Origin of the sequence: Bradyrhizobium sp. LA6.8 (genome assembly GCF_040547935.1) — a bacterium.
GTDB classification, from domain to species: Bacteria; Pseudomonadota; Alphaproteobacteria; order Rhizobiales; family Xanthobacteraceae; genus Bradyrhizobium; species Bradyrhizobium barranii.
The window spans coordinates 674,254-729,948 of the sequence record NZ_JBEPQQ010000003.1; the positions used below are offsets into that span (position 1 = coordinate 674,254).

Here is a 55,695-nt window from a genome sequence, read left to right on the forward strand (position 1 = left end):
GATCCCGAGCGTGAACAGGATCGCGCCGACCGCCAGATAATGTCCGAGCCCGATCGTCATTTCACCCACTCCGCCGCGTCGCTGTCCTGCAGCCCCTGCCCCGACGCCACCTTGCGCATCGCCATCGCCATCTCGGGCGTGCGTGCATTCTGAACGTTGATGTCCTGCCGCTTCACGTTCGCCTTGTGGCGCAGCGTCAGCACGATGGCGCCGATCATGGCGACCAGCAGCACCATGCCCGCGAGCTGGAAGTAGTGGATGTACTTCGTATAGAGCACGAGCCCGAGCGCCTCGGTGTTGCTGACATTGGTCGGGATCGCCGCCGTGATCGTCTTGGAGACGCTGGGGTTGATGACCCAGAAGCCGACGGTGAGCAGCAGCTCGAACAGGAAGATGCCGCCGATCACGAGGCCCACCGGCAGGTACTCGATGAAGCCCTCGCGCAGCTCGAGGAAGTCGACGTCGAGCATCATGATCACGAACAGGAACAGCACCGCGACGGCGCCGACATAGACGACGATCAGGATCATCGCGAGGAATTCGGCGCCCATCAGCACGAACAGGCCGGAGGCGTTGACGAAGGCCAGGATCAGGTACAGCACGGAGTGCACGGGATTGCGCGAGACAATCACCATCACCGCCGAGGCGACGCAGACGCCGGCGAAGAGATAGAAGAACAGCGCGGGAAGGATCATGCTCTCATCTCACCGGTACGGCGCGTCGAGCTCGATCGCTTTCGCGATCTCGCGTTCCCAGCGGTCGCCATTGGCGAGCAGCTTGGCCTTGTCATAGAACAGTTCCTCGCGGGTCTCGGTCGCGAATTCGAAGTTCGGACCTTCGACGATGGCGTCGACCGGACAGGCCTCCTGGCAGAGGCCGCAATAAATGCACTTCACCATGTCGATGTCGTAGCGCACGGTGCGGCGGGTGCCGTCGTTGCGGCGCGGGCCGGCCTCGATGGTGATGGCCTGCGCCGGGCAAATGGCTTCGCACAGCTTGCAGGCGATGCAGCGCTCTTCGCCGTTCGGATAGCGGCGCAGCGCATGCTCGCCGCGGAAGCGCGGCGAGATCGGGCCCTTCTCGAAGGGATAGTTCAGCGTCGGCTTCGGCTGGAAGAAATAGCGCATGGCGAGGAAGAACGCCGAGACGAATTCCGACAGCAGGAGCGAGCGTGCGGTGGCGTTGACATTGATACCCATGACGGCCCTCACTTCGGCGCGATGCCGGCGAAATGCAGCACACCGGCCACCACGACCACCATCGCCAGCGACAGCGGCAGGAAAACCTTCCAGCCGAGGCGCATCAATTGGTCGTAGCGGTAGCGCGGCACGATCGCCTTTGCCATCGCGAACAGGAAGAACATGAAGAACACTTTGAGCGAGAACCAGATGATCCCCGGCACCCAGTTGAAGGGCGGCAGATCCACCGGCGGCAGCCAGCCTCCGAGGAACAGGATCGTCGCCAGCGCGCACATCGTGACGATCGCGACATACTCGCCGAGCATGAACAGCAGATACGGCGTCGAGCCGTATTCGACCATGAAGCCGGCGACGAGCTCTGATTCAGCTTCGACGAGGTCGAACGGCGGACGGTTGGTTTCCGCCAACGCCGAGACGTAGAAGATTACAAACATCGGGAACAGCGGCCACACATACCAGTTCAGGATGGTGAGCTGCGGCAACCCGATCAGGCTGGCGAGGCCACGGGCATGCTGGGCCTCAACCACGGCCGACAGGTTCAGCGTGCCGGCGCAGAGCAGCACCGTGATGATGACGAAGCCGATCGAGACCTCGTAGGACACCATCTGCGCCGCCGAGCGCAGCGCGGCCAGGAACGGGTATTTCGAGTTCGACGACCAGCCGGCCATGATGATGCCGTAGATCGACAGCGACGAGATCGCGAAGATGAAGAGCACGCCGACATTGATGTCGGAGATCACCCAGCCGAGATTGGTCGGGATCACCGCCCAGGCGGCGAGCGCGAGCACGCACGACACCAGCGGCGCCAGCAGGAATACGCCCTTGTTGGCGCCGGACGGGATGATCGGCTCCTTCAGCACGAACTTCAGCAGGTCCGCGAAGGACTGCAGCAGGCCCCAGGGGCCGACCACGTTCGGGCCGCGGCGGATCTGCACCGCCGCCCAGATCTTGCGGTCGGCGAGCAGGATGTAGGCGATCGCGACCAGCAGGACGACGAGCACCAGGACGCTCTCCGCGACCATGATGATCAGCGGCCAGAGGAAACCGGTCCAGAATGCGCTTTCGAAGAATTCCATCGGCTCACTCCGCTGCGGTCAGCATCTGCCCGGAGGCAAGCCGCGAGCATTCCGCCATCACGGCGGACGCACGCGCGATTGGGTTGGTCAAATAGAAGTCCTCGATCGCCGGCTTGAACGGTGCCTTCTCCGGCGAGCCGCCCTTCCCCGCCAGCTTCTTGATCTGGTCGGCGGAACCGGCCTCGATCTGGTCGAGACGGATCAGGTGCGGCGCGGCCTTGAAGATCGCCTGGCGCAGTGCCGACAGCGAGTCATAGCCGAGCTTCTTGCCGAGCGCCTCCGACAGCGCCCGCACGATCGCCCAGTCCTCGCGGGCTTCGCCCGGCGGGAACGCGGCACGGCCGGTCATCTGCACGCGGCCTTCGGTGTTGACGTAGATCGCGGACTTCTCGGTGTAGGCGGCGGCCGGCAGGATCACGTCGGCGCGATGCGCGCCGCGGTCGCCATGGGTGCCGATATAGACCACGAAGGTGCCGTCCGACGGCTTGATCTCGTCGGCACCGAGCAGGAACAGCAGGTCCAGCGTGCCGAAGGTCGTCATCTGCGCCGCGTTCAGGCCACCTGCCGTGGCGGAGAAGCCGATGTCGAGTGCACCGACGCGCGAGGCGGTCTCGTGCAGCACGCCGAAGCCGTTCCAGCCGTCCTTCACCGCGCCGACATCGAGCGCCAGCTTGGCGGCGGCGGCGAGAATGGCGGCGCCGTCGTGGCGCGAGGCCGCGCCCGCGCCGACCAGGATGATCGGGTTCTTGGCGTTCTTCAGTACGTCCATGAAGGAGTGCTTGCCGGCCGCGAGCTCGCCGAGCGTCTCGGTGCCCGCACCCAGATGATCATAGTCGTAGGTCAGGTCGACCTTGGCGCCGATCACGCCGACCTTGAAGCCGCCGGCGCGCCAGCGCTTGCGGATGCGGGCGTTGAACACGGCCGCTTCCTTGCGCGGATTGGCGCCGATGATGAGCAGCGCATCGGCCTGCTCGACGCCGACCAGCGTCGGATTGAAGATGTAGGAGCCGCGGCCGAGCGCGGGATCGAAGGCGTCGCCGCCCTGCACCGCCAGATTGCTCGAGCCGTACTTGGCGAGCAGGTCCTTCAGCGCGAACATCTCTTCGACGCCGGCGAGGTCGCCGGCGATCGCGCCGATGCGCTTGCCGTCGGTGCGCGCCGCTTTCGCGGCGATCGCGGCAAAGGCTTCCGGCCAGCTCGCCGCACGCAGCTTGCCGGCTTCGCGGATATAGGGCCGGTCGAGGCGCTGGGTGCGCAGGCCGTCGACGACGTGACGGGTCTTGTCGGAGATCCACTCCTCGTTCACGGCCTCGTTAATGCGCGGCAGCACGCGCATCACTTCACGGCCGCGGGTATCGACGCGGATCGCCGAGCCGATGCCGTCCATCACGTCGATTGACTGGGTCTTGCCGAGCTCCCACGGGCGCGCCGCAAAAGCATAGGGCTTCGAGGTCAGCGCACCGACCGGGCAGATGTCGACGAGATTGCCCTGCAATTCGGACGTCAGCGCGTGCTCGAGATAGGTCGTGATCTCCATGTCCTCGCCGCGGCCGGTGGCGCCCATCTCGGGGGCGCCGGCGACTTCCGCCGAGAATCGGACGCAGCGCGTGCACTGGATGCAGCGGTTCATCGAGGTCTTGACCAGCGCGCCGAGGTACTTGTCCTCGACGGCGCGCTTGTTCTCGGCGAAGCGGCTGGTGTCGACACCATAGCCCATCGCCTGGTCCTGAAGGTCGCACTCGCCGCCCTGGTCGCAGATCGGGCAGTCCAGCGGATGGTTGATGAGAAGGAATTCCATCACGCCTTCGCGCGCCTTCTTCACCATCGGTGAACGCGTGGAGATTTCCGGCGGCTCGCCCTTGGGGCCCGGACGGCAATCGCGCACGCCCCAGGCGCAGCTTGCGACCGGCTTCGGGCCGCCCTTCACTTCGACGAGGCACATCCGGCAATTGCCGGCGATCGACAGCCGCTCGTGATAGCAGAAGCGCGGAATCTCGGCGCCCGCGGCTTCGCACGCCTGGAGCAGCGTGTACTCGGCGGGGACATCGATCTCTTTTCCGTCGATGATGAGCTTGGTCATTCTCTCTACTCCGCCGCGACCATGTTCACGGGATCGCGGACGCCGATATCGTCGATGTCAGCCTTGTGCGAATACTGGTCGATGCGCGCTTCGATCTCGTGACGGAAATGCGCGATCAGGCCCTGGATCGGCCAGGCGGCTGCGTCGCCGAGCGCGCAGATGGTGTGGCCTTCGACCTGCTTGGTGACTTCGAGCAGCATGTCGATCTCGCGCTTGTGGGCGCGGCCGTCGGCCATGCGGGTCAAGACGCGCCACATCCAGCCGGTGCCTTCGCGGCATGGCGTGCACTGGCCACAGCTCTCATGCTTGTAGAAATAGGAGATGCGGGCGATGGAGCGGATCAGGTCGGTCGACTTGTCCATCACGATCACGGCCGCGGTGCCGAGGCCTGAGCGCAGCTTGCTCAGGGAATCGAAATCCATCGGCGTGTCGATGATCTGCTCGGCCGGCACCATGCGCACCGAGGAGCCACCGGGGATCACGGCCTTGAGGTTGTCCCAGCCGCCGCGGATGCCGCCGCAATGCTTCTCGATCAGCTCACGGAACGGAATGCCCATGGCCTCTTCGACGTTGCAGGGCCGCTCGACATGGCCGGAGATGCAGAACAGCTTGGTGCCGACATTGTTCGGACGGCCGATGCCGGCGAACCAGGCTGCGCCGCGGCGCAGGATGTCGGGCGCAACCGCGATCGACTCGACGTTGTTGACGGTGGTCGGGCAGCCGAACAGGCCGACATTGGCCGGGAACGGCGGCTTCAGGCGCGGCTGGCCCTTCTTGCCTTCGAGGCTTTCGAGCAGCGCGGTCTCCTCGCCGCAGATATAGGCGCCGGCGCCGTGCGCGACGTAGATGTCGAACGGCCAGCCGTTGACATTGTCCTTGCCGACGAGCTTCGCCTCATAGGCCTGGTCGATCGCGGCCTGGAGATGCTCGCGCTCGCGGATGAACTCGCCGCGGACATAGATGTAGCAGGCATGCGCGTTCATCGCGCAGCTCGCGATCAGGCAGCCCTCGATCAGGAGATGCGGATCGTGCCGCATGATCTCGCGATCCTTGCAGGTGCCGGGCTCGGATTCGTCGGCGTTGACGACGAGATAGCTCGGCCGGCCGTCGGTCGATTCCTTCGGCATGAACGACCATTTCAGGCCGGTCGGGAAGCCGGCGCCACCGCGCCCGCGCAGGCCCGACGCCTTCATCTCGTTGATGATCCAGTCACGGCCCTTGTCGATGATATTCTTCGTACCATCCCAGGCGCCGCGGCGCCGCGCGCCCTCGAGCCCCCAGTCGTGGAGGCCGTAGAGGTTCTTGAAGATGCGGTCCTTGTCCTCGAGCATTTCAGTGCTTTCCGATCAACGATTGGACTGCTTGTAGGCAAGTCCGGCGGCGCAGACGGCGAAGGTCAGCGCCCAGAGTAGGCTGCTCTCCTGCGTCGCGTTCATCACGAAGCGCTGCAGCAGGAACATGAAGGCGGCCGCGACCGCGGCATGCATGGCGACGAAGCCCCATTTGTTCACGGCCTCGTTCCCTCCAATTGCGGGGAGATCGCGCATCAGGTGATCTCCTTCAGCGTGGTCGGCCCGCCCGTCGGCGCCGAGAACTGGCGGCCGTTCTGCGGACCGGGCTTCGGCGGATTGCCCGAGGCGAAGCCGTCGAGCACCTTGCCAAAGGTTTCCTTGGTCAAATCCTCATAGGTGTCCTTGCCGATCAGCACCATCGGCGCATTCACGCAGGCACCGAGGCATTCCACCTCTTCCCAGCTGAAATTGCCGTCCTTGGAGAGATGGAACGGCTCGTGGTGGATGCGGTGCTCGCAGACGTGGATGAGATCCTCGGCACCGCGCAGGCGGCACGGCGTGGTGCCGCAGACCTGGACGTGGGCCTTCTTGCCGACGGGGGCGAGCTGGAACATCGTGTAGAAGGTCGCGACCTCGAGCACGCGGATATAGGGCATGTCGAGCAGATCGGCGACGGCGCGGATCGCGGCTTCCGACACCCAGCCGTCGTGCTGTTCCTGGACGCGCCAGAGGATGGCGATGACAGCGGAGGCTTGCCGGCCGGCCGGATATTTCGCGATCTGCTGCTTGGCGAACGCGAGGTTCTCCTCCGTGAACGCAAAGCTCGCGGGCTGGACTTCCTTCGGTGCTAATCGGCGAACGGACATCTCTTAATCTCTCACTGCATACGGCGCGCGGTTTTCGCATTCAGGGCATCGATCCTGTCCTGCCAGAATGCGCTTGCGGTGCCGAAAACGTTGTAGCCGACGTGGGTCGAGACCTTGATGCGGTCGAGGATCGACAGCTCGGTCACGGTCTCCATCCGGTTGCTGCGCGGATCGAACACGATCAGCTTCAGCGGCGTCTGTTCGAGGATAAAGCGCGACACCGCATGGCTGCGATCGCTGCCGTGCTCCTCGCACATGATGACGCTGTCGGTCTCAAGCAGCCGTGCGCCGCCCTTGATCGCCTCGATCTCGACGCCCTCGACGTCGAGCTTGATCAGGTACTTGCCGTGGGCCGCCACCTTGCCGTCATCGATGAGATTGTCGAGCGCGAGAACCGGCACGTCCTCACCGCCCGCCGACGGTGCGCCGGCGATGCTGAAGGCCTCATGCTTGGTGCCTGACAGCCGCGCGGTACCGCGCGCCGCTCCGATCGCGCATTTCAGGGTCTCGAAGCGGTTGCCGTTGACGCGAGCGTTGTTGGCAAGCTTCGGATAGTTCTGCCCCGACGGCTCGATCGCGATCGCCTTGTGCGATCCGAACGGCTTGCTCGAGACCAGCACCGACCAGTAGCCGTAATTGGCGCCGCAATCGAGCAGCGTGTAGTCGACGTCGATGGAGTCGGCGAACAGGACCTCCAGCTCGTCCTCGTAATTGTAGGAGCGGTTGAGCAGCTTGCTCCAATAACCGTCGCCGTAGGGGAATTCGAACACGGCGTCGGGATTGAGCCTGATCGCGATGTTGCGCTCGGGCAGCGTCTTCCGCAGCAGGTTCGCGCAGGCGATGTAGCCCATGTGCGAGAAGTGCGAGGAGATCTTCGATCCCGTCACCAGCGCCAAGGCAGCCGTCCGCTCCCACAGGTTGGCCCCTTCAAGGGCCCCCGAGGCACGGTCAAACTGGATTGGCGCCTGCGCCATCACCGATCGACCTCTCCGAACACGATGTCGAGCGAGCCGAGGATCGCCGAGACGTCGGCGAGCAGATGGCCGCGGCAGATGTGGTCCATCGCCTGAAGATGCGCAAAGCCCGGCGCGCGGATCTTGCACTTGTAGGGCTTGTTGGTGCCGTCGGAGATCAGATAGACGCCGAACTCGCCCTTCGGCGCCTCGACCGCGGTGTAGACCTCGCCGGCCGGCACGTGGACGCCTTCGGTGTAGAGCTTGAAGTGATGGATCAGCGCTTCCATCGAGCGCTTCATCTCGCCGCGGCGCGGCGGCGCGACCTTGTTGTCTTCGACGACGACAGGCCCCTTCCCGTCGGCTGCGTTCAGCTTCTGGATGCACTGCTTCATGATGCGCACGGACTGGCGCATCTCTTCCATGCGGATCAGGTAACGATCGTAGCAGTCGCCGTTCTTTCCGATCGGGATGTCGAAATCCATCTCGGCGTAGCATTCATAGGGCTGCGACTTGCGCAGGTCCCAGGCCGCGCCCGAGCCGCGCACCATGACGCCCGAAAAACCCCACTCCCAGGCTTCCTTGAGCGGCACCACGCCGATGTCGACGTTGCGCTGCTTGAAGATGCGGTTGGCGGTGAGGAGACGATCGAGGTCGTCCACGACCTTCAGGAACGGATCGCACCAGGCCTCGATGTCGTCGACCAGCTTCTGCGGCAGATCCTGATGCACGCCGCCGACGCGGAAGAAGGCTGCGTGCATACGGCTGCCGGAGGCGCGCTCGTAGAACACCATCAGCTTCTCGCGCTCTTCGAAGCCCCACAGCGGCGGGGTCAGCGCGCCGACGTCCATCGCCTGCGTGGTGACGTTGAGGAGGTGCGAGAGGATGCGGCCGATCTCGCAATAGAGCACGCGGATCAGCTGGCCGCGGCGCGGCACCTCGATGCCGAGCAGCTTCTCAGCGGCGAGGCAGAAGGCGTGCTCCTGGTTCATCGGCGCGACGTAGTCGAGCCGGTCGAAATAAGGGATCGCCTGGAGATAGGTCTTCTGCTCGATCAGCTTCTCGGTGCCGCGGTGAAGCAGGCCGATATGCGGGTCGACGCGCGCGACGATCTCGCCGTCAAGCTCAAGGACCAGACGCAGCACGCCGTGCGCAGCCGGATGCTGGGGCCCGAAGTTGATGGTGAAATTGCGAAGCTGTTCGGGTTGCTCGTTCATGATCAGACCTTCGGTCCCGCCTTCTCGTCACCGGGAAGCGGATAGTCCGCCCCTTCCCACGGCGAGAGGAAATCGAACTTGCGGAATTCCTGGTTGAGCCGGACAGGCTCGTACACCACCCGCTTCTCCTGGTCGTCGTAGCGAACCTCGACGAAACCGGTGGTCGGGAAATCCTTGCGCAGCGGATGGCCCTCGAAACCGTAGTCGGTCAGCAGGCGGCGCATGTCGGGGTGACCGACGAAGAACACGCCATAGAGGTCGTAGGCCTCGCGCTCGAACCAGTCCGCGCCGGGGAACACGTCGATCAGCGACGGCACCTGCGTGGTCTCGTCGGCCTGGGCCTTGAGCCGGATCCGCGTGTTCAGGGTCGGGGACAGGAAGTGATAGATCACGTCGAAGCGTTTCTCGCGCGACGGATAGTCTGCGGCCGTGATGTCGGTGAAGTTGATGAACCGGCATTTCGGATCGTCGCGGAGGTACTTGACCACCTCGACGATCTTGCTGACCTCGACATCCACCGTGAGCTGGTTGAAGGCAACCGAATGACGGATGGCGGCGCCCGGAAGCGCGCTAACGATCGTCTGCCCCAGGGCGTCGAGCTTGGCGTCGTCCATGACGTAAAACCTTAGCGTTCGATGGTGCCGGTGCGGCGGATCTTCTTCTGCAGCAGCAGCACGCCGTAGAGCAGCGCTTCCGCCGTGGGCGGGCAGCCCGGCACGTAGATGTCGATCGGCACGATGCGGTCGCAGCCGCGCACGACCGAGTAGGAATAGTGGTAGTAGCCGCCGCCATTGGCGCAGGAGCCCATCGAGATGACGTAGCGCGGCTCGGGCATCTGGTCGTAGACCTTGCGCAGCGCAGGCGCCATCTTGTTGGTCAGCGTGCCGGCGACGATCATCACGTCGGACTGGCGCGGCGAGGCCCGCGGGGCGAAGCCGAAGCGCTCGACGTCGTAGCGCGGCATCGAGACCTGCATCATCTCGACCGCGCAGCAGGCGAGACCGAAGGTCATCCACATCAGCGAGCCGGTACGGGCCCAGGTGATGAGGTCGTCTGTCGCGGCCACGAAGAAGCCCTTGTCGGACAGCTCGGAGTTGACCTCGAGGAAAAACGGATCGTTGGCGCCAACCGGCCTGCCGGTCGACGGATCAAGGATGCCCTTGGGGGCCGGCGCGACGACCGGACCCGAGGCCGTTGCAGGGTTCAATCCCATTCCAGTGCTCCTTTCTTCCATTCATAGGCGAACCCGACCGTCAGCACGCCGAGGAACACCAACATGGACCAGAAGCCGGTCGCGCCAAGCTTGCCGAACGCCACCGCCCAGGGAAACAGGAACGCCACCTCGAGGTCGAAGATGATGAAGAGGATGGCGACCAGATAGAAGCGGACGTCGAACTTCATGCGAGCGTCGTCGAAGGCGTTGAAACCGCACTCATACGCCGACAGCTTTTCCGGGTCCGGCTGCTGGAACGCCACGATGAAGGGCGCGATCAGCAGCACGAGGCCGATGAGGCCCGCTACCCCTATAAAGACGACGAGTGGAAGATAGTTCTGCAGAATGCCGCTCATTGACGAGCCCTTTTTCCCGCAGCCTCGGGACAGCCACGGATTCGTCCAGTTTGGAATTGTTCTGAGCCTTAGCGCAGTGCACCAATGGGCGCAAGACACGCTCTTTTTAGGCCCTTTGCCGCCCCCAGAACGATAGAAATCCCGGAATCGCCCCGCGGCTGGTATGGAGCAGATCGCCAATCCCAGCAAGGGCGGCCACAGTTTTGCAGGGCAGCCGTTCGAGGATTGCGGCACACGGGCCGAGGCAGCTATTTGCCGCGTGTCGTCCGCGATAATTGCCCGGTTTTTTGGGTGCGGCAGCGCACCCAAACCCAGACAATGACCAGCACCGGGGCTCCCACCGTCACCCAGGCGACATACTGGCCGACCGTTCCCCAGAGCAGCGCAGCCAGCAGGCCGGTGACGGTCGCAGCCGCGAGCAGGATGGGTGCAGCAAAGACACGTATCCACAGGCCCGAGCGGTCAGAGGAGCCATGCATCACGACGGGACCGGGGTTCGTCTGGCGAATGCGTCGGTCCGGGCGGGCGCGCGCTTGCGCCGCCGTGCCAGCCAGAGATAGAGGCCACTGCCGATCACAACGATCGTGAGAATGTCGAGCACGGCCCAGATCACCTTGAGCGGCATCCCGCCATAATCGCCGAAATGCAGCGGCTGCGAGATCAGGAGCGCCTGGAGATAGACCGGCAGCGCCCGGCTGTCGGCGACCTCCCCTGTTTCGCCGTCGAGCAGGACCGGCTTGAGCAGCCGCGCCGTCAGCGCCGTGTCGCCGCGCATGAAGGCAGCGAAGTGGTGCGACGACGTGAACGGCGTTCCCGGAAACGCGATGAAGGCAACCTCCATCCCGGGCGCCGTCTGCCTCGCGCGCGCCACGACGTCGTCGAGCGAAGCCAGATGCGACGGCGGCGGCTTGCCGGCATAGGGCGCGACCATGCTGGCAAGCTCAGTGGCCTTCCACTGGTTGAGCATCAGCTCGGCCCAGGTGTTGACGACGCCGGTGAGGCCAACCACCAGTGCCCAGGCCACCGTCACCACGCCGATCAGATTGTGCCAGTCGAGCCAGCGCACGCGGCGCGAGGCGTGGCCGCGAATGGTGGCAAAGCGCAGTCGGCGGGTGAACGGCCAGTACAGCACCACGCCGGAGATGATGGCGATTGCGAACAGCAGGCCCATCCCGCCGAGGAACAGCTTTCCGGGCTGGCCGGCAAACATGTCGGTATGCAGCTTGAGCATGATCAGCATCGGCCCGATGCCGACCGGTCCGAGCAGCTTGGTCGACATCGCATCGAACGCGCGCACGGTCGTGTTGTCGGGCAGCCCGTCGACGGCGCTGTTGGTGAACGCGGTCACGATCCCGGGCTCGTCCTTGTCCCAGGCGATATATTGCAGCACCCGGCCGGGATCGGCGGCGAGCGCGGCGTCGGCGACGGCTTGCGTCGTCGCACGCGCCGCGCCCGCATGAGCTTCGGGCTGGGGGGCATAGCCCAGGAGCTCATCGATCTCGTGATGGAAGATCAGCGGCAGGCCGGTCAGGCAGAGCAGCAGCAGGAAGACGGTCGAGATCAGGCTGGTCCAGGTGTGGACCACGGACCAGAGCCTGACCGTGCGCGCCTTCACGAGGCCCTCCCCTCGCCGGTGCCTACCACTTGTAGGAGACGCTGGCGGTGACGCGCCGGCGGTCGCCGTAGAAGCATGACGAGGCCGCCGCGCAGCTTGCGACATAGATCTTGTCGGTCAGGTTGATCACGTTGATTGCCGTGCGCCAGTTCTGCCACTCGTAGTGGACCGCGAGGTCGCCGAGCACGACCGCGGGAACCTCGAGGGTGTTGGCGGCGTCCGCCCAGGAGGCGCCGACATAGCGCACGCCGCCGCCGAAGCCGAATCCCGCAAGCGGTCCGTCCTTGAATGTGTAGTCGGCCCAGCCCGAGACCAGGAGCTCAGGCGTGTTGGTCGGCGTCTTGCCGACCAGCGCCGGGTTCAGGTCCCTGCTGGTGAAGAGATGATAGGCCGTGAAGGCGCCGATGAACTTTAACTCCTTCGTCGCATTTGCGACCGCTTCGAGCTCGATGCCGCGCGAGGTCACCTCGCCGGTTTGGTTCTGCAGCGTGGTGATGATCGGATCGGTAGTGGGTACATTCTGGCGCTTCAGGTTGAACACCGAGGCAGTGAAGTAGCCATCAAATCCCTTGGGGGCGACCTTGACGCCGATTTCGGCCTGCTGGCCGGTCTCCGGCTGGAACAGCTGATTTTGCGCGTTGAGCCCGATAATCGGGTTGAAACTCGTCGCGTAGGAGATGTAGGGCGCGATGCCGTTGTCGAAATTGTAGATCAAGCCTGCGCGACCGCTGAACTGGCTGTCATTGTTGCTGGCGAGCGTCGCCCCAGTGTCACGGGCGGCCTGCGTCGTCTCGACCCAGTCGTTGCGGCCGCTCAGCACCAGCGTGAAGTTACCGAGCTTCATCTGGTCCTGGAGGTAGGTGCCGGCCTGCTTCTGCGTGATCAGGAAGTTACGGAACGGCGGGCCTGTGAGCGGGATGTTAATGCCGTAGACCGGATTGAGCACATTGATCGGAGGAACGGTGCCGAAGTTGAAGGCCTGATAGTCGTCGATCTGATAGCCCTTCAGATCGACACCGAACAGCATCGTGTGACTGACAGGACCGGTGTTGAAGCGATATTCCAGCTGGTTGTCGAGATCGGCCTGGTTGGCGGTATCCTTCGCATACCAATTGTAGCGACCGAGAGAGGCCGCATTGATATTGTCCCAGCCGTTGCCGATGTAACCGCGATAGGTCAGGTCGATATGCGCAAATCGCGCATTCTGCCGGAACGTTAGATCGTCGGTGACATTGCGCTCGAACTGATAGCCGAGCATCTCCTGCTCGCGCGTGAACTTGTCGACGCTGGGATCGCCGGCGAAGAAGCTGGTCGGGATCTTGCCGAACGGCGCGTTGGTCACCGTGCCCTGGTAAGGCAGGAAGTTGATGCCGCGGGTGTCGGTCTTCGATGCCGACGCCAGAACCGTGAAAGTCGTATCGGCATCCGGCTTCCAGGTGAAGGACGGCGCAATGAAGTAGTTGTTGTCCGGCGTGAAGTTGACCTGCGTGTCGCCGTTCCTGATCTCGCCGACGACGCGGTAGAACAGCTTGCCGTCCTGGGGCTGCGTTGCAACGGGCCCGCCGACATCGAAGCCGACATAGGCGTTGCCGAAATTGTTGACGCCGGTCTCGATGTAGCGGATCGGCTCGGTCGGCGGCATCTTGCTGATGACGTTGACGATGCCGCTCGGGCTCGATCCACCATAGAGCACCGCCGACGGGCCGCGTAACACCTCGACTCGCTCCATATTGGACGGCGGAAGCCGCCAGCTCGCATAGGCCGTGTAGAACAGCTGCGTGCCGTCGAGAAACAGTCCGATGTCGTCGGACTTGAAGCCGCGGATCAGCCACCAATCGTTGCGCGTGTCCGCACCGAAGGTGCCAGCCCGCACGCCGGCGGTGTAGCGCAGAACCTCGTCGAGCTTGGTCGCCTTCTGGTCGCGGATCTGATCCGCGCCGATCACCGACACCGATTGCGGCGTCTCCATGATCGGCGTGTTGGTCTTAGTGCCCGACGAGCTGCGGTTGGCGACGTAGCCGTTCACCGGACCGCGCGGCGTCTCGACGAAGCCGACATTGCGCTGCTGAAGCGGTCTGCGGCTGGCGGCGGTCTCTACCGACGGCCGCGCCACGCGGCGGGCGGCCGCAGCAGGTGCGCGGCGTCGTGCTTCCGGCGCGTTGACGGTGACCGACGGCAGGTTTTGCGCACCGCCTTGCGCCGAGGACTGCGCAAGCGATGCCTGCGGTACCACTGCGAAAGCAGACGCGGTCGCCAAGACGACCGACCGCAGCATACGAAGACTGTTCAACGCGCACCCCAAAATGTCTGTTTGCTTGCGTCATGCCGTCGTTCCCCCAACGGCAGGCGCTTGCAGTGACGCTTAGGTGAGCGCGCGCGAATTCCCTAATTGAAAACCTCTTAGAAGGGTTCTTAGAAATGATCCAACATTCCCGGAGATTTCCGAGAGATCAGCGTGAAACTTTCTCGGCTTCGAGCATCTTCTCGGCTGTCGCCGTGAGACGGTCGATCTGCGCCAGCAGCGTCTCGAACTCGTCCTTGCTCAACTGTTCGAGCAATTGCCGATTGCGCTCCTGCGCGCCTTCGACGATCGCATCATGCGCAGCGAGCCCTGCCGCGGTCAGCGCGACCAGCACCTCGCGGCTGTCCTTCGGGTTCGCCGACTTCGCGATCAGCTTGCGCGAGACGAGCTCCGCGAGCGCGCGGCTGATCTGGCCCTTGTCCTGGCCGACCGCTTCGGCGAGCCGCGCCACGCTCATCGGCGGACGGCGACCGAGCGAGGCGACCAGACCGAACTCGACCGAGGACAATCCGGCGAGGCGCTTGTAGCGCAGGATCGCGCCGCGCTTGAGCAAATTGGCGAGCACCATCAGCCGTGACGACAGCATCACGGTGATCGGCGCCGGCGAGTGGCTTTCGTCCGCATCGGGCGATGCGTGCCCGTCCCTGCTCGATGTCTGGCTCATGATCCACCTCTGCCAAGAAAGCCGGGGCGTGCCAAGCGCTGGTAGCGCAACCTCCCCAACCTGATTCCAAATGCGATTAAGAGGCATTCTGGAATATCGTTGACATTGTCATCGAATTATTTTTCACTGGGTCACCGCATCAAAACGACCCGGCCACCCAAGGCCAGCGGCGGGAGGAACAGCATGACGATGACCCAGCGGGATCGCGATCTCGGCACCGCCTATGCGATGAAGCCGGCGCACACGCGCACCGAGCTCACCTCGGTCGCTCGCGGCACGCCGATGGGCGAGTTGCTGCGCCGCTACTGGCATCCGGTCGGGCTGGTCAGCGACGCCACCGACACGCCGAAGAAGGTCCGCGCGCTCGGCGAGGATCTGGTGCTGTTCCGCGATAAGCACGGCCGCGCCGGCCTGTTGCACGCGCGCTGCTGCCATCGCGGCACCACGCTCTATTACGGCAAGGTCGAGGAGGACGGCATCCGCTGCTGCTATCACGGCTGGAAGTTCGACGCCGAGGGCCACTGCCTCGAGCAGCCCTGCGAGCCCGACGGCGGCCAGTTCAAGGACAAGGTGCGCCAGCCCTGGTACCCGGTCGAGGAGCGCTACGGGCTGATCTTCGCCTATATGGGCCCGGCCGAGAAACGCCCGGTGCTGCCGGCTTACGAATGCCTGGAAAACATGGACGACGGCGAGTTCGTCGAGGCCGACGATTCCTCGATCGGCGGCGGCGGCCCCGCGATCATCCCCTGCAACTGGCTGCAGCATTTCGAGAACGTGGTCGATCCCTATCACGTGCCGGTGCTGCACGGCTCGTTCTCGGGGCCGCAATTCACCAACATGATGGCCTCGATGCCGGAGGTGAAGTTCGACAAGACGCCGCGCGGCATCGCCGTGCGCTCGATCCGCAAGCAGGACGACGGCAAGGTGTTTTATCGCGTCACCGAAGCGGCCCTCCCCACGCTCCGTGTCGTGCCGAACCCGCGCGTGGCGCAATTCGCCCGCGTCGAGTCGATCGGCTGGACGCTGCCGATCGACGACACCTCGTTCCGCATCTATGTCGCCGGCCGCGTCAAGACTTCCGGCGACATCGGCCGCATGCGCTCGAAGTTCAACGGCAAATTCTGGTGGGACATGACGGAAGCCGAGCACCAGCAATTCCCGGGCGATTACGAGGCCCAGGTCGGCCAGGGCCCGCAGACCATCCACTCCGAGGAGCATTTCGGCCAGAGCGACCGCGGCATCCTGATGATCCGGCGCATGCTGAGCGAGCAACTGGAGGCGATGGAGGCAGACCGCGATCCGATCGGCGTGTCGTTCGATACAAGTGCTGCGCCGGTCGAATTCGAAGCGGGGAATTACATCCGCGAAGGCTGAGTTTTTGTTTGGCGCGTTTTCTTCACGCGAACCGGTATCCACTTCGCTCGAAAACGCTCTCGACCAGCCTCACGAAGGGCTGGACCGGCAACGATAGCAAAGACAAATTGGGGGGATGCGATGGTCGATGTGACGTCACAGATGTCGGTGCAGACGACTGCGGCGGCAAAGCCCCCGGCGCGGCGCTATTACGTGCTGGGCCTGCTCACCATCATCTATGCGCTGAACTTCCTCGACCGCACGATCTTCAACGTCCTGATCGAGCCGATCAAGAAGGAGTTTCAGCTCAGCGACACCATGATGGGCCTGCTCGCGGGCTTCGGCTTCGCACTGTTCTATTCCCTGCTCGGCATTCCTATCGCGCGCGTCGCCGACCGGCTCAACCGACGCAACATCGTCGCGGTGGCCCTTGCGTTCTGGAGCGCGATGACGGCGCTGTGCGGCGCGGCTTCGAGCGTGACCTCGCTGGCGCTGGCGCGCATCGGCGTCGGCATCGGCGAATCCGCGGGCTCGCCCGCTTCGCAGTCGATCGTCGCCGATCTCTTCACCAAGAACGAGCGCCCGCGCGCGCTCGGCATCTACGCCATCGGCACCTATCTCGGCGTCTTCCTCGGCTATTTCATCGGCGGCTACGTCAACCAGCACTTTGGCTGGCGGATGGCGTTCTATGTCGCCGGCCTGCCCGGCATCCTGCTCGCATTGATTCTGTGGCTGACGATCTCCGAGCCGAAGCGCGGCGCGATGCAGGAGAGTTTCGTGCCCGAGCCGCTCGGGCCGACACTGCGCTTCCTGGCCTCGCAGCAGAGCTTCATCATCGTGCTGATCGGCTTCTGCCTCACCACCTATACGAACTACGCAACGGCGGCCTGGATCCCGCCGTTCCTGGCGCGCGTGCACCATCTGTCGAGCGCCGAGATCGGCACCTATGCCGGCACCTTCAAGGGGCTCGCCGGCATGGCCGGCACCCTGCTCGGCGGCTTCGTGGTGGCGCAGATCAGCCGCCGCGACGACCGCTGGAAGCTGTGGGCGCCGGCGATCACCTCAGGGCTGGCCGGCCCGGTGTTCGCGCTGTGCATGCTGACGCAGGATTTCTCGATGATGGTCGCGATGCTAGCGCTGACCTCGTTCCTGGTCGGCTTCCATCTCGGACCGATCTTCGCGATCGCGCAGACGGTGGCCAAGCCAAGCATGCGGGCGCTCGCCTCCGCCCTGATCGCGCTCACCGCCACCTGCTTCGGCCAGGGCGTCGGCCCGCTTGCCGTCGGCATGGTCAACGACGCCCTCAAGGGCACTTACGGCGCGGACGCCGTGCGCTATTCCCTGCTCTCGGCGGCGGTCACGACCACGCTGGGCGCCCTGCTGTTCGTCTGGGCGGCCCGCACGATCCGGGGCGATATCGGCCGGGCGGCCGCCTGAGACCCGTTCCGGCCGCCAGCCCGGCGAAACCAAGCGGGCGTATTAATGAAACCATTTTGCGGAACCCGCGAAACCATCCGGAAACAGATGGTCCTTAAGACATGAGCCCATAGACGGCGGCTAAGCCCGTCGGGAGGCTCATATGAACCACTCAATTCACTCGGCTGATCGTGGCACCCACCTGAAGATCGTGGTGGTGGCGCTGGTTGCCGGTATTTTGGTCGCCGGCTTCGGGATCGCAGCCCGCACCAACGTCGATTACAGCCAGACTGCCCAATCGGCTCACGTGATCAAGGCCGGCAAGCCGGTGGCCGTGACCAGCGCAGGCACGTCGGAGATTCGCTGACACGCCCTGTTTCGGGCTGACCGAGGCCGCCGCCTGGCGGCCTTTTTCGTTTTCCAGAGCAATGCTTAGCCGATGCGTCCTGACAAAGCGCAACGTCCTTGACTTCACCAAGCCCCGCCTTTAAGTCCCCCCTCGTTCCGCGCGCTTTCAGCGAACCACGCGGGAGTAGCTCAGTTGGTTAGAGCGCCGGCCTGTCACGCCGGAGGTCGCGGGTTCGAGCCCCGTCTCTCGCGCCATTTTGGCAATCCCTTCATAGCCTTAGCCCGAACTTCTCGATGCCTTTCGCGGCACTGTCGGCGATTGCCGGCGTCCGGCGGGAACTCGTGGCATAGTCAGCCCGCGCCCGAATCGTCTACGCCTTCCAGGACTTGGAGGGATCCCCACGCTTGACCGGCTTTTCCGGGGCTTCCCTGTCATTGAGGAGGCCAGACATGGCTAAGAAGGATTCGGCCAAGAAGGATTCGGCGAAGAAGGCAGCCGCTCCCGCCACCATCACGCTCAAGCACCTCGCCGCCGACATCGCGGAGAGCCAGGATTTGTCGAAGAAGCACGCCGAGGCCGTCCTGACCGACATGGTCGATCTGATCGCCAAGCACCTCAAGAAGGGCGACCGCGTCCGCATCGTCGGGCTCGGCATCCTCCAGGTCCGCAAGCGCGCCGCCCGCACCGGCCGCAACCCCACCACCGGCGAGGCGATCCACATCAAGGCCAGCAAGAAGGTCGCCTTCCGCCCGGTCAAGGAGCTCAAGGAAGCGATCTAGCAGCTACGTTTCGTTAAGCCTGATCCGCTTCGTTCCGGCCGCATCACGGCCCGCTTTTCTGATATACCGCCTGCTTCCCCCAAAGACCCGGCGGTTTGACCAGAAATGTCCTCCCTCTCCTTTTCGCACACCGTGACCGAACGCTTCCTGCGCTACGTCACCATCGACACCCAGTCCGATCCGGAATCCCCGGCCTCGCCCTCGACCGAGAAACAGAAAGATCTCGGCCGCGTGCTCGCCGCCGAGCTGAAGGCCATGGGCGTCGCCGACGCGCATCTCGACGACTTCGGCTACGTCTACGGAACGATCCCGGCCAACACGACCAAGAAGGTGCCGGTGATCTGCTTCTGCTCGCACATGGACACCTCGCCCGACGTGACCGGCAAGGACGTCAAGCCGCAGCTGGTGAAGGACTATCGCGGCGGCGATATCACCCTGCCGGGCGATACCAGCCAGGTGATCCGTTTCACTGAACATCCCGCGCTGAAGAACCAGATCGGCAACGACATCATCACCACCGACGGCACCACGCTCTTGGGCGCCGACAACAAGGCCGGCGTCGCCGAGATCATGGATGCCGCGCATTTCTTCATCAACAACCCCGATGTGAAGCACGGCACCATCAAGATCCTGTTCACGCCGGACGAGGAGATCGGCCGCGGCGTCGACAATGTCGACCTGAAGAAGCTCGGCGCCGATTTCGGCTACACCATGGACGGCGAGAGCGCCGGCAGCGTCGAGGACGAGACCTTCTCGGCCGACGGCGCCACCATCACCATCAACGGCGTCAGCGCCCATCCAGGCTACGCCAAGGGCAAGATGGAGCACGCGATCAAGATCGCAGCCGCCATCGTCGAGCGGCTGCCCAAGGAAGGCTGCTCGCCCGAGACGACGTCAGGCAAGCAGGGCTTCCTGCATCCGATCGGCATCGACGGCGCGCTGGAGCAGGCGACGCTCTCCTTCATCGTGCGCGACTTCACCGAGGAAGGGCTGAAGGAGAAGGAAGTCCTGCTCGAGAACATCGTCAAGGACGTGATGAAGGACTATCCGCGCTCGACCTACAAGTTCGAGGTGCGGGAGCAGTACCGCAACATGAAGCAGGTGATCGACCGTCACCCGCACATCCTCGAATACGCCATCGAGGCGATCCGCCGTGCCGGCCTGCGCCCGATGCGCACCGCGATCCGCGGCGGCACCGACGGCTCGCGCCTGTCCTTCATGGGCCTGCCCTGCCCCAACATCTTCGCCGGCGAGCACGCGTTTCATTCGCGGCTCGAATGGGTCAGCCGGCAGGACATGGAAAAGGCGGTGCAGACGATCGTGCATCTCGCGATGATTTGGGAGGAGAAGGCGTAGGAACGCCGCACCTCCCGGCAGCAGGGCAAAATAATTCCGAGCCCTGCGGAACGATCCAGAGCGGGGCGCGTTAGCGCCTCAAGTCCCAAGGATGAGAATGTGAGCACAAAAGGCCTCAGCCGGTCAGCCCCGGGCTGGGGCCTTTCCGCGTTTGGATCGCGCGCAAAGGCAACCCTCAGGCAGTCACGGCAGCTTGCCCACCGCGATACTCTGCCCATGCTTGCCGCAAGATTTGCAGCGACGGGGTCAGGAAGATTCCAGCCATTACCGCGGCGACAGCCAGATCGGGCCATGCCGTCGCGGTTCCAAATACACCGATGGCAGCGACCATCACGATGACGTTGCCGATCGCGTCATTGCGCGAGCAGAGCCATACCGACCGCACATTGGCGTCGCCGTCCTTGTAGCGCGCGAGCAGGAGAACCGAGGTCAGGTTCGCTGCCAGCGCGGCCAGGCTCATCGCTCCCATCAGCTCCGCACGCGGGAGCCCCAGGACCAGGGTCTGATAGAGCGTTGACCCGAACACCCAGGCGGCCATGGCACTGAGCGACAACCCCTTGAACAACGCGGCGGTGGCACGCGTCTTGATGCTCGCGCCGATCACCGAAAGACTCAGGCCGTAGGTGACCGTATCGGCGAGGAAGTCGAGAGCGTCGGCCTTGAGAGCCTGGGAGCCGGCCAAATGGCCCGCCGCCATTTCACTCACGAACATCGTCGCGTTGATGGCGATGACGGTCCAGAGCACGCGCTTGTATCGCGGATCGAGCCCGTCGAAGACCGGAACGCCCGCCGAGCAGCAGTCGGCGCAGCCTGACGCGGCGACTTCCTCCACACGGGCTTTGGCGGCTTCCCCACAGCACGCATCATGCGAGCAGCAAGACTCTTCGGGCATTCCAAGCTCCCTCGCGGCGTTCCTATCTTACCATGGGACCGTAACGATGGCGATGAACGAACGACGCTGCTTGCAATCGCGTGGACACATGCGGGTGCGACGTTCAGTTCCGCACACGTAACATTATTGCGGGTCGACACTGTTCCGGTCGCCATGCTACGAACCCGGACGTAACCAGAGTGACTTCGTGACTGCGATCCGCCGCCCGATCAGATTGTTTCGCCTGCGCAACTGGCGCGGGCTGTTGGCTGCGTGTCTCGCAATCAGCTATCTGCTGTCGGGCGTGTTGCATACGTGCCAATGCCTGGACGTGACCAATCCGTTCGGCCAGCTGGAAATCGCTGCGTCGCCGGGACCCGATTCCGGAGATACGGATAGCAAGACGCTGGCAGCCCATCACTGTCATGGCTGTTTCTCGGTGGTCTTCGCGCAACTGCTGCTGCCTGACGCAATGTCGGAGTTGGTGGCCGCTTCAGATCCGCCTCGTCTGACTGTGCTTGCAGGCGTCGTGCCCGACACCGACTCTCCGCCCCCCAAACATCTGGCCTGAACTGATCAGCCGGGCGCCCGTGCGCCTACGATGCTATTGTTCACAGGTCACCTTCATGTCTTGCAGACGGACCGCCGCGCGCCTGGCGTGCGCGATGGCGATTTTCGTCAGCCCCTGGCTGACGCAGCACGCCCACGCCCAGACCCTGTCCATGCGCGCCGCGCTGTCGCGCGCGCTGGCCGCGAGCCCGCGGCTCACCGCGGCGGAGCGCGACGTCGGCATCGCCACGGGTCAGCGCATCCAGGCCGGCGCGCTGCTCAATCCGGAACTGTCCTATGAACAGGACAATTCGTTCGGGTCGGGCATCTATCGCGGCACGAGATCGGCCGAGACCACGCTCCAGATCAGCCAGGCCTTCGAGCTGTTCGGCAAGCGTGATGCGCGGATCGCCGCGGGGGCCGCCGGCATCGAGGTGGCCGCGATCCAGCGCAAGGCGGTCAGGCTGGAGGTGCTGTCGGAGACTGCGATCGCCTTCCTCAGCGTGCTCGGCGCGCAGCGGCGCATCCAGATCCTCGACGAGCAGATCGCCGCGATCGACCGGCTGACGCCGCTGCTGCGCCGCCGCGTCGAGGCCGGCGCCTCCTCGCCGGCCGAGACCGGCCGCGCCGAGGTCGCGTCCGCCCTGGTGAAGGCCGACCGCGAACGCTTCAAGGCAACGCTGGCGAGCGCCCGGCGCGAGCTTGCGGTGCTGATGGGGGATCCCGCGGCAAAGTTCGGCGAGGTCTCCGGCCGGCTCGATACCACGGGAAAGACGCCGACGTTCCAGTCGGTCGTGGCCGCCATCGATGCCAATCCGCAGCTGGTGCGCTGGACGGCGGTGTATGCCCAGCGCAACGCCGAGCTGTTGATGGCGCGCTTAAGGCCCTATCCCGATGTGCGGATCGCGGCGGGATGGCGCCATTTCAACGAGACCAATGACGACGCGGTGCGCCTTACCGTCTCGGTGCCGATTCCCGTGTTCGACCAGAACCAGGGCAATATCCTCTCGGCGCAGGAAAGCCTCGCCAAGACCAGGGCCGAGCGCGAGGCCAACCGCAACACGCTGATCGTTGTCGCCGGCCGCGCCTACGACTCGCTCCAGGGCTCGCTCCGCGAGCTCGCGGTGCTGCGCGAGACCGCGATTCCGAAAGCCACAGAAGCCTCGGAGGCGATCGCGCAGGGCTACGGCCAGGGCCGCTTCTCCCTGCTCGAAGTGCTCGACGCCCAGGCGAGCGTTACGCAAGCGCGCCTGCGCGAGCAGGAGGCACTGCAGAACTTCCATGCCGGCGTTGCGACCATCGAAGGCCTCGTCGGCAATCCCTTTGCGCTGGCCCGGGAGAGCGCGCGATGAAGACATCCTCCACCATCCTGATCGCCATCGTGGCCGCAGCACTCGGCGCCTACGGCTATTCCCTGCTCGCCCCTGCCGGGGTCACGCACACCGAGCATGCCGCGGACAAGAAGCCGGAGAAGCCGAACGACCATGTCGAGCAGGACGAGCATGGCGCCGACCGCATCCGCATCTCCGACGTCAAGCTGGCGGCCGCCGGTGTCACGCTGGCGGAGGCCGGGAGTGCGACGCTGACCGATACGCTGTCCTTCAACGGCATCTTGCGCGCCAACCAGGAAGCCGTTGTGCAGGTGACACCGCGCTTTCCGGGGGTCGCCAAATCGATCCAGAAGCGCATCGGCGACAGGGTCGGCAAGGACGATCTGCTCGCCGCGATCGAGAGCAACCAGAGCCTCACCGTCTACGAGCTCAAGGCGCCGATCGCCGGCACCATCATCGAGCGGCAGATCTCGCTCGGCGAATACGTCTCCGAGCAGAAGCCGGCCTTCGTGGTCGCCGACCTCTCGACGATCTGGGTCGACCTGTCGATCTACCGGCAGGACCTCCGGCGCGTTCGCCTCAATGACGAGGTGCTGATCGATCCCGACGACGGCCGCGGCGAGATCAAGGGCACGATCGCCTACATGGCGCCGATCGGCAGTAGCGAGACCCAGACCGCGCTCGCCCGCGTGGTGCTGCCAAATCCGGACGGGCGCTTGCGTCCCGGCCTGTTCGTCACGGCGCGGCTTGTGCTCGCAAAACGTCACGTCGCCGTGGCGGTACGCACAGGGGCGATCCAGATGCTGGAGAATAAGACGGTCGTGTTCGTCCGCGAAGACGACGACAAGATCGAGGCCCGCCCCGTGGAAACAGGCGATTCCGATGCGAAGTTCGTGGAGATCCGTGCAGGCCTCTCGGCCGGCGAACGCTACGTCGCCGAGAACAGCTTCGTGGTGAAGGCGGAGATGGGCAAGGGAGAGGCCGACCATGATTGACGCCCTCCTCGCCCTCGCCATCCGCCAGCGCTGGATGGTCATCCTCATCACACTCGCGGTCGGCGCCTTCGGCGCCTGGAACTTCACGCGTCTGCCGATCGATGCCGTGCCTGATGTCACGAACGTCCAGGTCCAGATCAACACCCGTGCGCCCGGTCTATCGCCGCTCGAATCCGAGCAGCGGATCACCTTTCCGATCGAGACCGCGATGGGTGGCCTGCCCAAGCTCGAATATACCCGGTCGATCTCGCGCTACGGCCTCAGCCAGGTCACCGTCGTGTTCCAGGACGGCACCGATATCTATTTCGCACGCCAGCTCGTCAACGAGCGCATCCAGCAGGCACGCGACCAGTTGCCGGCCGGCGTCGAAGTTGCGATGGGGCCGATCTCGACCGGTCTCGGCGAGATCTACGTCTACTCGGTGGAAGCCAAGCCGGGCGCGAAATCTCCGACCGGCCTCGAATTCACGCCGACGGAATTGCGTACCATCCAGGACTGGATCATCAAGCCGCAATTGCGCACCATCCCCGGCGTGATCGAGGTCAACTCGATCGGCGGCTACGAGCGGCAATTCCACGTGCTGCCGATCCCCGCCCGTCTGATGGCCTACAAGCTCGGTTTCCGCGACATCATGACGGCGCTGACCGCCAACAACGCCAATGTCGGCGCTGGCTATATCGAGCGCAACGGCGAGCAATATCTCGTCCGAGCGCCCGGCCAGGTCGCCAATATCGACGACATCAAGGACATCGTGATCGGCTCGCGTGGCGGGGTGCCGGTACGTATCCGTGACGTCGCCGACGTGCAGGAAGGGCACGAGCTCCGCATGGGCGCGGCGTCAGCCAACGGCAAGGAGACCGTGCTCGGCACCACCATGCTGCTGATCGGCGAGAACAGCCGCACCGTAGCCCAGCGCGTGGCGGCTCGACTCAACGAGATCGCAAAATCGCTGCCTGAGGGCGTGATCGCGCACGCGGTTTACGACCGCACGCATCTGGTGGAAGCCACCATCGAGACCGTCGAGAAGAACCTCGTCGAGGGCGCGGCGCTGGTGATTGCAGTGCTGTTCCTGATCCTCGGCAACATCCGCGCCGCCCTGATCACCACCTGTGTCATTCCCCTCTCGATGCTGTTTACGATATCAGGCATGGTCGAAAGCAAGGTCAGCGCCAATTTGATGAGCCTGGGCGCGATCGATTTCGGCATCATCGTCGACGGCGCAGTCATCATCGTCGAAAACTGTTTGCGGCTGCTCGCCGTCGAGCAGAGCCGGCGCGGACGGCTGCTGTCGCTGGAGGAACGGCTGGAGACGATTCACGCGGGCGCGCGCGAGGTCATCAAGCCGAGCCTGTTCGGCACGTTGATCATCGCGGTCGTCTATCTCCCGGTCCTCACCCTGACGGGCACCGAGGGCAAGATGTTCACGCCGATGGCGCTGACCGTGCTGATGGCGCTCGCGGGCGCGGCGCTGCTGTCGGTCACGTTCGTCCCGGCTGCGGTGGCGATCTTCGTCACCGGCAAGGTCTCGGAGAAGGAGAACATCTTCATGCGGGCGGCAAAACGGTTCTATTTGCCGCTGCTCGAGCGTGCCATCCGCTACCGTGGCAGCGTCGCGTTTGGTGCCGTCCTGATCGTCGCCGGCAGCATCTTCGCCGCGACGCGCATGGGCGGCGAGTTCATCCCGAGCTTGGACGAAGGCGACATTACCATCGAGACCATCCGAATTCCCGGCACCAGCCTGACCCAGAGCGCCGACATGCAGATTCGGCTGGAGAAGGCGGTCAAGCAGGTTCCAGAGGTGGCGACGGTCTTCTCCAAGATGGGCACCGCCGAAATCGCCAACGATCCGATGCCGCCGAATGTCGCCGACACCTTCGTGACGCTGAAGCCGCGTGAGGAATGGCCCGACCCCGCCAAGCCGAAGAACGAGGTGATCGAGGACATCGAGCGCACCGCCAACACCCTGCCCGGCACGGCCTATGCGATGACCCAACCGATCCAGATGCGCTTCAACGAGCTGATCGCCGGTATCCGCAGCGATGTTGGCGTCAAGATCTTCGGTGACGATCTCGACGTGCTGGCCGGCATCGCCCAACAGGTCAACGGCGTGGTCCGCGGCATCGAGGGCGCCGCCGACGTGAAGACCGAGCAGGTCGCAGGCCTGCCGATCCTCACCGTCAAGCTCGACCGCCAAGCGTTGTCGCGTTACGGACTCAGTCTCAGCGAGGTGCAGAACCTGGTCGAGATCGCGATCGGCGGCAAGCCGGTCGGAAAGCTGTTCGAGGGCGATCGCCGCTTCGACATCGTGGTGCGGCTGCCGGAAAACCTGCGTGCCAACCCCGACACGATCAAATCGCTGCCGATCCCGCTGCCGCCGGGCGACAATGTCCCCGCCGTCACCAAGACCGCCTGGCCAAGTGCATCGGGCTCGACGCTCCGCTACGTGCCCCTGTCCTCGGTTGCGACGATCGAGATCGCGCCCGGCCCCAACCAGATCAGCCGCGAGAACGGCAAGCGCCGCGTGGTGGTGATGGCCAACGTTCGCGGGCGCGACCTGCGCTCCTTCGTCGCCGAGGCCCAAGAGGCGGTGGCCGAGAAGGTCAAGCTGCCGCCCGGCTATTGGATCGGCTGGGGCGGACAGTTCGAGCAGCTGGTCTCCGCCACCAAGCGGCTGACGATCGTGGTGCCGGTGGCGCTGTTGCTGGTGTTCCTGCTGCTGTTCATGGGCATGGGATCGGCGGCGGATGCGGCGCTGGTGTTCTCCGGCGTGCCGCTGGCGCTGACCGGCGGGGTCGCCGCGCTGTTGCTGCGCGGTATTCCCTTATCGATCAGTGCCGGTGTCGGCTTCATCGCATTGTCGGGCGTGGCCGTTCTCAACGGCCTCGTCATCATCGCCTTCATCGAACGCCTGCGCAGCGAGGGGCACCCCGTTGCCGACGCGGTGCGCGAGGGTGCGCTGACGCGGCTGCGCCCGGTGCTGATGACCGCCCTGGTCGCCTCCCTCGGCTTCGTGCCGATGGCGCTCGCCACCGGCGCCGGCGCCGAGGTGCAGCGTCCGCTGGCGACCGTGGTGATCGGCGGCATCATCTCCTCGACCGTGCTGACGCTGCTGGTGCTGCCGGCGCTCTATGCGCTGTTCCGGCGTGACGGGGCTGCCGAAACGCCTACAATGGCGCCTGATTTGGCGGCGTCCGGGGAGCGCTAGATTTTGGGCAGCCACGACCATCACGGTCATCACCACCATGATCATGCCGGCCACGGGCATGATCACGGGCATAACCACGGTTCTGGCCACGCGCATGTCCATGCGCCCGCCAATTTCGGCACGGCATTCGCGATCGGCATTTCGCTCAACACCGCGCTGGTCGTGGCCGAGGCGATCTACGGCTATATCGGCAACTCCACCGCCCTGCTCGCCGATGCCGGCCATAACCTCAGCGACGTGCTCGGCCTGGTCGTGGCCTGGTGCGCATCGATCGCGGCACGGCGCGCGCCGAGCGGCCGCTTCACCTATGGCTTTCGCGCCTCCACCATCCTGGCGGCGCTGGCGAACGCGGTGTTCCTGCTGGTCGCAACAGGGGCGATCGGCTGGGAGGCGATCTTGCGGCTGCGCGAGCCGGAGCCGGTCGCGGGCGTCACGGTGATGGTGGTCGCCGGCATCGGCATCCTCATCAATGGTTTTACGGCCATGCTGTTCGCGCGCGGACGCAAGGACGACATCAACATCGAAGGCGCCTATCTGCACATGGCGGCCGACGCCGCGGTCTCGCTCGGCGTCGTGGTCTCGGCGGCGCTGATCATCTGGACCGGCTGGCTCTGGCTCGATCCCGTCACCAGCCTCGTCATCTGCGCCACCATCCTCTGGAGCACCACCAGCCTGCTGCGCGGCTCCATCGACATGTCGATGGCGGCGGCGCCGAAGGGCACTGACATCGCCGCGATCAAGGTCTTTCTGCTGGAGCGGCCCGGCGTCTCGGGAATCCACGATCTCCACGTCTGGCCGATCTCGACCACCGAGACGGCGCTGACCTGCCATCTCGTGATGCCCACCGGGGCCGGCGATGCATTCCTGATGGAAACGGCGCAGCAGCTGAAGGCGTCCTTCCGCATCGGCCACACCACGCTCCAGATCGAGACGCATCCGGACAACGGCTGCGCGCTGGCGCCGGATGATGTGGTGTAGGACTCACAGGCCCATCCACGCCGTCATTGCGAGGAGCGAAGCGACGAAGCAATCCAGACTGTCTCCGCGGAGGCAGTCTGGAGTGCTTCGCTACGCTCGCAATGACGGTGGATAGGGCGTCGCCTACGCCGCCTTCGCCGTGACGATCCAGATCGCGCCCTGCAGTGCTACGCTCTGCCCCTTCATGAACGGCGCCAGCATCTCGCGGATCGAAGCTTTTGCGGCAGCATATGTCTCCGGCGGATGGCCTTGCAGCGCGCGGCTGGCGGGGCCGATCTGGAGCGAGCCCTCGACCGCGGCATCAAGCCCACCGCCGATTGCGACATCCATCGCGAGATTATGCGGCTCCATCGCCACGTCCACGAATCCCGCGCCCTTGAGGATGCGCGTCACGCGCTCCTCTGAGGCGAAGGCGAACGGGCCCGGTTCTTCCGGCCCGACCGGCGGCATCTTCGGGACATGTTTGTAGACCGCCATCAGCGGCGCCATCATCCACGGGTTTTCCTTCGGCTCGCGCCAGCAGGCGAAGGCGAGCCGTCCGGTCGGCTCCAGCGCGCGGCGGAGGTTGGTGAAGGACGCAATGGGATCGGCGAAGAACATGACGCCGAAGCGCGAGGCGAGCAGATCAAAGCTCGCCGGCTCGAACGGATGCACCGTCGCATCCGCCAGCACGAAATCGAGCGGCAGGCCTTTTGGCGCAAACGCGCGCGCCTGCGACAGCATGGGATCGGAGACGTCGAGGCCGAGCACGAAGCCATCGGGCGCGACAGCCTTCGCGAACGCGAACGTCGTCGCACCGGAGCCGCAGCCGACATCGAGCACGCGCTCGCCCGGCTTCGGCCTGGCGCGGTCGATCAGCACGTCGGCGATGGGTCCGAGCAAGCTTTCCTGGGCAGCGTGCCGATCGGCCCAGCGCTGCCCGCTCGGACCGTTCCAATAGGCGATCTGGTCGGCATTCTCTGCGTGTCCGCTTGGCTGTTCCATGGATCCCCTCCGGCAGCTTGGTCGAAAGACCCCGATGCCGAAAAGCAAGGACGCCGTCAACTGAGGCGGCCTGTTCGGTCCACCTGTCAGCGAGACGTTCTTGCGTTCACGCCGCACGACACGGCGTCAGAGGTTGACGGACCGCTGAGGTCTTCAACTGCCGACCTGCGCTACGCCGGATCATTCGGCCGCGAGCGAAACTCCGGTTCGCTTGGCGAGGACGCGGCGAAAGTCGGCTGCCAGCTCGTCGTAATAGTTGGCAAGCTCCTCGTAGAAGGCCCGACCGGCCTCATCAGGAGCTTCTTGAGCCGCTTTCATGCAGTGGGCGGCTTTCGACTCGTACCTTTCCAGCTTGATGCGAAGATCACTCATCACGGCGATACTCCACGCTGCCACAGGGAGCCGTAACGTTGGTTCGGATGGCGATCAAAAAGATGACCGAAAAAGGGCAATTTTGGACCCTTGGAGGGCGGCTCGTGGGCGTCCGATGCCAGGCGCAACGAGGCAGGACAGCCGCCAGCGGCCAAATCGGCGCGCCGTCAACCGGAACTACCAAATTGGAATGATGGAGCCGCGGCGGCTCATGCGTCGCGCTTCGCGCAAACACGCCCGGCAACAATGTCGGTAGATGAGGTCCAGCAGAGCACACATTGGCCACCCCTCCATCGTGATTTGCGGTGGACATTGGCCGACTCGCGGGCGGACGCCTGTGACAATCATCACAAAGGCGGTCTTGCTCGAGCCCTGTTTGCGATGCGTTCGGGCCTTGCTCGAACACCCGCGGGAGGGCTAAAGAGGCGCCTTGGGGCGGTTAGCTCAGCTGGTTAGAGCATCTCGTTTACACCGAGAGGGTCCGCGGTTCGAATCCGTGACCGCCCACCAGCCTGCGCTCGCGCAGCGACGCAGGCTGCCACGCCGAATCCCAACGGGCGAAGGCGGGCTTTTTGCGGCGAGCTTCGGCTTGGCAAGCCAGCCTAATCCCCCGGCCTCCCCGGCAGCAGCGGCACCGCGTCGATCCACACCGCCGCCGACTGGCACCAGATCTGCCTGACGGGCCGCAATTTATCGCGCTGGCGGATTGAGCCCCAGCGGATGCCCCAATCGTCGGCCGGATCACCCTCGCCGCTGGTGAACAGCGGGGAACCGCAGTCGGCGCAGAAGTGCTGGAAACGCATCCGGCCGTTGTCGCCGCGCTTGCCGTAGACTTTTGGCGCGCCGCTGGTCAGCCTGACGTCGGCCTTGGTGCAGATCGCGGTCACCCGGAACGGCGATCCCGTCAGGGCCTGGCAGTCCCGGCAATGGCAGACCGACACCGTCTCGGGGTCGATCTCGGCCTCAAAGGTGATCTGCCCGCAATGGCACTGCCCGTCGATCTGCATCGCCCTGATCCCCTGCCCCCAAAACAAAAACGGCGCCCGAAGGCGCCGTTTTATCATCTTTCGCTGAACCTTAGTGAGCGGTCAGTCCGCCGGCGGCCTCGTCCCCGTCCGGCTTCACCGTCACCTTGGTATCTTCTTCCCAGACGATCGGCACCGGCTTCTTCACCAGCGCCTTGGCGACGACGTCGTCCAGACGCGACACCGGGATGATCTCCATGCCGCCCTTGATCGCATCGGAAATCTCCGTGAGATCCTTGGCGTTATCCTCGGGGATCAGCACCGTCTTGATGCCGCCGCGGGCAGCGGCCAGCAGCTTCTCCTTCAAGCCGCCGATCGGCAACACACGGCCGCGCAGCGTGATCTCGCCGGTCATCGCGACATCGTGGCGGACCGGAATGCCGGTCATGACCGAGATGATCGCGGTGGCCATCGCCACGCCCGCCGACGGACCGTCCTTCGGCGTCGCGCCTTCCGGCACGTGCACGTGGATGTCGCGCCGGTCGAACAGCGGCGGCTCGATGCCGTAGACGATCGCACGCGAGCGCACGTAGGACGCCGCCGCCGAGATCGATTCCTTCATCACGTCGCGCAGATTGCCCGTGACCGTCATCTTGCCCTTGCCGGGCATCATGACGCCTTCGATCGTCAACAGCTCGCCGCCGACATCGGTCCAGGCCAGGCCCGTGACGATACCGACCTGCGGCTCGCTCTCGATCTCGCCGAAGCGGTACTTCGGCACGCCGAGCAACTCTTCCAGAGTCTTCTCGGTGACCTTGACCGACTTCTTCTTGGAGATCATCAGCTCCTTCACCGCCTTGCGGGCGAGTGTGGAGAGTTCACGCTCCAGATTACGCACGCCCGCTTCGCGGGTGTAGCGGCGGATCAACAGCAGCAGCGCGTCGTCGTCGATCGAGAACTCCTTGGAGTCCAAGCCGTGCTTGGACACCGCGTTCGGGATCAGATGCTTGCGCGCGATCTCGACCTTCTCGTTCTCGGTGTAGCCCGCGATCCGGATGATCTCCATGCGGTCCATCAGCGGTCCCGGAATATTGAGCGTATTCGCGGTCGTGATGAACATCACGTTGGACAGATCGTAGTCGACCTCGAGGTAGTGGTCGTTGAAGGTCCCGTTCTGCTCGGGATCGAGGACCTCGAGCAGCGCCGAAGACGGATCGCCGCGGAAATCGGCGCCCATCTTGTCGATCTCGTCCAGCAGGAACAGCGGATTGGACGACTTCGCCTTCCGCATCGACTGGATGATCTTGCCGGGCATCGACCCGATATAGGTGCGGCGGTGACCGCGGATCTCGGCCTCGTCGCGCACGCCGCCGAGCGAGACGCGCACGAATTCGCGCCCGGTCGCCTTCGCGATCGACTTGCCGAGCGAGGTCTTGCCGACGCCGGGAGGTCCGACGAGGCAGAGGATCGGTCCGGTCAGCTTGTTGGCGCGTGACTGCACCGCGAGATACTCGACGATACGGTCCTTGACCTTCTCCAGCCCGTAGTGATCGGCATCCAGAACCGCCTGCGCCGATTCCAGATCCTTCTTCACCTTGGACTTCTTGTTCCACGGGATCGACAGCAGCCAATCCAGATAGTTGCGCACGACGGTCGCTTCCGCGGACATCGGCGACATCTGGCGCAGCTTCTTCAATTCATGCTGCGCCTTCTCGCGCGCTTCCTTGGAGAGCTTGGTCTTGGAGATCTTCTCTTCGAGATCGGCGAGTTCGTCGCGACCGTCGTCGTCGCCGAGCTCCTTCTGGATCGCCTTCATCTGCTCGTTGAGATAATACTCGCGCTGGGTCTTCTCCATCTGGCGCTTGACGCGCGAGCGGATGCGCTTCTCGACCTGCAGCACCGAGATCTCGCTCTCCATCAGGCCCAGCACCTTCTCGAGGCGCGTGGTGACCGACAGCGTCTCCAGGATTTGCTGGCGATCCGCGATCTTGACGGCGAGATGCGAGGCAACGGTGTCGGCGAGCTTGGCGAAATCGGTGATCGCCTGCACGACCCCGACGACCTCGGCCGAGATCTTCTTGTTGAGCTTCACATAGCTCTCGAAATCGGACACGACCGAGCGCGACAGTGCCTCCGCCTCGACCGATTTCGCATCGGTGTCGGCGAGCGCAATCGCGGTCGCTTCGTAGTACTCGCTGCGATCGGTGTACTTCTGCACGCGCGCACGCTCGAGCCCTTCGACCAGCACCTTCACGGTGCCGTCGGGAAGCTTCAAGAGCTGAAGCACGCTGGCGAGCGTACCGGTCTCGTAAATGGCGTCGGGCGCCGGATCATCGTCGGACGCGTTTTTCTGCGTCGCGAGCATGATCAGCGCGTCGTTCTTCATCACCTCTTCGAGCGCGCGGATCGACTTCTCGCGACCGACGAAGAGCGGAACGATCATGTGCGGGAAGACGACGATGTCGCGCAGCGGCAGCACGGGATAGGCGTGCGTTTCGCCATGGACGATGGTTGGCCGGGGTTTTGGATTAGTCATGGCCTTTTCCTTTTGCTTTACCCCCTTGCACGCAGCCCGCCATGCTCATGCGCAACCGCCACAAGGTGCCGAGGTGATCCACAAAACCGGCCTACCATTCTAAGGTTGGACCGGGCTTGCCGGATCGGAACTGAGGCGAATCTTGAAGAGAATTTTCGCTCGCCGTCGACATTAGGTGGCTATCGACCGGGGGGGTGTCAAGTCATTGAAAGACGCGCGCCATCAGGCGCTTACGCACGCGTATAAGCGACGCAACATCGGCTGCGGAGAACCATTCCGCAGCCGCTACTATCAAAGACGATTGGAGCGTTCCAGCGCCGTAAATCAGGCGCTGGCGTTCTCGACGGCGCGATCGGACCGATCGGCGTAGATGTAGAGCGGACGGGCCGTACCTTCCACGACTTCGCGCGAAATCACGACTTCTTCCACACCTTCCAGGCCCGGCAGGTCGAACATGGTCTCGAGCAGGATCGCCTCGAGGATCGAACGCAGACCACGCGCGCCGGTCTTGCGCTCGATCGCCTTGCGGGCGACCGCGCCAAGCGCCTCGTCGGCGAAGGTCAGCTCGATGTTCTCCATTTCGAACAGCCGCTGGTACTGTTTCACCAGCGCGTTCTTCGGCTCGGTGAGGATCTTCTTCAGCGAGGTCTCGTCCAGATCCTCGAGCGTCGCCACGACCGGCAGACGCCCGACGAATTCGGGGATGAGACCGTACTTCAGGAGGTCCTCAGGCTCGACGTGGCGGAAGATCTCGCCGGTACGGCGATCCTCCGGCGCGAGCACCTGGGCGGCGAAGCCGATCGAGGTCGACCGCCCGCGCGCCGAGATGATCTTCTCGAGGCCGGCGAACGCACCGCCGCAGATGAACAGGATGTTGGTGGTATCCACCTGCAGGAACTCCTGCTGAGGATGCTTGCGGCCGCCCTGCGGCGGGACCGAAGCCACCGTGCCTTCCATGATCTTCAGCAGCGCCTGCTGCACGCCCTCACCCGACACGTCGCGCGTGATCGAGGGATTGTCGGACTTGCGGCTGATCTTGTCGATTTCGTCGATGTAGACGATGCCGCGCTGGGCGCGCTCGACATTGTAGTCGGCGGCCTGGAGCAGCTTCAGGATGATGTTCTCGACGTCCTCGCCGACATAGCCGGCTTCGGTCAGCGTCGTGGCATCGGCCATCGTGAACGGCACGTCCAGGATGCGGGCGAGCGTCTGCGCGAGCAGCGTCTTGCCCGAACCGGTCGGACCGATCAGCAGGATGTTCGACTTCGCGAGCTCAACGTCGTTGTGCTTGGTCTGGTGGTTGAGGCGCTTGTAGTGATTGTGCACCGCGACCGACAGGACCTTCTTCGCATGGCTCTGGCCGATGACGTAATCGTCCAGGACCTTGCAGATTTCCTTCGGCGTCGGAATGCCGTCGCGCGACTTCACGAGCGAGGATTTGTTTTCCTCGCGGATGATGTCCATGCAGAGCTCAACGCACTCGTCGCAGATGAAGACCGTGGGACCCGCGATCAGTTTGCGGACTTCGTGCTGGCTCTTGCCGCAGAACGAGCAATACAGTGTGTTCTTGGAGTCGCTCGTGCCGACCTTACTCATTCATGTCTCCGTCCGCGGTTCGATCCCGCTCCGCTCGATCGCTCCATTCCGGCACGCATGCCGTATGAAGTTCAAATAGAGCAAATTCCGTACCAAAAAAGACCCTACGCGTTACATCCCGTGCGAATCACGGTCACTCGATTCTCCGCGATCATAGCCGATCAATCGTAGCCAACCATGCTGTCACCCGACTATCAAGAATTCGCTAATCGAGGGGGCGCTGGCTACCCGTGACAATACCGTGATTTCACGTCTTGGCACGGACGAAGTGATCGAAATCGCCCCGGAGTTGCTGGATTGCCACGAAAAACAAGCACGAAAGCGGAACTTTCTGCCTGTCGCGGGGCGCAAGACTGTTTTTTGCGCCGCCGCGTAGTGCGCCGTTAACGTGAACGTCGCCCTGACGATCCCGAGAAATCCCCATAGGTATTCCAGGGATCGATGTTGCAGCCCCGTTCGCGTTACTGCGGTTTCGCCGCCGGCTCTTCGGCGCGCTTGTCGATGACCCTGTCGACCAGGCCGAACTCCTTGGCGTCGTTCGCGGTCAGGAACTTGTCGCGTTCCAGCGCGTCCTCGATCGTCTTGTAGGTCTGACCGGTGTGCTTCACGTAGATCTCGTTGAGCCGCTTCTTCAGGTTCAGGATTTCCTGCGCGTGCAGCATGATGTCGGTGGCCTGGCCCTGGAAGCCACCGGAGGGCTGATGCACCATGATGCGCGCGTTCGGCAGCGAGAAGCGCATGTCCTTCTCGCCGGCGCAGAGCAGCAGCGAGCCCATCGAGGCGGCCTGGCCCGTGCACAGCGTCGAGACCGGCGGGCGGATGAACTGCATGGTGTCGTAGATCGCGAGGCCCGACGTCACCACGCCGCCCGGCGAGTTGATGTACATCGAGATTTCCTTCTTCGGATTTTCCGCTTCAAGGAACAGGAGCTGCGCGACCACCAGCGTCGACATGCCGTCCTCGACCGGCCCGGTCAGGAAAATGATGCGCTCCTTCAACAGGCGCGAGAAGATGTCGTAGGCGCGCTCGCCACGGTTGGTCTGCTCGACCACCATGGGCACGAGGTTCATGTAGGTTTCAACCGGATCGCGCATGAGTCACCTAGGGTTTTAGGAGGCGGACATTGCCAGTCTTGGCTGCCAGTTTGGCTGGATTTGCCGGAAGGCCGATGGACGCCAGTGATGCAGGAAGTGGGTAGAGGTAGAACGCTTGGTATAAGACTTGGGTACAGGGCGTACCGACAGATATAGCCCAATTCGCGCCAGACAAGTGCGGAGCGAATTAAGGCTTAATCCACGGGGCACTTGAAGCTGATTCTCGCAAACAGGCCCAGCCAGCCAGTTGGCTAGCCGGGCCCCTTTGCTGATCATCCTTAATGGAAGGCTTTCCTAGAGCCCCGTTCCGATGGAATCGGAACGGGGCTCTTGATTCCAAGTTTGACGCGTTTTCTTTACGCGAACCGGTATCCACTTCGCTCGAAAACGCTCTAGAGCCTTCAGGCTGCGGTCTTTTCCGCGTCCTCGTCCTTGTACAGGTCCTCGCGCGAGACCTTCTTCTCGGTCACGTTGGCGAGCTCGAGGATGAAGTCGACGACCTTGTCCTCGTAGATCGGTGCACGAAGCTGGGCCAACGCCTGGGCGTTGCTGCGGTAATAGTCCCAGACTTCCTTCTCGCGGCCCGGCATCGAGCGAGCGCGCTCGATCACGGCGCGGCCGACCTCGTCGTCGGTCACGGTGATCTTGTTCTTCTCGCCGATCTCGGACAGCACGAGGCCGAGCCGAACGCGGCGGTCGGCGATCTTGCGGTACTCGTCCTTGGCCTTGTCTTCGGTGGTATCCTCGTCCGCGAAGGTCTTGCCGGCCGAATCCATCTCGGCCTTGACCGAGTTCCACATCAGATTGAACTCCTCGTCGACGAGCGACGGCGGCGCTTCGAAGCGATGCGCCTCGTCGAGGCGGTCGAGCAGCGCACGCTTGACGCGCTGGCGCGTCGCGCCGGCGAACTCGGCAGCCAGACGCTCGCGCGCGGCTTCCTTCAGCTTGTCCAGCGATTCGAGACCAAGCGTCTTGGCGAACTCGTCGTCGATCGCAACGTCCTGCGGCGCCTCGATCGAGGTCGCGGTGGTCTCGAACTCGGCCGGCTGTCCGGCGAGCTTGTCGTTCATGTAGTTCTTGGGGAACGACACTTTCAGCGTGCGCGTCTCGCCCGCGCCGATGCCGGTGAGCTGCTCCTCGAAACCGGGGATGAAGGTATTGGAACCGATCGCGACCTGGATGCCCTCGCCGGTGCCGCCCTCGAAGACTTCGCCGTTGATGGTGCCCTTGAAGTTGATGGTGACGCGGTCGCCCGACTCGGCCTTGGCGCCCTCGGCCTTGGCCGCATAGCCGCGGTTGCTGTCGGCGATGCGCTTGATGGCCTCGTCGACGTCGGTGTCGGACACGTCAGCGACGGGCTTCTCGACCTGGAAGCTCTTGAAGTCGGCGAGCGCGATCGCGGGCACCACTTCGATCGCGACCGTGTAGGTCAGATCGGTCTTGCCGTTGAGCAGTTCCTCGACCTCGGCCTGCTCGCTCGGCATGGTGATCTTCGGCTCGGTCGCAAGCTTGAAGCCACGGTCGGAGAACAGCTGCGTGTTGGTGTCGCGGATGGTCTGGTCAATGGTCTCGGCCATCACCGAGCGGCCATAGACCTTCTTCAGGTGAGCGACCGGCACCTTGCCGGGGCGGAAGCCGTTGATGCGGACCTTGTCCTTGAGATCGACGAGTTTGGCACCAGCCTTGGCGTCGAGATCAGACGCGGGAACGCTGATCTTGAACTCGTGCTTCAAACCTTCCGAGAGGGTTTCTGTGACCTGCATGGCGTCCAATCTTCTTCTCGCTCGGCCCCGGCACGCATGCGTCGGGACGCTGTCATTAATCGAACCAGCGCGAGGCAAGACGCCTCAACGCCGGTGGTTCATCGGACCACTTCCGCCGGAAACACTCCGTGAGGAAGCAGCCCTTCGGTAATCCGTGCAAACGCTGAAAGCGCTTGGTGCGGGCGGAGGGACTCGAACCCCCACAACTTTCGTCACTGGAACCTAAATCCAGCGCGTCTACCAGTTCCGCCACGCCCGCGTGAATTTGCATCAAGACCGGCCGCGATGCCGCGGGCGGCCGGGCTTATAGCATGCGCCTGACTGTTCGCAGCAAAAAAATGGCCCGATAGAGACAGGCTTTAAGTAGGCGCGACGGCTGGACTTATCCAGCGCTTCATGGTCCGCATCGAGCCATGAAAACGCGGATCTCTGACCCGACCCGGCGTGAGGTTTTGGCCGGACTTGGAGCTGGACTTGGAGCCTCCGCGGCCGGGCTGATCGCCGGCGGCGCAAGCCCCGCTGTCACCGCCCAGCTCGCCCTGCAGGCAAGGCCGGCAACGCTGGCGCTCAGACCGGGTCAGCCGGCGACACCGATCTGGGAGCTCGCCGCCGTAAGCCATATCGGGAACGTCCGTCTCAAGCGAGGCGACCGCTGCGAGGTTGTCTTCCGGAACGACCTGCCTGTCCCGCTTGCGCCAGTCTGGTACGGCCTGAATGGCCCGGCCGCGGCCGACCCGTTGCGAGGGCGTACGCCGACTGCGCCGGATGTGACTGAAACCTCAATTGTTTCAATACCAAATGCAGGAACTCTGGCAGCCGACTTCCGCCTTTTCGAAGACGGTCTGAAGCTGCCCGCGCGTCCGCTTCCGATCATCGCCGGCGAGACAAATCGCGTCGCCGTCGACCGCGACGAGGTCTTGTTGATCGAGGAATGGCGTCTGCGGCCGGATGGGACCGCGCTTCCGCCCGGCCGCGCCCCCGGGGACGCGACACCGCTCTTTACCCTCAATGGACGGACTTCATTCGAACTCTCAGCCACGGCCGGCGAGCGGCTGCGGCTGCGCTTTATCAACGGCTCGCAACGTTCTGTTCTGGCGATCAAATTGGAAGGCCACGAGGTCCAGGTGATGGCCCTGGACGGACAGCCGGCCGAGCCATTCCCGGCGCGCAACGGCGCCCTGGTGCTCGCCCCCGGCGCACGCGCCGACGCCTTCGTGGACGCGGCCACATCGGCCCCATTCCTGTTGCATGACGGCAAGGAGGCGCGCCAGGTCGGGAGCCTCACGATATCTGGCAAGCTCGAGCGGCGCGCGCCGCTGTTGCCGCCACAGCCGCTCCCCCTGAACGACCTCCCCGAGAAGCTCGACCTCAAAGGCGCCCTGCGGTTCGATGTCGCGCTCGGCGCGCCCGAGGCCGGCTGGGCACGGCCTGCAAGCTTCTCCGTCTCCTCCCATCCGGTCTTCCGCGCCAAGGCCGGCCGCACCGTCGTGTTGGCCCTCAAGAACCCCGGACCGGCTACGACCGTGTTTCACCTGCACGGCCATCATTTCCGCCTGCTCGACAAGCTCGACGACGGCTGGAAGCCCTACTGGCTCGACACGCTCGCAATCGAGCCCGGCCAGACCCAGCGCATCGCGTTCGCGGCGACCTCACCCGGACGCTGGCTGATCGAATCCGTCGTGACCGACTGGACCGCGCCGCGGCTGGTGCGCTGGTACGCGGTGGAGTGAGCGGCTACCGCCCCGTCCAGAGGTAGCGAGCGTCAGGCTCCCGCTCCTCGTTCCGCGCCCCGTCGGTCTGCTCAACCAGTGCGAACCCGCGCGCCTCATAGAAGCGCCGCGCCGGCGCGTTGCGCTCGAAGGTCCAGAGCTCCAGCTGGTCGCTGGCCCGCTTGGCGACATCGAGGAGTTCTGTGCCGACGCCGCGCCCCTGGGCGGCGGGAAGCACATAGAGCTGCTCGACCCAACCTTCGCGGAAGGCGATGATCCCGCTCAGGACGCCATCATCGAACCGTCCCCACACACGGCACGTCGTGAAAACGCGCTCGCGGTAGAACCAGCTGTCCTCGTCAGGTGTGTGCAGCCCAACGAGCCACGGCATCGCCCGGTCAAATGCAATCCGATGGACCTGCGCGGCCTCGCCCATATCGGTGAGTGCGAGCAGCCTGAGCACTAATACTCCACCCCGAGCGCATTATAGATCCGCCGGTGCACGGCCGGCAGCGTCTCGGTCAGGTCCTCCGCGATCAGGCCGGGCCCCGCCTCGCTTCCCGCCTCGCCATGCATCCAGACGCCGATGCTGGCGGCTTCGAAGGCCGGCACGCCCTGCACCAGAAGTCCTGCGATGATGCCGGCGAGCACGTCGCCGGCGCCGGCGGTGGCGAGCCAGGGCGGCGCGTTGGCGGCGATGGTGGCGCGCCCGTCGGGCGCGGCGATGGTGGTATCCGGCCCCTTCAGCAGCACGACCGCACCACAGCGCTCGGCGGCGGCGCGGACGCGCTCCAGCTTCGAGCGGCCCGGATGTTTGTTGCTGAGGTCGGAGAACAGGCGCGGAAATTCACCCTCGTGCGGCGTCAGCACGACCGCACTGTCCTCAGAGGACTTGATCGATTCAAACAGCCGCTCGGGGTTTGCGGCAAAGCTCGTCAGCGCATCCGCGTCCAGCACCAGATGCCGCTGCGCGTGAAGCGCCGTGTGGACGAGATCGCAGGTGCGATCGCCGACGCCCGCGCCGGGTCCGATCAGGCAGGTGTTGTAGCGTTTGTCGCCGAGCAACGCGCCGAATTCGACCGCTGTGTCGCAGGCGCGAACCATCACCGCGGTGAGCGCGCTGGCATTGATCGCGAGCGCATCGCGCGGGGTCGCCAGCGTCACGAGGCCCGCTCCGGCCCGCAAAGCCCCACGGGCGGCGAGCCGCGCCGCGCCGGTCGCGGCGGCATCGCCCGAGACCGCCAGCACGTGGCCCCGTGCGTATTTATGGCCGTCGATGCGCGGCACCGGAAAGGCGGTGCCCCAGAAATCCGGATCGTTCTCGAAGGTCCGCGGCGCGATCTCGTCCAGCACCTGTGCGTCGATGCCGATGTCGGCGACGCGCACGTGGCCGCAATGCATCCGGCCGGGCAGCAGCAAATGCGCCGGCTTCTTGCGGAAGAAGGTGACGGTCTCGGTGGCGTTCACCGCCGCACCCATCACAGCTGCGCTGGTGCCGTTGATGCCGCTCGGCAGGTCGACCGCGAGCACCGGGGCGCCGTTGGCGTTGATCGCTTCGATCATCGCATGCGCCTCGCCGTAGACCGGGCGACTGAGGCCCGCGCCGAACAGCGCATCGATGATCAGCGCGGGCTTTCCGATCGCCTGCGGATTGAACGGCAGCACCGGGTGCTTCCAGCCGCGCGCCGCGGAGGCCGCGTCACCTTGGAGCTGGTCGCGCTCGCACATCAGGATCACCGAGACGTCGCGCCCTTGCGCGGCGAGCTCGGCGGCTGCGACAAAACCGTCGCCGCCATTGTTGCCGGGACCGGCCACGATCAGGATCGGCCCCTCCTCCACCAGCGCATTGGCGGCCTCCGCGACCGCCTGTCCCGCGCTGAGCATCAGCTTGAAGCCGGGCGTGCCTGCCGCAATACTGAGCTGGTCGGCGCGCTGCATTTCAGCGTTGGTCAGAACTTCCATGCCACTTCCCTGGTCCAAACGCCTTTTCAACAGGCACGTTCCGTACAGACCCACCCGGCAGAACAACGATTTGCACAGATATTGAACCGATTGCCTATTTCGTAGTCTGCGGTATTTTGAGCCAGTCGGCTCCACCTATCAGAGATGCGCGTTAAAAGGCTGATAACGCTCCAATAATCAGGGCATTTGCAACTTGGCATAGACCCTGCTTTCGAGGAAGCCGCTTCGGTTCGTCGTGCTCACTGGCAATCTATCAGGGTGTGGCCGGCCGTTGTTGCCGGGCTGGTCAGGCATCCCGGCATAGCGAAGACAAGATCGTGCGTTAAGAAAAGCGCATCCTGACGAAGACGTTGCTATTTGATCGAAAGGCCGGGAGGCGCGCAGTGAAGAAAATCGAAGCCATCATCAAGCCATTCAAGCTCGACGAGGTGAAGGAAGCGCTTCAGGAAGTCGGCCTGCAAGGCATCACCGTGACCGAGGCCAAGGGCTTTGGCCGGCAGAAGGGCCACGCCGAGCTTTACCGCGGCGCAGAATACATCGTCGATTTCCTCCCCAAGGTGAAGATCGAGATCGTGATCGGCGACGATCTGGTCGAGCGCGCCATCGACGCGATCCGCCGCGCCGCGCAGACCGGGCGCATCGGCGACGGCAAGATTTTCGTCTCCAATATCGAAGAGGCGATCCGCATCCGGACCGGCGAATCCGGGCTGGACGCTATCTGAGCCGGGTGCTATCCCGCATTTTGCGACACTCCGACAAGAAAAAGGCTGCTTCGGCGGCCTGATTTTGTTTGTGCGCTCGCGCGCGAACTCGCCAAAAGCGAGAACAATCTTGCTCACCTGGAAACCGACCCGCAGAGCCAAAAGGGGTATGCATGAAGACCGCCAAAGACGTCCTGAAATCGATCAAGGACAACGACGTCAAATACGTCGACCTGCGCTTCACCGATCCGCGCGGCAAGTGGCAGCACGTGACGTTCGACATCAGCATGATCGATGAGGACATTTTCGCCGAAGGGACGATGTTCGACGGCTCCTCGATCGCCGGCTGGAAGGCGATCAACGAGTCCGACATGTGCCTGATGCCGGATCCGGTGACCGCGACGATCGACCCGTTCTTCGCCGAGACCACCATGGTCATCACCTGCGACGTGCTCGAGCCGACCACCGGCGAGCCCTACAACCGCGACCCCCGCGGCATCGCCAAGAAGGCCGAGGCCATGGTGAAGTCGATGGGCGTGGGCGACAGCGTGTTCGTCGGCCCCGAAGCCGAGTTCTTCGTGTTCGACGACGTGCGCTTCTCCGCCAACCCCTACAACACCGGCTTCCGTCTCGACTCCTCGGAGCTGCCGACCAACTCCGACACCGAATATGAAGGCGGCAATCTCGGCCACCGCGTCCGCACCAAGGGCGGCTACTTCCCGGTGCCGCCGCAGGACTCCGTGCAGGACATGCGCTCCGAAATGCTCGGCGCCATGGCCAAGATGGGCGTCAAGGTCGAGAAGCATCACCACGAAGTCGCGTCCGCCCAGCACGAGCTCGGCATGAAGTTCGACACGCTGACGCTGATGGCCGACCACATGCAGATCTACAAGTACTGCATCCACCAGGTCGCGCACATCTACGGCAAGACCGCCACCTTCATGCCGAAGCCGGTCTATGGCGACAACGGCTCGGGCATGCACGTGCACCAGTCGATCTGGAAGGACGGCAAGCCGGTGTTCGCCGGCAACAAGTACGCCGACCTGTCGGAGACCTGCCTTCACTACATCGGCGGCATCATCAAGCACGCCAAGGCGATCAACGCCTTCACCAACCCGTCGACCAACTCCTACAAGCGTCTGGTCCCGGGCTATGAGGCTCCCGTGCTGCTCGCCTACTCCGCGCGCAACCGCTCGGCCTCCTGCCGCATCCCCTACACCGCTTCGCCGAAGGCCAAGCGTGTCGAGGTGCGCTTCCCCGATCCGCTCGCCAATCCCTATCTCGGCTTCGCCGCGATGCTGATGGCCGGCCTCGACGGCATCAAGAACAAGATCGATCCGGGTCCGGCGATGGACAAGGACCTCTACGACCTGCCGAAGGAAGAGCTGAAGCAGATCCCGACGGTGTGCGGCTCGCTCCGCGAGGCGCTCGAAAACCTCGACAAGGACCGCGGCTTCCTCAAGAACGGCGGCGTGTTCGACGACGACTTCATCGACAGCTACATCGAGCTGAAGATGACCGAGGTCGAGCGCTTCGAAATGACCCCGCACCCGGTCGAGTTCGACATGTACTATTCGGGCTAAGCGGCCCAAACTCTCTGCGACAAGCAAAAGGCGCTCCGCGAGGAGCGCCTTTTCGTTTTGGGGAGTCGCAGGGTGGATTACGCTAACCCACCCTGCAGGACACGACGCGCCCAATCACCACGTTGCAGTGAAGGCGCGCTGGAGCTCGGCCGGAGCCGTAACCCCGCCCGCGATCAGCAATTGAGTGAGAACACGGGCCTTCTGCGGATTGAGGTCCTCGGACACGACGAACCCGTTCTTGTCGTCGTCAACCTCGACATTCCGGGTGACGAAGCCGGATCGGACCCGCGTCGAGCGGACGACGATGACGCCCTTCTTCGCCGCCGCTTCGAGCGCATCGAGGGCCTGCTTCGATGTGTTGCCGTCGCCGACGCCGGCCAGCACAATGCCCTTGGCGCCGTGGGAAATGGCGTCCTCGATCGGAACGGCGTCCATGTTGGCGTGCGAATAGACGATCTCGACGCGCGGCAATTGCTCGCCGGCCGGGAGCGGATAGGTCGTGCGTTTGAAGCCGGCGGCCTGGGTCATGAAACGGATGCCGCCGGCGCTGTCGACATAGCCGATCGGGCCGTCATTGGGGGAGCTGAACGTCTCGATGCTCGTGGTGTTGGTCTTGGTGATCGAGCGGGCGCTCTGGATCTTGTCGTTCAGCACGGCCATCACGCCGCGGCCGCGAGAGCGCGGATCCGCTGCCACCTGCACCGCTTCGTACAGATTGCCGGGGCCGTCCGCACTCACCGCCGTGGCCGGACGCATCGAACCGACGATCACCACCGGCTTGTCGCTGCGCACGACATTGTCGAGAAAGAACGCGGTCTCCTCGAGCGTATCCGTGCCGTGGGTGATGAGGATTCCATCGGCTTCATTCTTGTCGAAGGCGTCCTGGATGCGGCGGGCCAGGGCAAACCAGACCTTGTCGTTCATGTCCTGGGATCCGATCGACGAAATCTGCTCGGCGTTCAGCTTCGCGAGCTTGTCCAGGCCCGGCACCGACTGCATCAACTGTTCGCCAGTGATCTGGCCGGATTTGTACGCGCCGGTCGCGCGCGCGTCGGCCTGGCCTGCGATGGTGCCTCCCGTCGCAAGCACGAGAATGCGCGGCAGGCTCGCCGCCGTCGCGTCCTTGCCCGGCTCTGCGGCCTGCGCCGCATCGATCCCCCACGACCAAAGTGCGAGGGCGACCAGCGGGACGGTGAGCATCAATGTCCGATTTCGGCGGCGGCTTGCTGGTCTGGCGGCATGCTTCGTCATCGAATTTTCCTCCCGTTTAAGTTGGGAGCAATATTCGACACCTCCATTTGGGCCGAAGATGGGTCATCCTGCCGCTGATGGCTACGGGTTGTCGCGCCGCGGCACAAAATGGTCGAGCAGGCCCGTCGGCAGCGGAAAGACGATGGTCGACGACCGTTCGCCCGCGATGTCGTGCAGGGCCGCGAAATAACGTAGTTGCATCGCCTGAGGCTCCTGCGCGAGAATCCGGCCGGCCTCGACGAGCTTTTCGGCAGCCTGCTGCTCGCCCATCGCATTGATCACCTTGGCCCGCCGCAACCGCTCAGCCTCGGCCTGTTTGGCAATCGCGCGCACCATGGTTTCATTGAGATCGACGTCCTTGATCTCTATGCCGGTGACCTTGATGCCCCAGACGTCGGTCTGCTTGTCGAGGATCTCCTGGATGTCCGCGTTCAACCTGTCGCGCTCGGCAAGCATCTCGTCGAGCTCGTGCTTGCCGAGCACCGAGCGCAACGTGGTCTGGGCGAGCTGGCTGGTGGCGGCCATGTAATCGCCGACCTTGATGATGGCCCGTTCGGGGTCGACGATGCGGAAGTACAGAACGGCGTTGACCTTGACGGAGACGTTGTCCCGCGAAATCACGTCCTGCGGCGGCACGACCTGCACCATCACCCGCAGATCCACCTTCACGAGTTGCTGCACGATCGGAATGAGGATGATGAGGCCCGGGCCCTTCACGCCGGTAAAGCGGCCGAGCGTAAAGATGACGCCACGCTCGTATTCGCGCAGGATTCGAATAGCCTGGGACAGGAACATGATGACGAGCAACGCAAGCGCCGCATAGGTCAGATATTCCAGCATCATGATGTACCTCCCTCGCCTGTTGGTGCGCGCCGTATCAGCAGCGTCAGGTCGACGATGTTGGCGACTTCGACCGTCTCTCCGGGCTTGAACGTTTCGGCGCCGCGCGCCTGCCAGCGCTCACCATGGGCAAAGACATGACCTTCGTTCCCATTCCAGTCGAGAACCTCGGCGGGCAAGCCTCGCATGGCCTGCGCGCCGACCAGTGCAGGAGCCCTGCCGACGCGCCGAAGCGAACCGAGCACGACGAGCGCAAAGCCGGCGAACACTGCTGCGGTGATGCCGATCACCCACCACGACAGGTGGTAGCCCGGCGCCTCGCCCCTGAAAAGCATCAGCGCTCCCAGCACGAACGCGATGATCCCTCCGAGCCCGATCACCACGGTCGGGTTGAAGGCTTCGATGGTGAGAAGGACGAGTCCAACCAACATCAGGGCGAGGCCGGCATAATTGATCGGCAGCAGATTGAGCGCATAGAGGCCGATCAGCAGGCAGATCGCGCCGACGACTCCGGGGGCGACGGCTCCAGGAGACATGAACTCGAAGATCAAGCCGTAGATGCCGACCATCAGGAGAATGAACGCCACGTTCGGATCGGTGATCACCGCCAGGAAGCGGGATATCGGTCCGGGATCGATAGCTTCAACGACGGCATCCTTTGTCACCAGGCGTTGCGTCTTGCCGCCTGCGACCTCGACCACGCGACCATCGATCTGCCTCAGCAATTCAGCCTGATCGCGCGCGACGAGATCGATGGCATGAGCCTCTAGCGCGGCGTTCGCAGAGAGCGTGGCAGCCTCACGGACCGCCTTCTCCGCCCAGTCCACATTGCGGTTGCGCAACTCCGCAAGGCTGCGGATGAAGGCAACCGCATCATTGGTCGCCTTGGCCGTCATGGCATCCTTGGGCTGATCCTTGGACTCGCCCTGCTGGTCACCGTCCTTCTTGTCCTTGCCGCCCTTGTCCGCCGGTCCGCTCGGAAGACCCGGCAGCGGCCCGCCGATCTGCACCGGCGTCGCGGCGCCAATATTGGTGCCCGGCGCCATCGCCGCGATGTGGGTCGCATAAAGGATATAGGTCCCCGCGCTCGCCGCGTGGGCGCCGGACGGCGCGACGTAACCGACGACAGGGATCGGCGAAGCCAGCACATCCGCGATGATCTCGCGCATGCTTGAATTGAGGCCGCCGGGCGTGTTCAGTCTCAGAATCACGACCTCGGCACGCCGTTCGCTTGCCTTGGCCAAAGCCTCCTTGACGTAGCTGGCCGACGCAGGGCCGATGGCTCCGTCGATCGAAACGACCAATGCAAGACGGCCGTTCTCCTCCGCTGAGCTGGGAAGGAGGCAGCAGATCAAAGCCACGACGCCAATCGCCGCAACGAGGGCCGCCTTCATGGTCTGCACGGCAGGGCTCCCTTGCAGAACATATGGTGGGCGTCTTGCGAACCTCAATGCGGCCGCGTGCAGGCCATGATTGTGCGATGCAATGGAAATCGCCCCGCAGATCGATTGAGCACAGGTGCGGTGGCGAACCATGCCTTTGGCCGGTCCGCCCGCGCACGCTGCGCTGCTACGGCCGTCGGACCCGCACGCCATCCGCGCCGATCGTGCCGAACATACCGGCGATGATCTCAGGCGTCGGCTGCATGCCGCCGAGCGACCAGTGCGCCGGCTCCTGCTCCTCGATCCTGACCCAGACGTTGCGGCGGAAATCCGGGTTGCCCTGCCCTTCGACCTCGACCAGGAGATCGGTGACGCGCTCGAGCAGGGTCTTCTTTTGCCCGGCATCCAGGATGCCGCGGACGGTGGAAATGGTGACGTAAGGCATGTCTCTCTCCAATGATGTCGTGTGACGACGGCACGAGACTGGACCTGACAGCGCCGGCAAGGCAGTGGCGGATGAGACAGAGATCGGGCAATTTCCGCCACGCAGCCCCACGCCGATCGGCTAGGATCGCCGCGCCTGTCCTGGAGGTCTCATGAAGCTCGCAATTCTGGCGCTGGAAGGCTGCATGCATTCGGCGATCGCCGGGATCGCCGACATCCTGTCGCTTGCCAATCACGTGATGCAGCAGAGCGGTGCGAAAACGCGCTTCGCCTGGGAGGTGCTTTCGCTCGACGGCAAGCCGGTGCGCGCCGGCGGCGGCCAGATGGTCGCCGTCGATGGCGCGGTCGGCAAACGCGGTCGCTTCGACGCGATCCTCGTCCCCGGCAACCTCGTCGATCACGTCACGGCGGAACGCCTGCAACCGCAATATGCCCGCGCCGGCGCCTGGTTTCGGCAGCAGCATGCGAGCGGCCGGCTGATCGGCGCATTCTGCAGCGGCGTCTTCCTGCTTGCAGGCAGCGGCCTGCTCGATCACCGCCGCGCCACCATCACCTGGTGGCTGCAAGGCGAGCTGCGGCAGCGCCATCCCACCATCGACCTCGCTGCCGACGCCGTCATCACCGTCGCGGACCGCATCGTCTGCGCGGCCGGACCGATGTCGTGGGTCGACCTCCTGCTCAGGCTGATCGAGATGGTCGACGGCAAGGCGATTGCAAAGCTCTGTGCGGACTACGTCGTCATCGACACCGCGCAACGCACCCAGTCGATCTTCATGCCCGTCGGCTATTTGCTGTCGCAGGACCCGCTGCTGACCCGGGCCGACCTGCTGGTTCGCCGCACCGGCAAGAGCCCGATGACGGTCAAGCGCCTCGCCGATGCGCTCGGCCTCAGCGAGCGCACGCTGAACCGGAAATTCCAGGAGCTCACGCGCGAGCCGCCGCAAGCCTTCATCATGCGCCGCCGCGTCGAGCACGCGCGCACGCTGCTGGAGACGACGGCGCAGCCGATCAAGACCATCGCACGCACGGCCGGCTATGAGGACGAGAGCAGCTTTCGCAAGGCGTTCCGCAAGCTGACCCTGATGTCGCCCCAGGCCTATCGCGCGAGACGGATGGTGCAGACGGCGTAAACTGCGAAACCAAGCGTCGCTCAGTGGAGAGCTGCGAGCGAGCTTCTTGTTACGCCATCGCACGCTGGCGTACGACCATCGCCTCGCCGAACGCCTCGAACAGCTTGCGGTTGATCGGATTGCGCTGCGGGTCGTATTCGGCGTGCCATTGTACGCCGAGCGCGAAGGTCGAGGCTTCCGCGATGCGGATCGCCTCGATGGTGCCGTCCTCGGCGACGCCCTCGATCAGCACGCGCTTGCCGGGATCGAGAATGCCCTGGCCATGCAGCGAATTGACCCTGATCTTCTCGCAGCCGAGCAGCCGCGCGAAGGCGCCTCCGGGCGTGAGGTCAACGTCGTGACGGTCGGCGAACACCACGGTCGGATCGGGATGAATCTCGCCGTTCTCGAGCCTGGGCATGCGGTGGTTCATGCGGCCGGGGATTTCGCGGATCTCCGGATGCAGCGAGCCGCCGAAGGCGACGTTCATCTCCTGCAGGCCCCGGCAGATGCCGAACAGCGGAATGCCGCGGGACACGCAAGCGACCGAGAGCGCCAGCGCCACCTCGTCGCGGTGGATGTCGTAGGGCTCGTGCCGCTCGCACGGATCGACATTGAAACGGGTCGGATGGACGTTGGCGCGGGCGCCGGTGAGCACGATCCCGTCGACCACATCGAGCAGCGCGCCGATATCGGTGATGTCGGGCGCTCCCGCAAACATCATCGGCAGGCCGCCGGAAACCTCGGCCACAGCGCGCAAATTGCGCTCGCCGACCATCTGGACCTGAAATCGATTTTCGACGCGATGGGCGTTCCCGATCACGCCGACGACCGGCTTTCTCATCTCCCGTTCCGACCTCCCGCGTAAGAAGATTCTCCAAACATGCCCTTGGGATGGAACAAATTCAACAGAAGGGATCGCGGGACGGCAATGCTATTTTCGCGCAAATGCCTCCCGGGCCTCGGTTGTCCCCACGACGGGCAGGCCGGCGGCCTTCAGCGCGGTTGCCGCCGGATCGTCCGGCGTGGCCAGCCAGGGCAGTTTCGCCTCGATTCCGCGCGTCACGGGCTCCCCGAGCACCCCGCCGAAATCGATCGGCCAAAACCCGTTGGGCACCACCTCGGCGGTGAGGGCACGGACGGCGTAGCCATCGCCCAGAACCGCATCCGCATGGTCGCCGGCGACAAGGCGCGCGGTCTGGGGGTCTTTGGGATCGCCAAAGCTCACGAGCACGGGGACCAGCTCCCCCTGCACCGGGACAATGCCGGCCTGCCGGCTGATATCGTTGAACGAGACGCGGTTGCCGCGCGCGGCGCCATAGGCACGGAGCGCGACATAGTTGATGTCGTCGAGGTCGAGCTTGCCGCCCTGCTGATGCGCCAGCAATGCCACCAGGTTCTTGCCTTTGCCGCCGTCTTGGCCGAGATCGACGAACACAGCCTCCCCGCGCATCGTGGTGCGGCCGCCACGGTTATAGTTGCGGTCGGGCACGACGGCGAGAACGCCGGACCCCGTCTTGATCCCGTCAGGCGTCATCACCTCGACCGTGAGGCGGTATTTGTGGCCGGGCCGGTTGATCCGGATCTGGTCGCCGATCACGATCACGGCCAGAAGCCCGAGCAGACCGGCCCACTTGCTGATGAAACTCAAGCGCCCCCCACCTGTTTTCTCCTCATCGCTCTGCACCGTTCGCGCGACAGCGTCAAACCAGCGCGTTGACGCGGTCTTGATCGGAAGCGCGTTTGTCGAAAGAGTGCCCCGCCCGCAGCCGCCGAAAAGGACATGATGTGACCATCCTCGCAGACCAACGCCCCACGACCCGCACCGATCTGGCTTGGGCAATTTCGGTCGGCGGCATCGGCGTCGTGCTGTTCACGGCGATGCTGGTCTTCACCTGGTATTTTGCGACCACGCTGCTGCTGATCTTCACCGGCATGCTGCTCGGCGTCGGCCTCAACGCGCTGACCAACGCGCTCGGCCGCCGCGTGCACCTGCCGCATCCGGTCCGGCTCGCGATCGTCTGCGTCGTGCTTGCGGTGCTGCTCGCGGGTGTCGCCTATCTCGGCGGCGCCACCATCGCCGAGCAGGCCTCGCTGCTGAGCAAGACCATCAAGTCGCAGATCGGCAACGTGAAGACCTTCCTGGACAACCACGGGATCGATACCAGCTTCTTCGATCTCGGCAACGCTGCGTCCGACACTTCGGCCAATCCACCATCGGACTCGACACCCTCGCCAGCAGCCCCCCCGCGCGGTTCCTTGCCCAGCGCCGGCGCGCTGGCCTCCAGCGGTGGCGCGATCGTGAGCCAGACCTTCAAGCTCCTGCTCGGCACCATCCACGGCGTGGGAAACATCTTCATCGTGCTGTTCCTGGGGCTGTCCTTCGCCGCCCAGCCCCGCGTCTATCACGACGGCCTGTTGTTCCTGGCGCCGGCGAGGCATCGCACCCGCGTCACCCTGATCATCGACGGCATCAGCGAGACGCTGGAACGCTGGCTGATCGCGCAGATCGTCGTGATGATTGCGGTTGGCATCGTGACCTGGATCGGGCTTGCCATCATCGGCATCCCCGGCTCGTTCATCCTGGGGATTCAGGCGGGCCTGCTCGCCTTCATTCCGACCGTCGGCGCAATCATTGCCGGCGTCGTCGTGGTACTCGCGAGCCTCGCCTCGGGCTGGATTCCGGCGCTGTCGGCCTTCCTCCTCTTCATGGGCGTGCACGCGATGGAGAGCTATGTGCTGACGCCGATCCTGCAGCGGCAGGCCCTCGACATCCCGCCGGCCACGCTGTTCGCGTTCCAGATCCTGCTCGGCGTCGTGTTCGGCATCTGGGGCCTGGCGCTGGCGCTGCCACTGGTCGCCATCGCCAAGGTCATGATCGACCACTTCAAGACGTATGAGGCGCCGCCCCTGGCAGCATGATCCGGAAAAGTGCGCAGCGGTTTTCCGAAAAGATCATGCTCAGGCAACGAGGCGGCGTAAGACGTCGAGAAGCAGCTCAGGTCGTCAGCACGGTCTCGGTGTGCTCGACCTCCGGGGGCGAAGCAAAGTACTGACCGACGAGGCCGCGCCATTCGGTGAAATTCTCCGAGCCGCGGAAATCGACGGTGTGATTCTCCAGCGTCGCCCACTTCACCATCAGCCGGTAGCGCTGCGGCTTCTCGATCGACTTGTGCAGCTCGAAGCCGTGAAAGCCCTTCGAACCGCCGAAGGCGGCCTTGGCCTTGGCGACGGCCGCCTCAAAGTCCTTCTCGCTGCCCGGCTTGACGTCGATTTGCGCGATCTCGGTGATCATCGGTTTCCACCCTGTTTGTTTGATGGGTGTGTCTACCGTAGACCGCAACGAAGAAAAAGGCACCGAATCGGCGCCCTGACCGGTCAAAAATGCGTGCTCTCAGGCCAACAGCAGAGCGGTGCCTGCCACGATGAGCGCGCAACCGATGAACAGCGCGAGCGGCCAGTAGCTACGGCTTTGCGTGTAGCGCCCCTGCGCGCGGCGCTCGGTGATGAGCGCGCGCTCGTATTCATCCGCGGTGGAGAACACGCAGGCGAAGCCGCCGCGGGCCGAGGCCGCAGCGGCTTCGAGCGACATCAGGGCAGCCTGCGGGTTCTGTCGACGGATCGATTCCATGACCGCAATGGTAGGGATCGAATGGTAAACAGCGGATTACCGAAGGCGCCTCTTGAGGCGCCTCTTGGCTTCAGGCGGTGGCCGGACGCGCCTGCGACGCACCGACCCGCGCCGCGCTCTGGCGGCGCCAGTTCTCCAGCGACAGCGGCAGCTCCTCCGCCGCCTCGACGCGGTTACGGCCACCGCGCTTGGCCTGATAGAGCGCGGTGTCGGCCGAGGCCAGCAGCACCTCCAGCTCGGTGCCGGCCGGACCGCCGGCAACGCCGATGCTGACGGTGGTGTCGACTGGGCCCTCATCGACCACGACGCCAGAGGTCTCGAACGCCTCGCGCACGCGCTCGGCAACCAGCACGCCCTCCTCCAGCGAACACGGCAGCAGGGCGGCGAACTCCTCGCCGCCGATGCGGCCCGACATGTCGGTCATGCGCAGGTTGCTGACGACGACGGTCGAGAACAGTTTCAGCATCTCGTCGCCGGCGGGATGGCCGAAGCGGTCGTTGATCGACTTGAAATGATCGATGTCGAAGATCATCACGGTCACGGGACGGCCGGCCTTGGCTTCGCGCTCGATCACGCGCCCGCAGGCTTCCGAGAAGCCGCGGCGGTTGAGCATGCCGGTCAGGGGATCGGTGGACGCGGCGGTCCGGTGCGCAGTCACCGTGCGCTCCGACACCAGCATGAAGATCACGAACACGGTGCCGACGGCATAAAGGATGAGCTCGACCGCAAACACGGTGACCCAGATGCTGCCGGAGAAGCCGGCATCGTTCGGACGCAGGAAGCTGCCGAGCACGATCGGCAGCATCAGCACGCAGCCGTGCATCACCGGCACCACGAAGGCCGGCCAGCGCCGTTGCAGGCTCTTGCGCCGCTCGACCCAGAGCTCGCTCGCGGTCAGCGCCGCATAGACCGAGACGATGCCGGCGCCGACGATCATGCGCAGCATGGACGCGGCGGGATCAAGCAGCGTCACGGCGGCAGCCCAGGCCAGCGCGCCGACGAGGAGCCCCGGCCAGTTCGGCTTGCGGCCGTGGAAGACGCGCGCCGCATTCCACACCATGCCGCAGGCGACGAAGCCGACCGCGTTCAGCGCAAGGTAAAGATGCGGGCCGAGCTTGTCGCCGGCCGCGGTCCATAGCGCAACGGACGCTGCGCCGAGGAGATACGCGGTGCCCCACCATTTCAGCGCGGGGCTGTTCTCCTGCGTGCCGAAAAACACCATCATGGCGCCGAGCAGTGCGGCAACCATGGTGGCGACCAAATAGAGCGTGATGCTATCGAGCGACATCATGTCGGCCCCCTTCTAGACATAGCAAGTTACGCGATCGGCCCAGCCGACTTGCGCGCCCTTCCAGATGCGACGCTATGTCCCGCGAGTTCCATTCAGGTTTTCATGCGGGGCCAAGTTTTCGGGAAACACGTCATCAATTTGCATACAAACGAACAACAAAAAGGGCGCTGAAATCAGCGCCCTTTTGCATCTCATTGAAGCCGCTTTCGCGGCGAATGTGACCGAAGCGATTAACGCTTCGAGAACTGGAAGGACCGGCGGGCCTTGGCCTTGCCGTACTTCTTGCGCTCCACCACGCGGGAGTCGCGGGTGAGGAAGCCGCCCTTCTTGAGGACGGTGCGCAGCTCCGGCTCGAAATAGGTGAGCGCCTTGGAGATGCCGTGACGGACCGCACCGGCCTGGCCGGACAGACCGCCGCCGGCGACGGTGCAGATCACGTCGTACTGGCCGGAACGCGCGGCCACCGAGAACGGCTGCTCGATCATCATGCGCAGCACGGGACGGGCGAAATAGACCTCGACCTCGCGCGAATTGACCGTGACCTTGCCGGCGCCCGGCTTGATCCAGACGCGGGCGACCGCGTCCTTGCGCTTGCCGGTGGCGTAGGCGCGGTTGAACTTGTCGACCTTCTTCTCGTGCTTGGGCGCGTCGGGCGCCGCCGCGGTCTTGAGCTGCGAGAGCTGGTCGAGCGACTGGATGGATTCGGCCATGTTATGCGGCCCTCGTGTTCTTGCGGTTCAACTTGGCGATGTCGATCTTCTCGGGCGTCTGGGCCTCGTGCGGATGATCGGCGCCGCCATAGACGCGGAGGTTGCCCATCTGGACGCGACCGAGCGGACCACGCGGGATCATGCGCTCGACGGCCTTCTCGAGCACGCGCTCGGGATGCTTGCCCTCGAGGATCTGGCGCGCGGTGCGCTCCTTGACGTGGCCGACGTAACCGGTGTGCTTGTAGTAGGTCTTCTGCTCGCGCTTGCGACCGGTGAGGACCGCATGCTGCGCGTTGATGATGATGACGTTGTCGCCGCAATCAACGTGCGGGGTGTAGGTCGGGAGGTGCTTGCCGCGCAGGCGCATGGCGACGATGGTGGCGAGACGGCCGACGACCAGACCCTTGGCGTCGATCAGTACCCACTTCTTCGTCACCTCAGCCGGCTTTGCCGAAAAGGTTTTCATATCGGAGTTTCCGTGGACGGGAGATATCGGCGCGAACACCGCGCCGGACTGGGCGGTTTTCTAGAGAAGAGACGCGCAACGGTCAATGCCCCAGAGCGGGAATTACAATAGCAAAATCAATATCTTAAAATTATGGTGCTATATTACCTGCGAAAAGCTCAAACATTTGGAATGGAATAGGTCGAGGTGACATGAGCGATCGGATCGGGCGACGTGCCGGACAGCAGCTTCACCTCGCCGACCGCCAGGCGCTTGCCGAGCTTGAGCAGCCGCGCCTCCGCCAGCACGTCCTGGCCGGGCAGGCCCTTGCGCAGGAAGTTGATGTTGAGATTGGTGGTGACCGCGAGCCCGATCGGCCCGATCGCGGACAGCAGCACCACGTACATCGCGAAATCGGCCAGTGCCATCAGCGTCGGGCCGGACACGGTTCCACCCGGCCGCAGCATCCTTTCGCTGTAGCGCTGGCGCAAAAGGCAGGTCTGGCCGTCGGCGCTCTCGATCGTGATGTCATCGCCGCTGAAGGCCTGGGGAAACTCGTCACGGAGAAACTGCTCGACCTCCGCCACGCTCATTTTCGCTAACGCCATGCTTCGCCTCACCCTCGCTTCACGTCCCCTGTTACATTAAGTTATCTGCGTCATCCAATTGCAAGAATCCAACCGGGAACGCTTCGATGTCCGCCCAGGCCGCCCGCGCCCCCTCCCCGCAACCGTCGATGCTGTTGCGCGAGACCATAGGCCCCATCGCGGTCCTGACGCTGAACCGTCCGGCCGCGCGCAACAGCCTGTCGCAGGCGATGATCGCAAGCCTGCATGCCGAGCTCAATGAGATCCGCGACGACAAGGCGGTCCGCGGCGTGGTGATCGCCGCCAACGGCCCCGCCTTCTCCGCCGGCCACGACATGAAGGAGCTGACCGCGCGCCGCACTGACCCGGATCGCGGCCGCGCCTTCTTTGCCGAGATGATGACCGCCTGCAGCGCGGTGATGCAGGCGGTCGTGCATTTGCCGAAGCCCGTGGTCGCGGCCGTCCAGGGCATTGCGACCGCGGCCGGCTGCCAGCTCGTGGCAAGCTGCGATCTCGCGATCGCCTCGGAAGCGGCGAGCTTCGCCACGCCGGGCGTCGATATCGGCCTGTTCTGCTCCACGCCGATGGTGGCGCTGTCGCGGAACGTGCCGCGCAAGCAGGCGATGGAAATGCTGCTGACCGGCGAGCCGATCGCGGCCACGCGCGCCCGCGAGATCGGGCTCATCAACCGCGTGGTCGCGGCCGGCACCGAGCGCGAGGCCGCA

The 55,695-nt window shown here is 64.4% G+C and carries 55 protein-coding genes and 3 tRNA genes (2 of these 58 cut by a window edge); 18 read left to right on the forward strand and 40 right to left on the reverse strand.

From position 1 onward, the window contains the following. The 17 genes from nuoK to ABIA90_RS16895 form a co-directional block, all read right to left on the reverse strand. Nucleotides 1–60 carry the 5' portion of an NADH-quinone oxidoreductase subunit NuoK gene (gene nuoK / locus ABIA90_RS16815; protein WP_008547737.1) on the reverse strand. 249 nt of this gene lie to the left of the window's left edge, so the window shows 60 of its 309 coding nt (coding positions 1–60); its start codon is at nt 58–60; its stop codon lies off the left edge, out of view. Continuing rightward, nucleotides 57–695 (reverse strand): NADH-quinone oxidoreductase subunit J, encoded by a 639-nt coding sequence (locus tag ABIA90_RS16820; RefSeq protein WP_354118027.1) that lies wholly within the window; start codon nt 693–695, stop codon nt 57–59. Before ABIA90_RS16820 ends, nuoK begins: the two co-directional genes overlap by 4 nt. Before the next feature lie 9 nt (nt 696–704). Next, on the reverse strand, nt 705–1,199 hold the full coding sequence (gene nuoI / locus ABIA90_RS16825) for an NADH-quinone oxidoreductase subunit NuoI (RefSeq protein WP_014494864.1): 495 nt from the start codon (nt 1,197–1,199) through the stop codon (nt 705–707). A gap of 8 nt (nt 1,200–1,207) precedes the next feature. Next, nucleotides 1,208–2,275: an NADH-quinone oxidoreductase subunit NuoH gene (gene nuoH, locus ABIA90_RS16830; protein WP_063982981.1), complete on the reverse strand. Its 1,068-nt coding sequence runs from the start codon at nt 2,273–2,275 to the stop codon at nt 1,208–1,210. A 4-nt stretch (nt 2,276–2,279) separates the two neighbouring features. Further along, complete coding sequence (gene nuoG / locus ABIA90_RS16835) at nt 2,280–4,355, reverse strand: NADH-quinone oxidoreductase subunit NuoG (protein ID WP_354118026.1); 2,076 nt, start codon at nt 4,353–4,355, stop codon at nt 2,280–2,282. Nucleotides 4,356–4,360: 5 nt separating this feature from the next. Then, on the reverse strand, nt 4,361–5,686 hold the full coding sequence (gene nuoF, locus ABIA90_RS16840; protein ID WP_014494861.1) for an NADH-quinone oxidoreductase subunit NuoF: 1,326 nt from the start codon (nt 5,684–5,686) through the stop codon (nt 4,361–4,363). A gap of 15 nt (nt 5,687–5,701) precedes the next feature. Beyond that, nucleotides 5,702–5,902, reverse strand: coding sequence for a hypothetical protein (locus ABIA90_RS16845; protein ID WP_028149053.1), 201 nt, complete (start codon nt 5,900–5,902; stop codon nt 5,702–5,704). Further along, nucleotides 5,902–6,513: an NADH-quinone oxidoreductase subunit NuoE gene (gene nuoE / locus ABIA90_RS16850; RefSeq protein ID WP_028149052.1), complete on the reverse strand. Its 612-nt coding sequence runs from the start codon at nt 6,511–6,513 to the stop codon at nt 5,902–5,904. The genes ABIA90_RS16845 and nuoE overlap by 1 nt, the downstream gene beginning before the upstream one ends. Before the next feature lie 11 nt (nt 6,514–6,524). Then, entirely contained in the window at nt 6,525–7,487 is a 963-nt protein-coding gene (locus ABIA90_RS16855; protein WP_028149051.1) for an FkbM family methyltransferase, read from the reverse strand. Next, nucleotides 7,487–8,683, reverse strand: coding sequence for an NADH-quinone oxidoreductase subunit D (locus ABIA90_RS16860; protein ID WP_354112915.1), 1,197 nt, complete (start codon nt 8,681–8,683; stop codon nt 7,487–7,489). Before ABIA90_RS16860 ends, ABIA90_RS16855 begins: the two co-directional genes overlap by 1 nt. A gap of 2 nt (nt 8,684–8,685) precedes the next feature. Further along, nucleotides 8,686–9,297: an NADH-quinone oxidoreductase subunit C gene (locus tag ABIA90_RS16865; RefSeq protein ID WP_354118025.1), complete on the reverse strand. Its 612-nt coding sequence runs from the start codon at nt 9,295–9,297 to the stop codon at nt 8,686–8,688. Between the two features lie 11 nt (nt 9,298–9,308). Continuing rightward, entirely contained in the window at nt 9,309–9,896 is a 588-nt protein-coding gene (locus tag ABIA90_RS16870; RefSeq protein ID WP_038943028.1) for a NuoB/complex I 20 kDa subunit family protein, read from the reverse strand. Next, nucleotides 9,887–10,252: an NADH-quinone oxidoreductase subunit A gene (locus ABIA90_RS16875; protein WP_063982975.1), complete on the reverse strand. Its 366-nt coding sequence runs from the start codon at nt 10,250–10,252 to the stop codon at nt 9,887–9,889. Before ABIA90_RS16875 ends, ABIA90_RS16870 begins: the two co-directional genes overlap by 10 nt. Nucleotides 10,253–10,500: 248 nt before the next feature. Then, complete coding sequence (locus ABIA90_RS16880; protein WP_354118024.1) at nt 10,501–10,731, reverse strand: hypothetical protein; 231 nt, start codon at nt 10,729–10,731, stop codon at nt 10,501–10,503. Continuing rightward, nucleotides 10,731–11,867, reverse strand: coding sequence for a PepSY-associated TM helix domain-containing protein (locus tag ABIA90_RS16885; protein ID WP_354118023.1), 1,137 nt, complete (start codon nt 11,865–11,867; stop codon nt 10,731–10,733). The genes ABIA90_RS16880 and ABIA90_RS16885 overlap by 1 nt, the downstream gene beginning before the upstream one ends. A gap of 22 nt (nt 11,868–11,889) precedes the next feature. Beyond that, nucleotides 11,890–14,142, reverse strand: coding sequence for a TonB-dependent siderophore receptor (locus tag ABIA90_RS16890; protein WP_354118364.1), 2,253 nt, complete (start codon nt 14,140–14,142; stop codon nt 11,890–11,892). Between the two features lie 175 nt (nt 14,143–14,317). Further along, nucleotides 14,318–14,833, reverse strand: coding sequence for a MarR family winged helix-turn-helix transcriptional regulator (locus tag ABIA90_RS16895; RefSeq protein ID WP_038943030.1), 516 nt, complete (start codon nt 14,831–14,833; stop codon nt 14,318–14,320). Nucleotides 14,834–15,016: 183 nt separating this feature from the next. On the opposite strand from ABIA90_RS16895, the gene ABIA90_RS16900 reads away from it, so the two are divergent. The 6 genes from ABIA90_RS16900 (at nt 15,017) to pepT (ending at nt 20,086) form a co-directional block, all read left to right on the forward strand. After that, nucleotides 15,017–16,207, forward strand: a complete 1,191-nt coding sequence (locus tag ABIA90_RS16900) for a Rieske 2Fe-2S domain-containing protein (RefSeq protein WP_354118022.1) — start codon at nt 15,017–15,019, stop codon at nt 16,205–16,207. 120 nt (nt 16,208–16,327) lie between these two features. After that, nucleotides 16,328–17,623, forward strand: coding sequence for a spinster family MFS transporter (locus ABIA90_RS16905; protein ID WP_354118021.1), 1,296 nt, complete (start codon nt 16,328–16,330; stop codon nt 17,621–17,623). Between the two features lie 142 nt (nt 17,624–17,765). Then, entirely contained in the window at nt 17,766–17,969 is a 204-nt protein-coding gene (locus ABIA90_RS16910; RefSeq protein WP_166097000.1) for a hypothetical protein, read from the forward strand. Nucleotides 17,970–18,128: 159 nt separating this feature from the next. Beyond that, nucleotides 18,129–18,205: transfer RNA gene (locus tag ABIA90_RS16915), tRNA-Asp, on the forward strand. Nucleotides 18,206–18,400: 195 nt separating this feature from the next. Further along, nucleotides 18,401–18,730, forward strand: coding sequence for an HU family DNA-binding protein (locus ABIA90_RS16920; protein ID WP_028155929.1), 330 nt, complete (start codon nt 18,401–18,403; stop codon nt 18,728–18,730). 105 nt (nt 18,731–18,835) lie between these two features. Then, nucleotides 18,836–20,086 carry a peptidase T gene (pepT, locus tag ABIA90_RS16925; RefSeq protein WP_166342020.1) on the forward strand — a complete coding sequence of 417 codons (1,251 nt, stop codon included), beginning with the start codon at nt 18,836–18,838 and terminating at the stop codon, nt 20,084–20,086. A gap of 175 nt (nt 20,087–20,261) precedes the next feature. On the opposite strand, the gene ABIA90_RS16930 is transcribed toward pepT, so the two are convergent. Then, nucleotides 20,262–20,978: a cation efflux transmembrane domain-containing protein gene (locus ABIA90_RS16930; protein WP_354118020.1), complete on the reverse strand. Its 717-nt coding sequence runs from the start codon at nt 20,976–20,978 to the stop codon at nt 20,262–20,264. 187 nt (nt 20,979–21,165) lie between these two features. Here ABIA90_RS16930 and ABIA90_RS16935 point away from each other — a divergent pair, with 187 nt between their 5' ends. The 5 genes from ABIA90_RS16935 to ABIA90_RS16955 are packed head-to-tail and all read left to right on the forward strand — an operon-like array spanning nt 21,166 to nt 28,015. Further along, a complete protein-coding gene (locus tag ABIA90_RS16935; RefSeq protein ID WP_354118019.1) occupies nt 21,166–21,528 on the forward strand; it encodes a hypothetical protein in 363 nt (120 codons plus the stop codon). A 55-nt stretch (nt 21,529–21,583) separates the two neighbouring features. After that, nucleotides 21,584–22,858, forward strand: coding sequence for a divalent metal ion exporter subunit IhpA (ihpA, locus tag ABIA90_RS16940; RefSeq protein WP_354118018.1), 1,275 nt, complete (start codon nt 21,584–21,586; stop codon nt 22,856–22,858). Next, nucleotides 22,855–23,832 (forward strand): divalent metal ion exporter adaptor subunit IhpB, encoded by a 978-nt coding sequence (ihpB, locus tag ABIA90_RS16945; RefSeq protein ID WP_354118017.1) that lies wholly within the window; start codon nt 22,855–22,857, stop codon nt 23,830–23,832. The genes ihpA and ihpB overlap by 4 nt, the downstream gene beginning before the upstream one ends. Next, entirely contained in the window at nt 23,825–27,037 is a 3,213-nt protein-coding gene (locus ABIA90_RS16950; protein WP_354118016.1) for an efflux RND transporter permease subunit, read from the forward strand. Before ihpB ends, ABIA90_RS16950 begins: the two co-directional genes overlap by 8 nt. A gap of 3 nt (nt 27,038–27,040) precedes the next feature. Next, on the forward strand, nt 27,041–28,015 hold the full coding sequence (locus ABIA90_RS16955; protein ID WP_354118015.1) for a cation diffusion facilitator family transporter: 975 nt from the start codon (nt 27,041–27,043) through the stop codon (nt 28,013–28,015). A 123-nt stretch (nt 28,016–28,138) separates the two neighbouring features. On the opposite strand, the gene ABIA90_RS16960 is transcribed toward ABIA90_RS16955, so the two are convergent. Then, nucleotides 28,139–28,999 (reverse strand): class I SAM-dependent methyltransferase, encoded by an 861-nt coding sequence (locus tag ABIA90_RS16960; protein WP_354118014.1) that lies wholly within the window; start codon nt 28,997–28,999, stop codon nt 28,139–28,141. Nucleotides 29,000–29,179: 180 nt separating this feature from the next. Continuing rightward, complete coding sequence (locus ABIA90_RS16965) at nt 29,180–29,371, reverse strand: hypothetical protein (protein WP_014494837.1); 192 nt, start codon at nt 29,369–29,371, stop codon at nt 29,180–29,182. Nucleotides 29,372–29,804: 433 nt separating this feature from the next. On the opposite strand from ABIA90_RS16965, the gene ABIA90_RS16970 reads away from it, so the two are divergent. Further along, nucleotides 29,805–29,881 (forward strand) — tRNA-Val (locus ABIA90_RS16970). Nucleotides 29,882–29,973: 92 nt separating this feature from the next. Here ABIA90_RS16970 and ABIA90_RS16975 read toward each other — a convergent pair. From ABIA90_RS16975 to ABIA90_RS17000, 6 genes are all read right to left on the reverse strand, one after another. After that, nucleotides 29,974–30,378 (reverse strand): GFA family protein, encoded by a 405-nt coding sequence (locus tag ABIA90_RS16975; protein WP_354118013.1) that lies wholly within the window; start codon nt 30,376–30,378, stop codon nt 29,974–29,976. Between the two features lie 70 nt (nt 30,379–30,448). Further along, on the reverse strand, nt 30,449–32,872 hold the full coding sequence (gene lon / locus ABIA90_RS16980) for an endopeptidase La (RefSeq protein WP_028149034.1): 2,424 nt from the start codon (nt 32,870–32,872) through the stop codon (nt 30,449–30,451). 324 nt (nt 32,873–33,196) lie between these two features. Continuing rightward, on the reverse strand, nt 33,197–34,468 hold the full coding sequence (clpX, locus tag ABIA90_RS16985) for an ATP-dependent Clp protease ATP-binding subunit ClpX (RefSeq protein ID WP_014494834.1): 1,272 nt from the start codon (nt 34,466–34,468) through the stop codon (nt 33,197–33,199). A 461-nt stretch (nt 34,469–34,929) separates the two neighbouring features. Continuing rightward, nucleotides 34,930–35,562, reverse strand: a complete 633-nt coding sequence (locus ABIA90_RS16990) for an ATP-dependent Clp protease proteolytic subunit (RefSeq protein WP_063982958.1) — start codon at nt 35,560–35,562, stop codon at nt 34,930–34,932. 401 nt (nt 35,563–35,963) lie between these two features. Then, nucleotides 35,964–37,325, reverse strand: coding sequence for a trigger factor (gene tig / locus ABIA90_RS16995; RefSeq protein ID WP_063982957.1), 1,362 nt, complete (start codon nt 37,323–37,325; stop codon nt 35,964–35,966). Nucleotides 37,326–37,499: 174 nt separating this feature from the next. Next, nucleotides 37,500–37,584 (reverse strand) — tRNA-Leu (locus ABIA90_RS17000). Nucleotides 37,585–37,738: 154 nt separating this feature from the next. Between ABIA90_RS17000 and ABIA90_RS17005 the strand changes: the two genes are divergently transcribed. After that, the gene (locus tag ABIA90_RS17005; RefSeq protein WP_354118012.1) at nt 37,739–39,055 is read left to right on the forward strand and encodes a multicopper oxidase family protein; all 1,317 of its coding nucleotides are present in this window, start codon (nt 37,739–37,741) and stop codon (nt 39,053–39,055) included. 4 nt (nt 39,056–39,059) lie between these two features. Here the strand turns inward: ABIA90_RS17005 and ABIA90_RS17010 are convergent, their stop codons facing one another. Both ABIA90_RS17010 and ABIA90_RS17015 read right to left on the reverse strand, forming a co-directional pair. Then, nucleotides 39,060–39,497, reverse strand: a complete 438-nt coding sequence (locus ABIA90_RS17010; RefSeq protein WP_063982955.1) for a GNAT family N-acetyltransferase — start codon at nt 39,495–39,497, stop codon at nt 39,060–39,062. After that, complete coding sequence (locus ABIA90_RS17015) at nt 39,497–40,996, reverse strand: NAD(P)H-hydrate dehydratase (protein WP_354118011.1); 1,500 nt, start codon at nt 40,994–40,996, stop codon at nt 39,497–39,499. The genes ABIA90_RS17010 and ABIA90_RS17015 overlap by 1 nt, the downstream gene beginning before the upstream one ends. A 383-nt stretch (nt 40,997–41,379) precedes the next feature. Between ABIA90_RS17015 and ABIA90_RS17020 the strand changes: the two genes are divergently transcribed. Both ABIA90_RS17020 and glnA read left to right on the forward strand, forming a co-directional pair. Further along, on the forward strand, nt 41,380–41,718 hold the full coding sequence (locus ABIA90_RS17020) for a P-II family nitrogen regulator (protein ID WP_007603495.1): 339 nt from the start codon (nt 41,380–41,382) through the stop codon (nt 41,716–41,718). A 152-nt stretch (nt 41,719–41,870) separates the two neighbouring features. After that, nucleotides 41,871–43,280, forward strand: a complete 1,410-nt coding sequence (gene glnA / locus ABIA90_RS17025; RefSeq protein ID WP_063982953.1) for a type I glutamate--ammonia ligase — start codon at nt 41,871–41,873, stop codon at nt 43,278–43,280. Between the two features lie 114 nt (nt 43,281–43,394). Here the strand turns inward: glnA and ABIA90_RS17030 are convergent, their stop codons facing one another. The 4 genes from ABIA90_RS17030 to ABIA90_RS17045 form a co-directional block, all read right to left on the reverse strand. Next, a complete protein-coding gene (locus tag ABIA90_RS17030) occupies nt 43,395–44,531 on the reverse strand; it encodes an asparaginase (RefSeq protein ID WP_354118010.1) in 1,137 nt (378 codons plus the stop codon). A gap of 81 nt (nt 44,532–44,612) precedes the next feature. After that, a complete protein-coding gene (locus ABIA90_RS17035) occupies nt 44,613–45,374 on the reverse strand; it encodes a slipin family protein (RefSeq protein WP_063982951.1) in 762 nt (253 codons plus the stop codon). Continuing rightward, complete coding sequence (locus ABIA90_RS17040; protein ID WP_354118009.1) at nt 45,371–46,774, reverse strand: NfeD family protein; 1,404 nt, start codon at nt 46,772–46,774, stop codon at nt 45,371–45,373. The genes ABIA90_RS17035 and ABIA90_RS17040 overlap by 4 nt, the downstream gene beginning before the upstream one ends. Nucleotides 46,775–46,940: 166 nt before the next feature. Further along, nucleotides 46,941–47,198: a tautomerase family protein gene (locus ABIA90_RS17045; RefSeq protein WP_071913326.1), complete on the reverse strand. Its 258-nt coding sequence runs from the start codon at nt 47,196–47,198 to the stop codon at nt 46,941–46,943. A 151-nt stretch (nt 47,199–47,349) separates the two neighbouring features. Here ABIA90_RS17045 and ABIA90_RS17050 point away from each other — a divergent pair, with 151 nt between their 5' ends. Then, nucleotides 47,350–48,327, forward strand: a complete 978-nt coding sequence (locus ABIA90_RS17050) for a GlxA family transcriptional regulator (RefSeq protein ID WP_354122461.1) — start codon at nt 47,350–47,352, stop codon at nt 48,325–48,327. A gap of 49 nt (nt 48,328–48,376) precedes the next feature. Here the strand turns inward: ABIA90_RS17050 and ABIA90_RS17055 are convergent, their stop codons facing one another. Together ABIA90_RS17055 and ABIA90_RS17060 are read right to left on the reverse strand one after the other, a co-directional pair. Further along, the gene (locus tag ABIA90_RS17055) at nt 48,377–49,150 is read right to left on the reverse strand and encodes a gamma-glutamyl-gamma-aminobutyrate hydrolase family protein (protein ID WP_354118008.1); all 774 of its coding nucleotides are present in this window, start codon (nt 49,148–49,150) and stop codon (nt 48,377–48,379) included. Between the two features lie 90 nt (nt 49,151–49,240). Beyond that, entirely contained in the window at nt 49,241–49,957 is a 717-nt protein-coding gene (locus ABIA90_RS17060) for a hypothetical protein (RefSeq protein WP_354118007.1), read from the reverse strand. Between the two features lie 137 nt (nt 49,958–50,094). On the opposite strand from ABIA90_RS17060, the gene ABIA90_RS17065 reads away from it, so the two are divergent. After that, complete coding sequence (locus tag ABIA90_RS17065) at nt 50,095–51,228, forward strand: AI-2E family transporter (protein ID WP_354118006.1); 1,134 nt, start codon at nt 50,095–50,097, stop codon at nt 51,226–51,228. A gap of 76 nt (nt 51,229–51,304) precedes the next feature. On the opposite strand, the gene ABIA90_RS17070 is transcribed toward ABIA90_RS17065, so the two are convergent. The 6 genes from ABIA90_RS17070 to ABIA90_RS17095 form a co-directional block, all read right to left on the reverse strand. Then, nucleotides 51,305–51,601, reverse strand: coding sequence for an antibiotic biosynthesis monooxygenase family protein (locus ABIA90_RS17070; protein ID WP_028155908.1), 297 nt, complete (start codon nt 51,599–51,601; stop codon nt 51,305–51,307). Between the two features lie 99 nt (nt 51,602–51,700). Next, nucleotides 51,701–51,937, reverse strand: coding sequence for a hypothetical protein (locus ABIA90_RS17075; RefSeq protein ID WP_028149020.1), 237 nt, complete (start codon nt 51,935–51,937; stop codon nt 51,701–51,703). A 70-nt stretch (nt 51,938–52,007) separates the two neighbouring features. Next, the gene (locus tag ABIA90_RS17080) at nt 52,008–53,228 is read right to left on the reverse strand and encodes a GGDEF domain-containing protein (protein WP_354118005.1); all 1,221 of its coding nucleotides are present in this window, start codon (nt 53,226–53,228) and stop codon (nt 52,008–52,010) included. 230 nt (nt 53,229–53,458) lie between these two features. Beyond that, nucleotides 53,459–53,938 (reverse strand): 30S ribosomal protein S9, encoded by a 480-nt coding sequence (gene rpsI, locus ABIA90_RS17085; RefSeq protein ID WP_007611021.1) that lies wholly within the window; start codon nt 53,936–53,938, stop codon nt 53,459–53,461. A 1-nt stretch (nt 53,939) separates the two neighbouring features. Continuing rightward, entirely contained in the window at nt 53,940–54,404 is a 465-nt protein-coding gene (rplM, locus tag ABIA90_RS17090) for a 50S ribosomal protein L13 (RefSeq protein ID WP_008137961.1), read from the reverse strand. Nucleotides 54,405–54,562: 158 nt separating this feature from the next. Further along, entirely contained in the window at nt 54,563–54,991 is a 429-nt protein-coding gene (locus tag ABIA90_RS17095; RefSeq protein ID WP_135215987.1) for a PaaI family thioesterase, read from the reverse strand. A gap of 86 nt (nt 54,992–55,077) precedes the next feature. Here ABIA90_RS17095 and ABIA90_RS17100 point away from each other — a divergent pair, with 86 nt between their 5' ends. Further along, a protein-coding gene (locus ABIA90_RS17100) for an enoyl-CoA hydratase (RefSeq protein WP_354118004.1) crosses the window boundary here: on the forward strand, nt 55,078–55,695 show its 5' portion. 207 nt of this gene lie beyond the right edge of the window; only the first 618 of its 825 coding nucleotides appear in the window; it begins with the start codon at nt 55,078–55,080; the stop codon falls past the right edge of the window.

Excerpts from the sequence above, each read along its gene's own strand:
- ABIA90_RS16820 (WP_354118027.1), bottom strand. The coding sequence starts at position 695 with ATGATCCTTCCCGCGCTGTTCTTCTATCTCTTCGCCGGCGTCTGCGTC.
- nuoI (WP_014494864.1), bottom strand. The coding sequence starts at position 1,199 with ATGGGTATCAATGTCAACGCCACCGCACGCTCGCTCCTGCTGTCGGAA.
- nuoH (WP_063982981.1), bottom strand. The coding sequence starts at position 2,275 with ATGGAATTCTTCGAAAGCGCATTCTGGACCGGTTTCCTCTGGCCGCTG.
- nuoG (WP_354118026.1), bottom strand. The coding sequence starts at position 4,355 with ATGACCAAGCTCATCATCGACGGAAAAGAGATCGATGTCCCCGCCGAG.
- nuoF (WP_014494861.1), bottom strand. The coding sequence starts at position 5,686 with ATGCTCGAGGACAAGGACCGCATCTTCAAGAACCTCTACGGCCTCCAC.
- ABIA90_RS16845 (WP_028149053.1), bottom strand. The coding sequence starts at position 5,902 with ATGCGCGATCTCCCCGCAATTGGAGGGAACGAGGCCGTGAACAAATGG.
- nuoE (WP_028149052.1), bottom strand. The coding sequence starts at position 6,513 with ATGTCCGTTCGCCGATTAGCACCGAAGGAAGTCCAGCCCGCGAGCTTT.
- ABIA90_RS16855 (WP_028149051.1), bottom strand. The coding sequence starts at position 7,487 with ATGGCGCAGGCGCCAATCCAGTTTGACCGTGCCTCGGGGGCCCTTGAA.
- ABIA90_RS16860 (WP_354112915.1), bottom strand. The coding sequence starts at position 8,683 with ATGAACGAGCAACCCGAACAGCTTCGCAATTTCACCATCAACTTCGGG.
- ABIA90_RS16865 (WP_354118025.1), bottom strand. The coding sequence starts at position 9,297 with ATGGACGACGCCAAGCTCGACGCCCTGGGGCAGACGATCGTTAGCGCG.
- ABIA90_RS16870 (WP_038943028.1), bottom strand. The coding sequence starts at position 9,896 with ATGGGATTGAACCCTGCAACGGCCTCGGGTCCGGTCGTCGCGCCGGCC.
- ABIA90_RS16875 (WP_063982975.1), bottom strand. The coding sequence starts at position 10,252 with ATGAGCGGCATTCTGCAGAACTATCTTCCACTCGTCGTCTTTATAGGG.
- ABIA90_RS16880 (WP_354118024.1), bottom strand. The coding sequence starts at position 10,731 with ATGCATGGCTCCTCTGACCGCTCGGGCCTGTGGATACGTGTCTTTGCT.
- ABIA90_RS16890 (WP_354118364.1), bottom strand. The coding sequence starts at position 14,142 with ATGCTGCGGTCGGTCGTCTTGGCGACCGCGTCTGCTTTCGCAGTGGTA.
- ABIA90_RS16895 (WP_038943030.1), bottom strand. The coding sequence starts at position 14,833 with ATGAGCCAGACATCGAGCAGGGACGGGCACGCATCGCCCGATGCGGAC.
- ABIA90_RS16900 (WP_354118022.1), top strand. The coding sequence starts at position 15,017 with ATGACGATGACCCAGCGGGATCGCGATCTCGGCACCGCCTATGCGATG.
- ABIA90_RS16905 (WP_354118021.1), top strand. The coding sequence starts at position 16,328 with ATGGTCGATGTGACGTCACAGATGTCGGTGCAGACGACTGCGGCGGCA.
- ABIA90_RS16910 (WP_166097000.1), top strand. The coding sequence starts at position 17,766 with ATGAACCACTCAATTCACTCGGCTGATCGTGGCACCCACCTGAAGATC.
- ABIA90_RS16920 (WP_028155929.1), top strand. The coding sequence starts at position 18,401 with ATGGCTAAGAAGGATTCGGCCAAGAAGGATTCGGCGAAGAAGGCAGCC.
- pepT (WP_166342020.1), top strand. The coding sequence starts at position 18,836 with ATGTCCTCCCTCTCCTTTTCGCACACCGTGACCGAACGCTTCCTGCGC.
- ABIA90_RS16930 (WP_354118020.1), bottom strand. The coding sequence starts at position 20,978 with ATGCCCGAAGAGTCTTGCTGCTCGCATGATGCGTGCTGTGGGGAAGCC.
- ihpA (WP_354118018.1), top strand. The coding sequence starts at position 21,584 with ATGTCTTGCAGACGGACCGCCGCGCGCCTGGCGTGCGCGATGGCGATT.
- ihpB (WP_354118017.1), top strand. The coding sequence starts at position 22,855 with ATGAAGACATCCTCCACCATCCTGATCGCCATCGTGGCCGCAGCACTC.
- ABIA90_RS16950 (WP_354118016.1), top strand. The coding sequence starts at position 23,825 with ATGATTGACGCCCTCCTCGCCCTCGCCATCCGCCAGCGCTGGATGGTC.
- ABIA90_RS16960 (WP_354118014.1), bottom strand. The coding sequence starts at position 28,999 with ATGGAACAGCCAAGCGGACACGCAGAGAATGCCGACCAGATCGCCTAT.
- ABIA90_RS16965 (WP_014494837.1), bottom strand. The coding sequence starts at position 29,371 with ATGAGTGATCTTCGCATCAAGCTGGAAAGGTACGAGTCGAAAGCCGCC.
- ABIA90_RS16975 (WP_354118013.1), bottom strand. The coding sequence starts at position 30,378 with ATGCAGATCGACGGGCAGTGCCATTGCGGGCAGATCACCTTTGAGGCC.
- lon (WP_028149034.1), bottom strand. The coding sequence starts at position 32,872 with ATGACTAATCCAAAACCCCGGCCAACCATCGTCCATGGCGAAACGCAC.
- clpX (WP_014494834.1), bottom strand. The coding sequence starts at position 34,468 with ATGAGTAAGGTCGGCACGAGCGACTCCAAGAACACACTGTATTGCTCG.
- ABIA90_RS16990 (WP_063982958.1), bottom strand. The coding sequence starts at position 35,562 with ATGCGCGATCCGGTTGAAACCTACATGAACCTCGTGCCCATGGTGGTC.
- tig (WP_063982957.1), bottom strand. The coding sequence starts at position 37,325 with ATGCAGGTCACAGAAACCCTCTCGGAAGGTTTGAAGCACGAGTTCAAG.
- ABIA90_RS17005 (WP_354118012.1), top strand. The coding sequence starts at position 37,739 with ATGAAAACGCGGATCTCTGACCCGACCCGGCGTGAGGTTTTGGCCGGA.
- ABIA90_RS17015 (WP_354118011.1), bottom strand. The coding sequence starts at position 40,996 with ATGGAAGTTCTGACCAACGCTGAAATGCAGCGCGCCGACCAGCTCAGT.
- glnA (WP_063982953.1), top strand. The coding sequence starts at position 41,871 with ATGAAGACCGCCAAAGACGTCCTGAAATCGATCAAGGACAACGACGTC.
- ABIA90_RS17030 (WP_354118010.1), bottom strand. The coding sequence starts at position 44,531 with ATGACGAAGCATGCCGCCAGACCAGCAAGCCGCCGCCGAAATCGGACA.
- ABIA90_RS17035 (WP_063982951.1), bottom strand. The coding sequence starts at position 45,374 with ATGATGCTGGAATATCTGACCTATGCGGCGCTTGCGTTGCTCGTCATC.
- ABIA90_RS17045 (WP_071913326.1), bottom strand. The coding sequence starts at position 47,198 with ATGCCTTACGTCACCATTTCCACCGTCCGCGGCATCCTGGATGCCGGG.
- ABIA90_RS17050 (WP_354122461.1), top strand. The coding sequence starts at position 47,350 with ATGAAGCTCGCAATTCTGGCGCTGGAAGGCTGCATGCATTCGGCGATC.
- ABIA90_RS17055 (WP_354118008.1), bottom strand. The coding sequence starts at position 49,150 with ATGAGAAAGCCGGTCGTCGGCGTGATCGGGAACGCCCATCGCGTCGAA.
- ABIA90_RS17070 (WP_028155908.1), bottom strand. The coding sequence starts at position 51,601 with ATGATCACCGAGATCGCGCAAATCGACGTCAAGCCGGGCAGCGAGAAG.
- ABIA90_RS17075 (WP_028149020.1), bottom strand. The coding sequence starts at position 51,937 with ATGGAATCGATCCGTCGACAGAACCCGCAGGCTGCCCTGATGTCGCTC.
- ABIA90_RS17080 (WP_354118005.1), bottom strand. The coding sequence starts at position 53,228 with ATGATGTCGCTCGATAGCATCACGCTCTATTTGGTCGCCACCATGGTT.
- rpsI (WP_007611021.1), bottom strand. The coding sequence starts at position 53,938 with ATGGCCGAATCCATCCAGTCGCTCGACCAGCTCTCGCAGCTCAAGACC.
- rplM (WP_008137961.1), bottom strand. The coding sequence starts at position 54,404 with ATGAAAACCTTTTCGGCAAAGCCGGCTGAGGTGACGAAGAAGTGGGTA.
- ABIA90_RS17095 (WP_135215987.1), bottom strand. The coding sequence starts at position 54,991 with ATGGCGTTAGCGAAAATGAGCGTGGCGGAGGTCGAGCAGTTTCTCCGT.